The 56473-nt window shown below is 64.1% G+C and carries 50 protein-coding genes, 2 tRNA genes and 1 pseudogene (2 of these 53 cut by a window edge); 25 read left to right on the plus strand and 28 right to left on the minus strand.

Annotated features, from left to right (window positions below; genetic code table 11):
* From ACVWWQ_RS01100 to ccoN, 6 genes are all read right to left on the minus strand, one after another.
* Positions 1–1982: the 5' portion of a heavy metal translocating P-type ATPase gene (locus ACVWWQ_RS01100; RefSeq protein ID WP_133950571.1), read on the minus strand. It extends 277 nt beyond the left edge of the window; 1982 of the gene's 2259 nt are visible here — the first part of the coding sequence; its start codon is at positions 1980–1982; its stop codon lies off the left edge, out of view.
* The gene (locus tag ACVWWQ_RS01105) at positions 1979–2212 is read right to left on the minus strand and encodes a hypothetical protein (protein WP_133950569.1); all 234 of its coding nucleotides are present in this window, start codon (positions 2210–2212) and stop codon (positions 1979–1981) included. Before ACVWWQ_RS01105 ends, ACVWWQ_RS01100 begins: the two co-directional genes overlap by 4 nt.
* Positions 2196–3104 carry a cytochrome-c oxidase, cbb3-type subunit III gene (gene ccoP / locus ACVWWQ_RS01110; protein ID WP_133950567.1) on the minus strand — a complete coding sequence of 303 codons (909 nt, stop codon included), beginning with the start codon at positions 3102–3104 and terminating at the stop codon, positions 2196–2198. The genes ACVWWQ_RS01105 and ccoP overlap by 17 nt, the downstream gene beginning before the upstream one ends.
* On the minus strand, positions 3101–3286 hold the full coding sequence (locus tag ACVWWQ_RS01115) for a cbb3-type cytochrome c oxidase subunit 3 (protein ID WP_133950565.1): 186 nt from the start codon (positions 3284–3286) through the stop codon (positions 3101–3103). The genes ccoP and ACVWWQ_RS01115 overlap by 4 nt, the downstream gene beginning before the upstream one ends.
* Positions 3283–3942, minus strand: coding sequence for a cytochrome-c oxidase, cbb3-type subunit II (ccoO, locus tag ACVWWQ_RS01120; RefSeq protein ID WP_099652271.1), 660 nt, complete (start codon positions 3940–3942; stop codon positions 3283–3285). Before ccoO ends, ACVWWQ_RS01115 begins: the two co-directional genes overlap by 4 nt.
* Positions 3943–4069: 127 nt before the next feature.
* On the minus strand, positions 4070–5536 hold the full coding sequence (gene ccoN, locus ACVWWQ_RS01125; RefSeq protein WP_099652270.1) for a cytochrome-c oxidase, cbb3-type subunit I: 1467 nt from the start codon (positions 5534–5536) through the stop codon (positions 4070–4072).
* 229 nt (positions 5537–5765) lie between these two features.
* On the opposite strand from ccoN, the gene ispG reads away from it, so the two are divergent.
* Entirely contained in the window at positions 5766–7025 is a 1260-nt protein-coding gene (ispG, locus tag ACVWWQ_RS01130) for a flavodoxin-dependent (E)-4-hydroxy-3-methylbut-2-enyl-diphosphate synthase (protein WP_099652269.1), read from the plus strand.
* Positions 7026–7176: 151 nt separating this feature from the next.
* Entirely contained in the window at positions 7177–7701 is a 525-nt protein-coding gene (locus ACVWWQ_RS01135; RefSeq protein WP_133950563.1) for a hypothetical protein, read from the plus strand.
* An 11-nt stretch (positions 7702–7712) separates the two neighbouring features.
* On the opposite strand, the gene aat is transcribed toward ACVWWQ_RS01135, so the two are convergent.
* The 4 genes from aat to trxB form a co-directional block, all read right to left on the minus strand.
* Complete coding sequence (gene aat / locus ACVWWQ_RS01140) at positions 7713–8426, minus strand: leucyl/phenylalanyl-tRNA--protein transferase (protein ID WP_133950561.1); 714 nt, start codon at positions 8424–8426, stop codon at positions 7713–7715.
* Complete coding sequence (locus ACVWWQ_RS01145) at positions 8423–9586, minus strand: GNAT family N-acetyltransferase (RefSeq protein WP_208321615.1); 1164 nt, start codon at positions 9584–9586, stop codon at positions 8423–8425. Before ACVWWQ_RS01145 ends, aat begins: the two co-directional genes overlap by 4 nt.
* On the minus strand, positions 9583–10839 hold the full coding sequence (locus tag ACVWWQ_RS01150) for a DUF2254 domain-containing protein (RefSeq protein ID WP_133950559.1): 1257 nt from the start codon (positions 10837–10839) through the stop codon (positions 9583–9585). Before ACVWWQ_RS01150 ends, ACVWWQ_RS01145 begins: the two co-directional genes overlap by 4 nt.
* Before the next feature lie 99 nt (positions 10840–10938).
* Positions 10939–11904 carry a thioredoxin-disulfide reductase gene (gene trxB, locus ACVWWQ_RS01155; RefSeq protein ID WP_099652264.1) on the minus strand — a complete coding sequence of 322 codons (966 nt, stop codon included), beginning with the start codon at positions 11902–11904 and terminating at the stop codon, positions 10939–10941.
* Between the two features lie 216 nt (positions 11905–12120).
* On the opposite strand from trxB, the gene ald reads away from it, so the two are divergent.
* From ald to ACVWWQ_RS01175, 4 genes are all read left to right on the plus strand, one after another.
* Positions 12121–13185 (plus strand): alanine dehydrogenase, encoded by a 1065-nt coding sequence (gene ald / locus ACVWWQ_RS01160; RefSeq protein WP_099652263.1) that lies wholly within the window; start codon positions 12121–12123, stop codon positions 13183–13185.
* A gap of 30 nt (positions 13186–13215) precedes the next feature.
* Positions 13216–15543: a DNA translocase FtsK gene (locus ACVWWQ_RS01165; RefSeq protein WP_133950557.1), complete on the plus strand. Its 2328-nt coding sequence runs from the start codon at positions 13216–13218 to the stop codon at positions 15541–15543.
* Positions 15544–15685: 142 nt separating this feature from the next.
* Positions 15686–16351 (plus strand): outer membrane lipoprotein chaperone LolA, encoded by a 666-nt coding sequence (lolA, locus tag ACVWWQ_RS01170; protein ID WP_099652261.1) that lies wholly within the window; start codon positions 15686–15688, stop codon positions 16349–16351.
* Between the two features lie 7 nt (positions 16352–16358).
* The gene (locus ACVWWQ_RS01175; RefSeq protein WP_133950555.1) at positions 16359–17045 is read left to right on the plus strand and encodes a YoaK family protein; all 687 of its coding nucleotides are present in this window, start codon (positions 16359–16361) and stop codon (positions 17043–17045) included.
* Here the strand turns inward: ACVWWQ_RS01175 and ACVWWQ_RS01180 are convergent.
* Entirely contained in the window at positions 17012–20107 is a 3096-nt protein-coding gene (locus ACVWWQ_RS01180; protein WP_457383270.1) for a ligand-binding sensor domain-containing diguanylate cyclase, read from the minus strand. The genes ACVWWQ_RS01175 and ACVWWQ_RS01180 overlap by 34 nt on opposite strands.
* A gap of 211 nt (positions 20108–20318) precedes the next feature.
* Between ACVWWQ_RS01180 and ACVWWQ_RS01185 the strand changes: the two genes are divergently transcribed.
* The 4 genes from ACVWWQ_RS01185 (at position 20319) to ACVWWQ_RS01200 (ending at position 23913) form a co-directional block, all read left to right on the plus strand.
* Positions 20319–21656 (plus strand): replication-associated recombination protein A, encoded by a 1338-nt coding sequence (locus ACVWWQ_RS01185; RefSeq protein ID WP_166669755.1) that lies wholly within the window; start codon positions 20319–20321, stop codon positions 21654–21656.
* A gap of 118 nt (positions 21657–21774) precedes the next feature.
* Complete coding sequence (gene serS / locus ACVWWQ_RS01190; protein ID WP_133950551.1) at positions 21775–23055, plus strand: serine--tRNA ligase; 1281 nt, start codon at positions 21775–21777, stop codon at positions 23053–23055.
* On the plus strand, positions 23052–23435 hold the full coding sequence (locus tag ACVWWQ_RS01195; RefSeq protein WP_133950549.1) for an LrgA: 384 nt from the start codon (positions 23052–23054) through the stop codon (positions 23433–23435). The genes serS and ACVWWQ_RS01195 overlap by 4 nt, the downstream gene beginning before the upstream one ends.
* A 388-nt stretch (positions 23436–23823) precedes the next feature.
* Positions 23824–23913 (plus strand) — tRNA-Ser (locus ACVWWQ_RS01200).
* Between the two features lie 200 nt (positions 23914–24113).
* Here ACVWWQ_RS01200 and ACVWWQ_RS01205 read toward each other — a convergent pair.
* The 5 genes from ACVWWQ_RS01205 to cyoA are packed head-to-tail and all read right to left on the minus strand — an operon-like array spanning position 24114 to position 28933.
* Positions 24114–24908, minus strand: a complete 795-nt coding sequence (locus tag ACVWWQ_RS01205; protein ID WP_457383271.1) for an SURF1 family protein — start codon at positions 24906–24908, stop codon at positions 24114–24116.
* Positions 24905–25300, minus strand: a complete 396-nt coding sequence (gene cyoD, locus ACVWWQ_RS01210) for a cytochrome o ubiquinol oxidase subunit IV (protein ID WP_133950547.1) — start codon at positions 25298–25300, stop codon at positions 24905–24907. Before cyoD ends, ACVWWQ_RS01205 begins: the two co-directional genes overlap by 4 nt.
* The gene (cyoC, locus tag ACVWWQ_RS01215) at positions 25297–25923 is read right to left on the minus strand and encodes a cytochrome o ubiquinol oxidase subunit III (protein WP_133950545.1); all 627 of its coding nucleotides are present in this window, start codon (positions 25921–25923) and stop codon (positions 25297–25299) included. The genes cyoD and cyoC overlap by 4 nt, the downstream gene beginning before the upstream one ends.
* Positions 25920–27899, minus strand: coding sequence for a cytochrome o ubiquinol oxidase subunit I (gene cyoB / locus ACVWWQ_RS01220; RefSeq protein WP_208321625.1), 1980 nt, complete (start codon positions 27897–27899; stop codon positions 25920–25922). The genes cyoC and cyoB overlap by 4 nt, the downstream gene beginning before the upstream one ends.
* 53 nt (positions 27900–27952) lie before the next feature.
* Positions 27953–28933: a ubiquinol oxidase subunit II gene (cyoA, locus tag ACVWWQ_RS01225; RefSeq protein ID WP_133950541.1), complete on the minus strand. Its 981-nt coding sequence runs from the start codon at positions 28931–28933 to the stop codon at positions 27953–27955.
* Positions 28934–29156: 223 nt separating this feature from the next.
* Here cyoA and ACVWWQ_RS01230 point away from each other — a divergent pair, with 223 nt between their 5' ends.
* Positions 29157–30485, plus strand: coding sequence for an MFS transporter (locus ACVWWQ_RS01230; protein WP_133950539.1), 1329 nt, complete (start codon positions 29157–29159; stop codon positions 30483–30485).
* A gap of 175 nt (positions 30486–30660) precedes the next feature.
* Here ACVWWQ_RS01230 and ACVWWQ_RS01235 read toward each other — a convergent pair whose 3' ends face one another.
* Both ACVWWQ_RS01235 and ACVWWQ_RS01240 read right to left on the minus strand, forming a co-directional pair.
* A complete protein-coding gene (locus ACVWWQ_RS01235) occupies positions 30661–33039 on the minus strand; it encodes a GGDEF domain-containing protein (RefSeq protein ID WP_166669754.1) in 2379 nt (792 codons plus the stop codon).
* A 165-nt stretch (positions 33040–33204) separates the two neighbouring features.
* On the minus strand, positions 33205–33381 hold the full coding sequence (locus ACVWWQ_RS01240; RefSeq protein ID WP_166669753.1) for a hypothetical protein: 177 nt from the start codon (positions 33379–33381) through the stop codon (positions 33205–33207).
* A 519-nt stretch (positions 33382–33900) separates the two neighbouring features.
* Here ACVWWQ_RS01240 and ACVWWQ_RS01245 point away from each other — a divergent pair.
* Entirely contained in the window at positions 33901–34872 is a 972-nt protein-coding gene (locus tag ACVWWQ_RS01245) for a helix-turn-helix domain-containing protein (RefSeq protein WP_133950535.1), read from the plus strand.
* Positions 34873–34928: 56 nt separating this feature from the next.
* On the opposite strand, the gene ACVWWQ_RS01250 is transcribed toward ACVWWQ_RS01245, so the two are convergent.
* The 4 genes from ACVWWQ_RS01250 to ACVWWQ_RS01265 form a co-directional block, all read right to left on the minus strand.
* The gene (locus tag ACVWWQ_RS01250; protein ID WP_158234055.1) at positions 34929–35321 is read right to left on the minus strand and encodes a response regulator; all 393 of its coding nucleotides are present in this window, start codon (positions 35319–35321) and stop codon (positions 34929–34931) included.
* Positions 35322–35406: 85 nt separating this feature from the next.
* On the minus strand, positions 35407–36603 hold the full coding sequence (locus ACVWWQ_RS01255; RefSeq protein ID WP_099652248.1) for a cation:proton antiporter: 1197 nt from the start codon (positions 36601–36603) through the stop codon (positions 35407–35409).
* Positions 36604–36679: 76 nt separating this feature from the next.
* Entirely contained in the window at positions 36680–38071 is a 1392-nt protein-coding gene (gene nhaD, locus ACVWWQ_RS01260; RefSeq protein WP_133950533.1) for a sodium:proton antiporter NhaD, read from the minus strand.
* 94 nt (positions 38072–38165) lie between these two features.
* Complete coding sequence (locus tag ACVWWQ_RS01265) at positions 38166–39641, minus strand: MFS transporter (RefSeq protein ID WP_457383272.1); 1476 nt, start codon at positions 39639–39641, stop codon at positions 38166–38168.
* Positions 39642–39824: 183 nt separating this feature from the next.
* On the opposite strand from ACVWWQ_RS01265, the gene rnk reads away from it, so the two are divergent.
* Genes rnk through epmA form a run of 3 tightly spaced genes read left to right on the plus strand, consistent with a single transcriptional unit; the run spans position 39825 to position 43646 of the window.
* Positions 39825–40232, plus strand: a complete 408-nt coding sequence (gene rnk, locus ACVWWQ_RS01270) for a nucleoside diphosphate kinase regulator (protein WP_133950531.1) — start codon at positions 39825–39827, stop codon at positions 40230–40232.
* A 55-nt stretch (positions 40233–40287) separates the two neighbouring features.
* Positions 40288–42678: an NAD-dependent DNA ligase LigA gene (gene ligA, locus ACVWWQ_RS01275; protein ID WP_133950529.1), complete on the plus strand. Its 2391-nt coding sequence runs from the start codon at positions 40288–40290 to the stop codon at positions 42676–42678.
* Complete coding sequence (epmA, locus tag ACVWWQ_RS01280) at positions 42678–43646, plus strand: EF-P lysine aminoacylase EpmA (RefSeq protein WP_166669752.1); 969 nt, start codon at positions 42678–42680, stop codon at positions 43644–43646. The genes ligA and epmA overlap by 1 nt, the downstream gene beginning before the upstream one ends.
* Positions 43647–43732: 86 nt before the next feature.
* On the opposite strand, the pseudogene ACVWWQ_RS01285 reads toward epmA, so the two are convergent.
* Positions 43733–43891, minus strand: a pseudogene (locus ACVWWQ_RS01285) (aquaporin); the annotation flags it as partial.
* A gap of 170 nt (positions 43892–44061) precedes the next feature.
* On the opposite strand from ACVWWQ_RS01285, the gene ACVWWQ_RS01290 reads away from it, so the two are divergent.
* Positions 44062–45366, plus strand: a complete 1305-nt coding sequence (locus tag ACVWWQ_RS01290) for an MFS transporter (RefSeq protein ID WP_133950525.1) — start codon at positions 44062–44064, stop codon at positions 45364–45366.
* A 19-nt stretch (positions 45367–45385) separates the two neighbouring features.
* On the opposite strand, the gene ACVWWQ_RS01295 is transcribed toward ACVWWQ_RS01290, so the two are convergent.
* Together ACVWWQ_RS01295 and sbcB are read right to left on the minus strand one after the other, a co-directional pair.
* Positions 45386–46072, minus strand: coding sequence for a DUF2461 domain-containing protein (locus ACVWWQ_RS01295; RefSeq protein WP_133950523.1), 687 nt, complete (start codon positions 46070–46072; stop codon positions 45386–45388).
* A gap of 71 nt (positions 46073–46143) precedes the next feature.
* Positions 46144–47595, minus strand: coding sequence for an exodeoxyribonuclease I (gene sbcB / locus ACVWWQ_RS01300; protein WP_133950521.1), 1452 nt, complete (start codon positions 47593–47595; stop codon positions 46144–46146).
* An 83-nt stretch (positions 47596–47678) separates the two neighbouring features.
* Between sbcB and orn the strand changes: the two genes are divergently transcribed.
* The 4 genes from orn (at position 47679) to ACVWWQ_RS01320 (ending at position 51638) form a co-directional block, all read left to right on the plus strand.
* Positions 47679–48245 (plus strand): oligoribonuclease, encoded by a 567-nt coding sequence (gene orn, locus ACVWWQ_RS01305; RefSeq protein ID WP_099652238.1) that lies wholly within the window; start codon positions 47679–47681, stop codon positions 48243–48245.
* 32 nt (positions 48246–48277) lie between these two features.
* On the plus strand, positions 48278–49192 hold the full coding sequence (gene folP, locus ACVWWQ_RS01310) for a dihydropteroate synthase (RefSeq protein ID WP_133950519.1): 915 nt from the start codon (positions 48278–48280) through the stop codon (positions 49190–49192).
* A gap of 61 nt (positions 49193–49253) precedes the next feature.
* The gene (gene glmM, locus ACVWWQ_RS01315) at positions 49254–50606 is read left to right on the plus strand and encodes a phosphoglucosamine mutase (protein ID WP_133950517.1); all 1353 of its coding nucleotides are present in this window, start codon (positions 49254–49256) and stop codon (positions 50604–50606) included.
* Positions 50607–50705: 99 nt separating this feature from the next.
* Positions 50706–51638, plus strand: a complete 933-nt coding sequence (locus tag ACVWWQ_RS01320) for a 2-oxoglutarate and iron-dependent oxygenase domain-containing protein (RefSeq protein ID WP_099652235.1) — start codon at positions 50706–50708, stop codon at positions 51636–51638.
* A gap of 61 nt (positions 51639–51699) precedes the next feature.
* On the opposite strand, the gene ACVWWQ_RS01325 is transcribed toward ACVWWQ_RS01320, so the two are convergent.
* Positions 51700–52371, minus strand: a complete 672-nt coding sequence (locus ACVWWQ_RS01325) for a DUF6445 family protein (protein WP_099652234.1) — start codon at positions 52369–52371, stop codon at positions 51700–51702.
* A gap of 71 nt (positions 52372–52442) precedes the next feature.
* Positions 52443–53249, minus strand: a complete 807-nt coding sequence (locus tag ACVWWQ_RS01330; RefSeq protein ID WP_099652509.1) for an SDR family NAD(P)-dependent oxidoreductase — start codon at positions 53247–53249, stop codon at positions 52443–52445.
* Between the two features lie 125 nt (positions 53250–53374).
* Here ACVWWQ_RS01330 and tpiA point away from each other — a divergent pair, with 125 nt between their 5' ends.
* The 5 genes from tpiA (at position 53375) to ACVWWQ_RS01355 (ending at position 56059) form a co-directional block, all read left to right on the plus strand.
* Positions 53375–54142: a triose-phosphate isomerase gene (gene tpiA / locus ACVWWQ_RS01335; protein ID WP_099652233.1), complete on the plus strand. Its 768-nt coding sequence runs from the start codon at positions 53375–53377 to the stop codon at positions 54140–54142.
* A 7-nt stretch (positions 54143–54149) separates the two neighbouring features.
* The gene (gene secG / locus ACVWWQ_RS01340) at positions 54150–54611 is read left to right on the plus strand and encodes a preprotein translocase subunit SecG (RefSeq protein ID WP_099652232.1); all 462 of its coding nucleotides are present in this window, start codon (positions 54150–54152) and stop codon (positions 54609–54611) included.
* Between the two features lie 20 nt (positions 54612–54631).
* Positions 54632–54716 (plus strand) — tRNA-Leu (locus tag ACVWWQ_RS01345).
* 268 nt (positions 54717–54984) lie between these two features.
* Positions 54985–55245, plus strand: a complete 261-nt coding sequence (locus tag ACVWWQ_RS01350) for a hypothetical protein (RefSeq protein WP_099652231.1) — start codon at positions 54985–54987, stop codon at positions 55243–55245.
* A 160-nt stretch (positions 55246–55405) separates the two neighbouring features.
* A complete protein-coding gene (locus ACVWWQ_RS01355) occupies positions 55406–56059 on the plus strand; it encodes a response regulator (RefSeq protein ID WP_133950515.1) in 654 nt (217 codons plus the stop codon).
* Between the two features lie 71 nt (positions 56060–56130).
* Here ACVWWQ_RS01355 and ACVWWQ_RS01360 read toward each other — a convergent pair whose 3' ends face one another.
* Positions 56131–56473: the 3' end of an Rne/Rng family ribonuclease gene (locus ACVWWQ_RS01360; RefSeq protein WP_457383332.1), read on the minus strand. Its footprint extends 2903 nt past the window's final position; 343 of the gene's 3246 nt are visible here — the last part of the coding sequence; the start codon falls outside the window, past its right edge — the gene reads right to left on this strand; its stop codon occupies positions 56131–56133.

Here is a 56473-nt window from a genome sequence, read left to right on the forward strand (position 1 = left end):
AGCAGGTCGGCGTGGGCCTGTGCCAGTTCGGTACCCGAGGCGAGCGCGGCCGACACATCGGCACCAGCCAGCAGCGGTGCGTCGTTGCTGCCGTCGCCGACTGCGAGTGTGGTGTGGCCAGGCGCGTGTGCGGCTTGCAGGCGCTGGAGCTTGTCCGCGGGCGCTTGCCGCGCGTGCCAGTCGGCGATGCCGAGGCGGTCGGCCATGGCCGCCACGCGACTGGTGGCGTCGCCGCTGGCCATGCTGATGGCCACGCCGTCGGCGCGCAGAAGACCCAGCACCTGGTGCGCGTCGGCGCGCGGTTGTTCGTCGAGATGGAAGGCTGCGATGGCGCCATCCGAATCGCTCAACAGCAAGGCATCGCTGGCGTGGGACGGACACGGATGACCGCTGGATGCCAGCGCAAACTCGGCGCGTCCCAGCCACAGTGCGCGACCGGCCACTTCGCCGCTGATACCCGCCCCGGCGGTCACCTGCACCGATTGCGCCTGCAGCGGCAATGCCTGCAGGCGCGCGGCGTCGGCCAATGCGCGAGTCAGCGGATGCGAGCTTTCATGCGCGAGTGCCGCCGCCAGCTGCAAGACAGACTCGACGCTGTCGCCGCGAAGCGGTTCCACCGCGCGGCGATCGAGTTGCGGCACGGTCAACGTGCCGGTCTTGTCGAACATCGCGTAATCGACTTCGGCCAGCCGACCGAGGGCGTCGCCGTTGGTGACCAGGACGCCGCGAGCGGCCAGCACACCCAGCGCACGGGTCAACGTGGCGGGCCGGGTCAGGGCGAACGCACACGGGCAAGCGACTACGAGTACCGCCACGGCCGATTCGAAGGCGCGGCCCGGGTCGACCAGCCACCAGCCCAGCGCGGTGAGCACGGTCAGGCCCAGCACGCGGGCGACGAAGCGACCGATCTCGCGGTCGCTGGCGGCCACCAGCGTGCGTGCCTGACGTGCGCGCGTGGCCAGTTCACCGAGACGTGCCAGCGTGGTACTCGTGCCACCGTGCTCCACGATCAGTTCGGCCGGACCGGACAGCAGCACGCTGCCAGCCACCAACCGTTCGCCGCGGACACGTCGAACCGGACGTGATTCGCCTGACAACAGGGCTTCGTCCAGACGAACGTCCGCGCTTTGCAGCACGCCGTCGGCCGGTACGCGGGTGCCTTCAGCAATGTGCACGCGATCGCCGGGTAGCAGGGTCATCGCCGGCACGGTCTCCAGGTCGCCATCCGCGCGCCGGCGTTCCGCCAGCAGCGGCGTTCCGTCGATCACCGCGTCGCCCATCGCCCCGCTGCGGTGGCGCGAGCGCAGTTCGAGGTAGCGGCCGCCCAGCAACAGGGTCACGAACATGGTGACGGAGTCGAAGTAGATCTCGCCGCTGCCACGCAGGGTATTGAACATGCTGGCGAGAAAGACCAACGCCACGGCCAGCGCCACGGGAACGTTGATGCCCAGTCGACGCTCGCGCAGTTCCTGCACCGCCCCGCGGAAGAACGGCAGGGCCGAGTAGAACACCACCGGCACGCTGGTCAGCAGCCCGAGCCAGCGGAACAGGTTGCGCGTGCTGAAGTCCACGAAGTCGACCACGCCGATGTAGATCACGAAGGCGTAGGTCATCACCTGCATCGAGCACATGCCGGCCACCAGCAGGCGTTTCAGTGCATCGTGTTGTTCCTGCGAACGGACATCGTCGATGCTGTCGTGCTGCAGGGGTTGCGCCGGGCAACCGGCCGACTCGAAATTCGCCAGCAGGGTAGGCAACGGCGTGCGGCCGGTGTCCAGCACCACCCGTACCCGTCGCGCCGGACGATCGATGGCGACGCGCTGCACGCCGGGCAGGGAGCGGATCAACTGTTCCATCCGCAGTATCCGGCGTGCATCGGTCAGTGATTCGACCGATAGCGCGATCTCGCTGCAACCGTCGCGGCGGGGGCGCAAGACCTGCGCGGCGAGTTGCGGATGGGCCCACGCCGCGTAGGTGTTCATTGCGGCGGGTCAGCGGTGGGCGGCGGCGCAGGGCTGCTGTGCGCGCTGACCGGTACGCCGAACACGGTGTGCGAGGTGTCCAGCGGAATGTCGGCATAGCGGTTGCCGACCACGATCAGCCACACACAACCTGCCATCGACGCCACGAACACGAAGATCCCCAGCCACGCGATGGGCTGCCGGTACCACGCCGATCCCTGGCGGGTGGACGGGTCATGGGCCGCGATCATTGGCCGGATGCGACATCTGGTAGACATAAGCGGCGATCACGTGGATCTGATCGTCATTCAGGCGCGGGCTCCACGCGGGCATGTGACCCTGGCGGCCTTCGCCGATGGTCTTTTCGATATCGGCCACGGTACCGCCGTGCAGCCAGATCTTGTCGGTGAGGTTGGGTGCGCCCAGTGCCGGGTTGCCCTTGCCTTCGGCACCGTGGCACGCCGCACAGGTGGCGAACAGGGGCTGGCCGGCGGCCGCCTTCGCGGCATCGTGCGGTGCACCGGACAGGCTCAGCACGTATTGCGCCAGGTTCTTCACGTTGTCCGCGCCGAGGCTGGCCCACGGCGGCATCACGCCACTGCGCCCGTCGTGGATCGAGGTGGTGATGTCGGTGCCGCTGCCACCGTACAGCCAGTCGTTGTCGGTGAGGTTCGGTGCACCGAGCAGGATGTTGCCGCGACCACTGCGCTGGTGGCAGGCCGCACAATTGTCCTCGAACAGGACCTTGCCCATCTGCAGTGCATCCGGGTCACCGGCCAGCTTTTCCACCGGATAAAGGCGGAAACGCTCCATCAGCGGCTCGAGTTTGGCATTGTTGGCGGCAACCTCCTGCTGCAGCTGGCCGTGCGAGGTCCAGTTCAGCGACCCCTTGTGGTTGCCGAAGCCCGGGTAAAGATAGAGATAGACGAATGCGGCAGCGAACATGCTGCCGGAAAACACGATCCACCAGCGCGGCAGCGCCTTCAGGCCTTCCAGAATCGTGCCGTGCGCCCACACGTGTCCGGTGGTTCCGTCGGGGCGGGTGGGGATCTTCGCCCGCGGTGCCCACAGATACAGAAGGAAGGTGATGCCCATGTTGAGCACCACCAGAAACATCACCCATAACGACCAGCCGCTGCTCATGGGCGGTCCTCCTTCGTGCGTACATCGGTTTCCGGCTCATCTTCCAGCGGCAGGTGCGCCATGCGGTTGAAGGTCGGCTTGTGATATTTGCGCCAGGCCCAGATCCAGATGCCGATGAAACTGATCATCATCAGCGCAATGAACACGCCGGCCACGTGACCCCAGATGGGATTGATGCTCATGGCGTGCCTCCGTCGCTGGCCGCGGCATTGGCTGCTGCAGTTGACGTCGGCTCGTTCTTGATGCCGAGGCCCTGCAGATAGGCAATCAGCGCGTCCAGTTCGGTCTTGCCTTCCACTGCAGCGGGGGCGCCGGCAATCTCGGCGTCGGAGTACGGATCGCCGAGGCGGCGCAATACGCGCATGCGTGCCTGCACGTCGGCCGCATCAATCTTGTTGTGCGCCAGCCATGGATAGGCCGGCATGTTTGATTGCGGAACCACCTGGCGCGGATCCATCAAGTGCATCCGCTGCCAGTCGTCGGAGTACTTGCCGCCCACCCGCGCCAGATCCGGGCCGGTGCGCTTGGAACCCCACTGGAACGGACGGTCGTAGACCGACTCCGCCGCGATCGAGTAATGACCATAGCGCTCGGTCTCGAAACGCAGCGCACGGATCATCTGCGAATGGCACAGGTAGCAGCCTTCGCGCACATAGACGTCCTTGCCGATCAGCCGCAGCGGGTCGTACGGCTTCACGCCCGGCGGCGCCTTCACCGAATGCGCCTCCATGAACAGTGGCGTGATCTCGGCCAGCCCGCCCAGCGAAACCATGATCGCGATCAGGACGGCGAGTAGCCCGACGTGTTTTTCAATTGCTTCGAAATGCTTGTAAGCCATGATTTGAGCTCTACGTGAAGAGTGCGGCCATGGATGGCCGCTGTTGGCTTTGCAAGACCGCGTTGCGTTCACAAAAACGAAACGTGGTCGACACGGCGATCATGGATGAGTGCATCAACCGATGTCCTCAGCCAGCGGCCGGCAGTGGCGCGGGTACCTGGTGCGGCACCGGCTCGGGGATGGGGACGGGAATGGGCTTGATCAGCCGCGCGCGGGCATCGGCGGCGGTATGCCACAGGTTCCACGCCATCACCCACATGCCCGACAGGATGCAAACGCCACCCAGCCAGCGAATGATGTACATCGGCTTGATCGCGATCAGGCTGTCCAGAAAACCGTAGGTCAGTGCGCCGTCCGGATTGGTCGCACGCCACATCAGTGCCTCGGTGACACCGGCCGTCCACATGGAGCCGACGTACAACAGCGTGCCGGTCATGTGCAGCCAGAAGTGCAGCTCCATGCTGGAACGTGAATGCATTTCAGGACGACCGAGTGCGCGCGGTGCCATGGCGTACAACGAGCCGATGGTGATCATCGCGACCCAGCCGAGCGAACCCGAATGCACGTGGGCAATCGTCCAGTCGGTGTAATGCGACAGTGAATTGACCGATTTGATCGCCATCATCGAGCCTTCGAACGTGGCGGCACCGTAGAACACCAGCGACATCACCATGAACTTGGCCGCGGGGTCGGTCTTCAACCGATGCCAGGACCCGTTGAAGGTGAGCAGACCGTTGGCCGCCGAACCCAGGCTGGGCATCAGCAGCACCAGCGAGAACGCCATGCCGACCGACTGCACCCAATCGGGCAGGGCGGTGTACATCAGGTGATGCGCTCCGGCCCACATGTAGACCGAGATCAGCGCCCAGAAATTGACGATCGAGAAGCGGTAGCTCCACAGCGGCTGCTGGGCCTGCCGCGGCACGAAGTAGTACATCATGCCGAGGAAGCCGGCGGTGAGGAAGAACGCCACCGCGTTGTGGCCGTACCACCACTGCACCATCGCATCGACCACGCCCGAGTAGATCGGATACGACTTGAACATCGATACCGGAATGGCGAGATTGTTGATGATATGCAGCAAGCCCACGGCAATGATGAACGCGCCGTAGTACCAGTTGGCCACGTAGATGTGCTTGATGCGTCGGCGTGCGAGGCTACCGAAGAACACCACGCCGAAACTGACCCAGACCACCGCGATCAGGATGTCGATGAACCATTCCGGCTCGGCGTATTCCTTGCTCTGGGTCAGACCCAGCGGCATCGTGGTCATCGCCAGCACGCAGACCAGTTGCCAACCCCAGAAAGTGAACCCGGCCAATTTGGTGAAGGCCAGTCGGGCATGCCCGGTACGCTGCACGACGTAGTAACAGGTACCCATCAGGGCCGAACCACCAAAGGCGAAGATCACGCCGAAAGTGTGATCCGGGCGGATCCGGCTGAAGGTCAGCCACGGGATCTCGAAATTGAGAGCAGGCCACATCAGTTCGGCGGCGGCGTAGACGCCGACGGACATGCCGATGATGCCCCATACGGCGGCGGCCAACAGGAACTGGCGCACGACCCTGTCGTTGTAATACTCGGTGTTCGGCATGGGGATTCCCGGCTGGATATCAGTGCAATTTTAGGCAAAGCATGAGGCGCCGTATTGACTCCGATCAAGTCGCTGCGGCAATTCGCCCACGTTTGACGACCCACGGAAACATCAAAGACGTCACCCGGTGCGACCAGCCTGCGCCGATTGGTCACGGAAGGGCAAGCCTGATCGGGTATTCTTGCCGGTATCGCCGCGAACCATCGCGACCTGTTATCCGGTTGATTCCATGAGTGAGATTGCTGCAGAGAAACCGCGTCCGGCCGGTCCGGCGTTGCGCCGTCCCAGCGTGCCGGTATCCATTGGCAAGGTGAAAGTCGGCGGTGGTGCACCGGTAGTGGTGCAGTCGATGACCAACACCGATACCGAGGACCCGGCCAGCACCGCAAAGCAGATCGCCGAGCTGGCCCGCGCCGGTTCCGAGCTGGTGCGCATCACGGTCAACACCCCTGCAGCGGCGGCCGCCGTGCCGCGCATTGTCGAGCGTCTGCAGATGATGGGCGTGGATGTGCCGATCGTCGGCGACTTCCACTACAACGGCCATCAACTGCTGGAACGCGAACCGGCCTGCGCCGAGGCGTTGGCGAAATATCGCATCAATCCCGGCAACGTGGGTTTCGGCAAGAAGCACGAAAGCCAGTTCGCATCGATCATCGAAAAGGCGTTGCGCTACGACAAGCCGGTGCGCATCGGCGCCAACTGGGGTTCGCTGGACCAGGGCATGGTCACCGCATTGATGGACGAAAACGCCCATCGCGCCGATCCGTGGGACGCCTCGCACGTGGCGCGCGAGGCGTTGATTCGCTCGGCGCTGGATTCGGCCGCGCTGGCCGAAAAGCTGGGGCTGCCGCGCGACCGCATCATCCTGTCGTGCAAGGTTTCCGGCGTGCAGGAACTGATCGCGGTGTATCGCGACCTCGCCACCCGCTGCAAGTATGCGTTGCACCTGGGGCTGACCGAGGCTGGCATGGGTTCCAAGGGCATCACCGCCTCCGCCGCTGCGCTGGCGGTGCTGCTGCAGGAAGGCATCGGCGATACCATCCGCATCTCGCTGACTCCCGAACCGGGTGCTTCGCGCACCGGCGAGGTGATCGTGGCGCAGGAGTTGCTGCAGACTATGGGCCTGCGTTCGTTCACGCCGCTGGTCACCGCCTGTCCCGGCTGCGGCCGCACCACCAGCGAGTTCTTCCAGGTGCTGGCCAAGACCGTGCAGGAGCATGTGCGCGAGCAGATGCCGCTGTGGCGGGTGAAGTACGACGGCGTGGAAAACCTGACCCTCGCGGTGATGGGTTGCATCGTCAACGGCCCGGGCGAATCCAAGCACGCCAACATCGGCATCTCGCTGCCGGGCAACGGCGAGGCGCCGGCCGCGCCGGTGTTCATCGATGGCGAGAAGGCGATGACCTTGCGTGGGGAGAATATTGCGGCCGAGTTCGTCGACATTCTCGATAGTTATGTTGAGCGGACCTATACGGCCCGGGCGAGCTGACCGGGAAGGTTGGCGACCGTGACGTCTATGCAATGCTCTCAATTGCATCTGCGGATCGGACCGGGCAGTCTAGGGATGGGGCGCACCTCAGGGGAGGACTCGCTTCGATTGCTTTCAACACATCCAGATGGTCGAACGACACGGAGGCGATATGAAGAAGCTACATTCGGCGATGATTGCCGGCGTGCTGCTTGCTTGCGGTGGATCCGCATTCGCAGCTGCGCCACAGACACCAGTGCCCGAAACACAAGCAGACCAGGCACGGCCCATGGCTGTGGTTGTATCCGTGAGTGAGCAGGGGCGTGTTTCCAGGATCCGCTACGCAGAGAAGCTTCCCGACAGCCTGCAAAAGCTGTTGAAGACCACTATCTCCAAGTGGATCACCAAGCCCGCCGTGAAGAATGGTCGCCATGTCGAGAGCCAGGTGCTCATGACGGTGCAATTGCATACCGAGCCCGCTGCCGATGGGCAGAAACAGGCCTATTTTTCCTATGTTTCCAGCGAAGCCATGCGCAACACCAGCGACTGGAAACTGGTTGACGGACACGTCATCTACACTGGCAAGGAATATGTCCGTGAGCGCGGTGGCGTCGATCCGCCACGCTGGGAGAACCACCCAGTTGCCCCGCCGCCCTCGCCACCGTCAGGGTCCGGGAAGAGCACAGGCCAAGCCTGAGAAAGTTTGAATCAGTAGCTCGGCAGTTCAAGTGGGGATAGCCAACTGCCGGGCTTTTCTGAGAAAGATCCGAGATCGGCCAGTTGAGTCAGAAATTCCGTTCGGGGTATTTCCCTGGCACCAAGGCTCAACGTGTGGTCATTGGCAACTTGGGCGTCGATCAATGGAAAGCCGCGCGCACGCAGCAAGCCTGCCAAGACCATCAGCGCTGATTTCGAGGCATTGCTTTCGCGGCTGAACATTGATTCGCCGCAAAACATGCGGCCAACCGTCACCCCATAGATGCCGCCCATCAGTCGCGCGCCATCCCAGACTTCCACGCTGTGTGCGTGGCCCTGCTCATGAAGCTGTCCGTAGGCCTGAATCATTTTCGGGCCGATCCATGTGCCTGAATCACTGCTTCGGGGTTCGGCGCAGGCCTTCATGACCTGGTGAAACGCGCGATCAGCGGTGAAAGTCCAGCGCTTTTTTGCAAGCGTGCGCCTCAGGCTTCGGTTGGCATTGAGGTCGGCCGTATGAAAAACGCAGCGCGGATCCGGCGACCACCAAAGAATCGGCTCACCCTCGCTGAACCACGGAAAGATGCCCTGACTGTAAGCCGCCAGCAGCCGTCGCGGCGACAGGTCACCGCCGAACGCTAGCAGGCCATTCGGTTCGGTCAGTGCACTGGACGGGTCGGGGAAGCGATCCCATGCATCGGCGTCGAGCAGCGGCAGGCGAATCATGGTTTGGCAGTATCGCGATTGGCGTAGGGGCTGTGCTGCCGCAATTCGGCGGCATAGGCGTCGACGGCCTGGACTTCACCGAGCAGCGCATTGGCCACGGCCGCGCGGAAGTCCGGGTTGACCAGGTAGTGGCGCGAGTGCGTGCGCGCCGGCAGAAAGCCACGCGCCAGCTTGTGCTCGCCCTGGGCGCCGGGCTCGAGGCGCTGCAGTCCGCGGGTGATAGCGTACTCGATGCCGCGGTAGTAGCACAGCTCGAAATGCAGGCCCGGTACATCCATCGACGCGCCCCAGTAACGGCCATACAGCACGTTGCCGCCTTCGACGAACAGCGCCATCGCCACGATGAGCTCGCCGTCGCGGGCCAGCGCCAGTTGCACGGCGGAGCCCAGTTCGCCGAGGCGGTGGAAGAACGCGGCCGTCAGCGCTGCATGGTTGCCTTTCATGTCGAAAGTGGCTTCGTACAGCGCGTGAATGCGCTGCCACTCGGCGTGATCCAGGCTGTCGCCGCTGCGCCATTCGATGGTCAGGCCGCTGGCCTCTACCTGGGCACGTTCGCGCAAGATGTTCTTGCGCTTCTTGTGATTCAGCGCGGCGAGGAAATCGGGGAAGTGACGATAGCCATGGTTGTGCCAGTGGAACTGCACGTCCGAGCGCACCAGCCAGTCCGCGTCGAATGCACCCAATTCGTCCGTTTGCAGGAAGTTGGCGTGGATCGACGACAGGCCCAGCCGGGCGGCTTCGCGTCGCATCGCTTCGACCAGTTCGCGCTGCAGTGTCGGTGTACGTTCGCTGTGTCCAGCCAGCAGGCGCGGGCCGGGCACCGGTGAGTAGGGCACACCGTTCAACAGTTTGGGGTAGTACTGGCCGCCGGCGCGCTCCCACGCACTGGCCCAGCTCCAGTCGAACACGAACTCGCCGTGCGAGTTGCCCTTCAGGTACAGCGGCGCGGCGGCGACCAGGCGATCGTTTTCATACAGGGCCAGGTGGTGGGCCTGCCAGCCCCAGTCCGGGCGGATGCAATCGCTACCTTCCAGCAGTGCCAGGAAGGCGTGCGAAACGAAGGGATTGGGATCCGCACGCAAGCCATCCCATGCCGCGGCATCGATCTCGGCGATGCGCTCGTGGAAGCGCACCTGCCATGACGAATCCATACGATTCATGGGCTGCACGTGGGCCAGTCGGCGATCTCGACCAGCCGCTGCTGGTCGCTTTCCAGCACCATCGCCTTGGCGCTGAAAAGCAGCGCCCGCTCGGCATGCATTGCCGCTGGCTCGCGATACGGCGGATAACCAAGCCGGCCCAGCGCCTCCAGCGACTTTTGCAGCCTGATTCCGACTTCGAGCATGCCGGCCGCATCGCGCACCAGGGGCGCATAGACGTCCTCGAAGCAGTCGCTTTCGTCCAGCGCGCGGACATGGACGCGAGGGTACCGCGGTTCTGCGGGGGCCGCGTTCGCAATACCTTCGGCCCAGCCACACATGAGTCGGGTGACCGTGCCGATGATGTCGATCGCGGTGCCCGGATCGTTGATGGCTGGCGACAGCGCGCGCTGGGCGATCTCGGTCAGCACCACCAGGCCGAAGCGCGGGTCCTGGTCGAAATTGCGCAGGTCCTCGACCACGAAGGCGTCGGCGAATTGCGTGGCAACGTCGTTGTCGACCGCGTGCGACAACCGGGCCAATTGCTGGTCGGGCGTGACGAAGCGACCAGCCGCCACCTCGGCCCACACGTCCACATCGGCTTGTTCAGCGAGCTGATGCAGTCGACCCACGTCGATATAGGTGACGTAGCCAATTCGCTGCCCGCAAATGCCGGCTGCGTTGGCCGGCGGCTCGATCCATGGTTGTGCATGGAGATGGCGAGCGGCGAGCAGGGTCTTCATGGCGTCGCGGGTTGCCTGTTCGACCCGGTCGATGGTTTCGCTGACCCGGCCCAATCGGGAAATCTGATCGATCCAGCGCAGCAGCGTCACCACGATCATGAGGATCATCATGATCGTCGCCGCGAACAGGATCAGTCGTCCGCTGTCGCCGTAGATGCCGGTGCTGAGTGCAATCAGGCCGACGATGCTGAACAGGAAGGCGCCGATGAAGCTGGCCAGTGCTCGTTGCGACCCGGAGTCCTCGATCAGCAAAGTGGATGCGCGAGGCGTGGCATTGCTGCTGGCGGCGGCATATGCCGCCACCATCGTCGATAGCGAGAACGTGGTCACCGCCAGCATGCTGGAGGCGAGGATGCCGAGGATATTGCCCACCGCCGACACGCCGATCTGCGCCGCCACGCTGGACGGGATCAGCGATTTCGCAAACGTGCCGATCAGCGCACTGGCCACGCCAAAGGCGCCGTACAGCGCCGAGCGGAACCACAGCCGTCGTCCGGTGCGAACGATCAGCAGGCGCCACTTGGCATTCATCGAGGGGATCCGGCCATCATGGAGTCATTGTGCCTGCTGGCCGGGCGTTCTGCGAAGCCGTGGCTGCGGCGTGGCTGCTGCCACGCCGCGATCGTGCCGTCACGCCTTGGCGGGTGTCTGCTGGTCAAGCCAGCGTTCGGCATCCAGTGCGGCCATGCAGCCGAACCCGGCCGAGGTGACCGCCTGGCGGTAGACATGGTCGGCCACGTCGCCGGCGGCAAACACGCCCGGCACCGAGGTCATCGTGGCCATGCCGCCCTGGCCGCTGTGGATCTTGATGTAGCCGTCGTGCATGTCGAGCTGGCCTTCGAAGATGCCGGTGTTCGGCGTATGGCCGATCGCCACGAAGAAGCCGGTGGACTCGATGTCGCGGGTGGCCCCGGAGTTGACGTCCTTCACGCGCACGCCGGTGACGCCGGTGTCGTCACCCAGCACTTCGTCGATGGTGTGGTTCCAGACCAGCTCGATCTTGCCGGCGGCGGCCTTCTCGAACAGCTTGTCCTGCATGATCTTTTCGGCCCGCAGCTTGTCGCGGCGATGCACCAGGTAAACCTTGCGGCAGATGTTGGCCAGGTACAGCGCTTCCTCGACGGCCGTGTTGCCGCCGCCGATCACCACCACGTCCTGATCGCGGAAGAAGAAGCCGTCGCAGGTTGCGCAGGCGGAGACGCCCTTGCCCTTGAACTTCTCCTCACTGGCGATGCCCAGGTACTTCGCGGTGGCGCCGGTGGTGATGATCAGCGCGTCGGCGGTGTACTCGCCGGAATCGCCCTTGAGCCGGAACGGGCGCTGTTTCAGGTCCGCCGTGTGGATGTGGTCGAAGATCATCTCGGTGTGGAAACGTTCGGCGTGCTCGGCCATGCGCTGCATCAGCGCCGGGCCCTGCAGGCCCTCCACGTCACCGGGCCAGTTGTCGACGTCGGTGGTGGTCATCAACTGGCCACCCTGCTGCAGGCCCGTGATCATGGTCGGCTTCAGGTTGGCGCGCGCCGCGTACACCGCAGCGGTGTAACCGGCGGGGCCGGAGCCGAGGATCAGCAGGCGGCTGTGCTTGAGGGTGCTCATGGTTATAATCCTTGGGTTTGCTGGTGACTTGAGTGGCTGTTCGTTCCAGCCCCTGCTGTGGCTTCACCGCCATGCGGGCTTGCGGACGACAAAGCGCACGAACCCCGGAAGGATGGGGAATACGAGGCACCGATTCAAGGTACCGGCAGATCAACGACACCACCGCGGCAGCTGCGCGATGGATTTACAACGTGTTCCCACAGGATTCTTTTTCCCATGCGTATCGGTATCCCCTCCGAAACCAAGACCCTTGAAGGTCGTGTTGCCCTCGTTCCTGCCGCTGCCGCCGACCTGGTTCGCCGTGGCCATGAAGTGTTCATTCAGTCCGGTGCCGGCCTGAAGAGCGGTTTTGCCGATGAGGCCTACGTCAAGGAAGGCATCAAGATCGTGGCGGACGCCGCTGCGCTGTACGAGGCGGGCGAGCTGATCGTCAAGGTGAAGGAGCCGATCGCCGGTGACCTGGCCCTGCTGAAGAAGCATCACCTGCTGTTCTGCTACCTGCATCTGGCGGCGGAGCCGGAACTGACCAAGAGCCTGCTCGAGATCGGCCTGACCGGCGTGGCGTTCGAATCGGTGGAAGAGAACGGCGGCCTGCCGCTGCTGCTGCCGATGTCGGTGATCGCCGGCCGCATTGCCACCCAGATCGGCACCACGCTGCTGCATCGTCCGCAGGGTGGCAAGGGCAAGCTGCTGGGCGGCATGGCCTCGACCCCGCGTGGCAAGGTGGTGGTGCTGGGCGGTGGCGCGGCAGGCAAGGCCGCGGCGTCGCTGGCGGCGGCTGCCGGCGCGCGCGTGGTGGTGTTCGACAAGCGCCAGGATCGCCTGGCTGAAATGATGGAACTGGGTCCGAATGTCACCGCGCTGTATGCCTACGAGTCGACCGTGGCCGAGGAAGTGCGCGACGCCGACATCGTGGTCGGCGCGGTGCTGGTGCCCAGCGCCAAGGCGCCGCGCGTGGTTACCGAAGCGATGGTCAAGACGATGGAGCCGGGCAGCGTGCTGGTGGACATCGCGATCGACCAGGGCGGCTGCTTCGAGACCTCGAAGCCCACCACCTGGAAGGAGCCGACCTACGACGTGCATGGCGTCACCCACTTCTGCGTGACCAACATGCCCGGCGCGGTGCCGCAGACCTCGTCGTTGGCGATCTCCGCCGCGATCCTGCCGTACGTGCAGCGTCTGGCGGCCGGCAACGAATGGCGCGAGTTCGAGCCGCTGAAGGTCGGCATCAATGTCGACGGCGGCAAGCTGGTGCATCCGGCGCTGCAAGGTATGCTCTGAGCCTTGGCAGGCAGGAAGGGGGCACCCAAGGTGGCGCGAAGCGCGAATGTGAAGCAAGAACCGAGGGTTGCCCTCAGCGATGAGTTGAAGCGCCGGCTGCGTGAAGCCGGCGCCTTGTTGCTGCTGCCACTGGCGCTGTACCTGCTGGTGTGCCTGTTCAGTTACAACCCGCATGATCCCAGCTGGACCAATGCGGGCCAGCTGGAACATGCGCACAATTTCGGCGGTACGGTCGGCTCCTACATCGCCGACTTGCTGCGCTGGATCTTCGGCTTGGTGGCTTATTGCTTCCCGCTGCTGCTGTTTCTACTGGGCGTGCAGGTGCTGCGTCAGCGTGGCGACAACCGCGTGGTGCATCCGTGGGAACCGGCGCTGCGGCTGATCGGCTTCGTGTTCTTTTTCATCACGGGCCCGGCGCTGCTGTACCTCAACTTTCATGATGAACCGGTGTTGCCCCAGGGTGTCGGCGGCATCATCGGGGTGTGGACGGGTGATGCACTGCTCAGCGCATTTGGTGCCAAGGGCGCGCCATTGCTGTTGCTGGCGCTGTTCCTGATCGCGGTGACCCTGGCGACCGGCTTGTCGTGGTTCCGGTTGATGGACTGGACCGGGCAGGGCGTGCTGAAGTTGGTCGGCTGGCTGCGTGGCAAGCTGCGCGAAGCACCGCAGGCCAAGGCTGCGCGACAGGCGCGTACCGAGCGTGACGTGGTCAAGAAGGCCGATGCGGTGAAGCAGGCCCGGCGCGAACCGGTGCGTATCGAGGCGCCCCCGGCGCCGGTGACGCGCAGCGAGCGGGCCAAGTTGGAAACACAGATTCCGCTGTTCGTCGGCGCGGCCACGCCGGGCGAACTGCCGCCGCTCTCGCTGCTGGACGAGGCGCCGCCGCAGGGGCCGGGCTACTCCGAGGAGACCCTCGAAGTGCTCTCGCGCCAGGTCGAGTTCAAGCTCAAGGACTTCAAGATCGACGTGAAGGTGGTCGGTGCCTATCCGGGGCCGGTGATCACCCGCTTCGAGATGGAACCGGCGCCCGGCATCCGTGGCTCGCAGGTGTCGAGCCTGGACAAGGACATCGCCCGCGGCCTGTCCGTGGTCAGCGTGCGCGTGGTCGACGTGATTCCCGGCAAAAACGTGATCGGGCTGGAGATTCCCAACACGCACAAGCAGATCGTGTACCTGTCGGAGATCCTGCGTTCGGACAAGTACGACCAGATGAAATCGCCGCTGGCGCTGGCGCTGGGCAAGGACATCGGCGGCAAGCCGATCGTGGTCGACCTCGGCAAGATGCCGCATCTGCTGGTGGCCGGTACCACCGGTTCCGGCAAGTCGGTGGCCGTGAACGCGATGGTGCTCAGCCTGCTGTACAAGGCCAGCGCGAAAGACGTGCGCATGATCATGATCGACCCGAAGATGCTGGAGCTCTCGGTGTACGAGGGCATCCCGCACCTGCTGGCGCCGGTGGTCACCGACATGAAGGAAGCCGCCAACGCGCTGCGCTGGTGCGTCGCCGAAATGGAGCGTCGTTACAAGCTGATGGCCGCCGTGGGCGTGCGCAACCTGGCCGGCTTCAACAAGAAGGTGAAGGACGCCGAGAACGCCGGTCAGCCGCTGCTGGACCCGTTGTTCCGGCCCAATCCGGAGATGCCGAATCTGGCCGCCGAGCCGCTGGAGCCGCTGCCGTACATCGTGATCATCATCGACGAGTTCGCCGACATGATGATGATCGTCGGCAAGAAGGTGGAGGAGCTTATCGCCCGCCTCGCGCAGAAGGCCCGCGCCGCCGGCGTGCACCTGATCCTGGCCACCCAGCGTCCGTCGGTGGACGTGATCACCGGCCTGATCAAGGCGAACATCCCCACCCGCATCGCGTTCCAGGTGTCGAGCAAGATCGATTCGCGCACGATTCTTGACCAGTCCGGCGCCGAAGCCCTGCTCGGTCATGGCGACATGCTGTACCTGCCGCCGGGCACCGCCACGCCCGAACGCGTGCACGGCGCCTTCGTCGATGACCACGAGGTGCATGGCGTGGTCAACTGGCTGAAATCGCAGGGCGCGCCGAACTACGTCGAAGGCGTGCTGGAAGAAGTGCAGGCCACCAGCGACGGCAAGTTCATCAATGATTCGGGCCTGCCGCAGGAGGGCGAGGAAGGTGGTGACGCCGATGCCCAGCTCTACGACAAGGCCGTGGCCGTGGTCACGCAGACGCGGCGTGCCTCGATTTCCGGTGTGCAGCGGCATTTGCGCATCGGCTACAACCGTGCCGCGCGACTGGTCGAGCAGATGGAACAGGACGGCGTGGTCAGTGCCCCGCAGCACAACGGCAACCGCGAAGTGCTGGCACCGCCGCCACCCAAAAATTGATGCGGACGTAGGGCAGCACTGCCCGCGCCGGCCATTGCTCTGCATTTCCACGTGGCCAGAGCGGCGGGCAGTGCGCGCCCTACAGGTCGGTTAAGCCAGTGCTGTTCACAATGGCGCCTTTCATTACGTTCCGGGGAATCCGATGAAACGTTTCATGCTTGCCTTGTCCGCTGTCGTGCTGACGGTGTCGTTGAGCGGCGTGGCGCAGGCCGCCACCGGTCCGGCGCGCGCACGGCTGGATGCTTTCGCCACCGGCCTGCATTCGCTCACCGGCGATTTCAGCCAGACCTTGACCGACATCAACGGCAGCACCAGCAAGAACAGCTCAGGCACGCTGGCCCTGCAGGCGCCGCGGCAGTTCCGCTGGGATACGCTGAAGCCGTACCAGCAGACCATCGTCGCCGACGGCAGCCGGGTGTGGATGTACGACCCGGAGCTGGAACAGGTAACCGTGCGCGTCCAGAGCAGCGAGGAAGCGCACAGCCCGCTGACCGTGCTGACCGACGTCAAGCAACTGGACAAGAACTTCAAGGTCGCGGAGCAGGGCGAGCACGACGGCCTCATCTGGCTGCGACTCAGCTCCACCGCGAAAGACCCGCAGTTTGATTACGCCGACCTGGGCTTTGACGCGAACGGTCTTGCGCGGATGAAGTTCCGCGACCAGCTTGGTTCCACCACCGACATCCGTTTCTCCCACTGGCAGCGCAACGCACCGATTCCGCCGGCCACCTTCAACTTTGTGCCGCCGAAGGGTGCGGACGTGATCGGCGATCTGCCGGTGATCACCACCCAGCCGCTGAAAGACTGAGTCATTCATGCCCGTCTTGCGCCAGTTGCCGCGTTGGGCGTGGGTGGGCGGCGGTGTATTGGCGTTCATTGCCGGCATGGTCAACGCCGCCGGCTACATGGGGTTTCGGCACCAGCCGATCACCAACCTCACGGGTACGGCAACGCTTTTCGGGGTGGCTCTTGCCAGCGCGGACGGGGCTGAGGTGCTGCACTGGGGCCTGTCGATACTGGCCTTTGTCGCGGGCGCCGTGCTCAGCGGCGCGATTGTGCAGCAAAGCACCTTGCAGCTGGGTCGGCGCTACGGCTGGGCGCTGATGCTGGAATCGGTGCTGCTGTTCGCCGCGGTTCCCTTGCTGGACGACGGCCAGTCTGCCGGCATCTATCTGGCCTCGATGGGCATCGGTCTGCAGAACGGCATGGCCAGTACATACAGCGGCATGGTGTTCCGCACCACGCACGTGTCCGGCATTTTCACCGACCTGGGCATCTACATGGGTCAGATGCTGCGCGGACTGGTGGTCGATACGTTGCGAGTGCGCGTTTGCCTGCTGGTGGCCGGCAACTTCATTCTCGGTGGCGTGATCGGCGCGATGCTGTTCGGCGTGATGCATGAACACGCCTTGCTGATTCCGGCCGCGATGACCGGTTTCTGCGGGCTGGGCTACAGCCTTTACAGCCGCTACCGGAACCCGGTGTCAGCCGGTTCGGACTGAGGAGCCGGCAGCGCGTCCTCGGCCAGAGCACAACAATTGCGGCCGTTGCGCTTGGCCTCGTAAAGCGCCTTGTCGGTGCGCGACAGCCAGGATTCGAAAGATTCGTGCGCCAGCCGCTGCGCGATCCCGATACTCGCCGTCACCAGGATCGCCGAACCTTCATGCATCAGCGTCATGCCAGCCAGTTCCAGACGGATGCGCTCAATGATTTCATGGGCCTGCTGCAGGTGGGTGTCGGGCAGACACAGCACGAATTCTTCGCCACCATACCGACCGATCAGATCGTTCTTGCGGCAATGCCGCGCGATCACCTCCACCGCCTGGCAGATCACCGAGTCGCCGGCCTGATGGCCGTGCGTGTCGTTGATCAGTTTGAAGCGATCCAGATCGAACAGCGCCATGCACGCCATGTGCTCGGGTGACTGCTCGCAGCGTTCGCGCATCAACTCCATGAAGCGCCGACGGTTGTAGACCCCGGTGAGGCCATCGGTGCTGGCCAGTTCGTCAAGTCGACGATTGGCGGTGCGCAGCGCATGCGTGTGCTCATCGATTTCGCGTTGCAGGCAGCGTGCCTGATGACGCAGATAAAGCGTTCGCAGGTGCACCAGCAACGCGACCAGCGCGATCAGCAACAACGCCGCGATGATCCGGATGCCGGTGGTTTCATACCAGTACGGGCTGACCGCCACAGTCAGGCGGGTGGTCGCCAGCCGTGGCTGCAGGCCCTGGGTGGTGGCCTGCACGCGCAGCTCGTAGCTGCCGTGCGGCAGGTTGGTGTAGTTCGCGCTGGGCGCGCTGCCTCTGGGGATATCGGTCCAGTCGTGATCAAAGCCCTCCAGACGATAGCGGTAGGTGGTCTCCATCGGCGCCTGGTAGTCGAGCAGGGCAAAGTTCAGGCGCAGATTGTGGGTGTTTCCGTCGAGCTTGATCGTGCCGCCATCGGTGGGCAGTGCGCCGAAGGGCACTAGCGCGTCGTTGACTTCGGCGCGGGTGATGGCCAACGGCGCCAGCGTTGTCACTGGCGGCTGCCAGTGCGGACGAATGACGGTCAGGCCGGCCTGGCCGCCGAACAGAAGTTCCCCGGTGGGGGCACGGGCGGCGGCAATGCTGACGTAGCTGGCAACGTGCAGGCCGTCGCGGGCGCCCAGGTTGGCCACCGCGAGCGTGCGGTTGTCGATCCGCGTGACGCCGTTGGAAAGACTGGCCCAGATATGGTCGCGGTCGTCGGCCAGCACGGCATTGATGTTGTCGCTGGACAAGCCTTCATCGATGCCGATGGTCTGCGCATGCCAGGAGCCATCATCCTGATGTTGCAACACGCTCAGTCCGCCCAGCGTGCTGGCCCACACGCGCCCGTCCGCGGCGGGCATCAGCGAACTGATGTAGTCCTGCGGAAGACTGGCAGGGTCGCCGCGACGGTGCAGCAAATTGGTGAACTTGACGGGCAGGCTGCCGCCGCTGGCGATGCTGATGCCGCGGCTGGTGGCGTACCACCATTGACTGCCCACGCGCACGATTTCCCGCACGGTGTTGCTGGCCAGGCTGGACGCCTCACCCGGCCGGTGGGTCACGTGCTCCAGCTCTTGCGTGTGCGGATCAAATCGATAGATGCCGTCATAGGTGCCGATGACGACACGGTTGCCATCGCGCATCAGGCTCAACACGGGCTTGTCGCGCAGTTGGGGAAGGATCGAGTTTTCGATCACCAGCGAGTCCGGATCAATGCGTGCGAGGCCCTGGGTACCGACCAGGATGGAGCCGTCGCTTGCTTCGGCAATGCTGTGCACGCCGCGCTGGATCTGACCGCCGGCCAGCCGCAGATGGTCCATGCGGCCGCTCTTGAGGTCGATGATGTCGATGTGACCGGCGCCGAGTCCCAGCCAGATGCGTTCCCGCGAGTCGACAAAAATGGCACGCACATTGGACGTGCTCAGCGCGTTCGGATCGAGCGGCGAGGGCAGCAACGAAAATGCCGTGTGAGTGCCACGGTGGGTACGCGCCACGCCCAGGTCGGTGGCCGCCCACAGGTTGCCGGCGCGATCAAGCAGCAGCGAGCGCACCGAGTCGCCCGGCAACGATGAATGCACGGCGGGGTCGTGGGCGATCACCCGGCTGGTGGGGTTCCCCGGTTCATAGTCAATGACACCGCTGCCATCGGTGGCAATCCACACCTTGCCTTCATCCACCTCAAGGATGTCGCGTACGGTGGGGTGGCGTGCGCCGTTGGCGTAACCGCTGAAGCCGGGTACGCCATGCCAGAGGCCGTGGGTGTCACGCCAGGCGGCACCGGCCTGCACACTGCCAATCCACAGCCGGCCCGCGCGGTCCTGCAGGATGCTCCAGATCTGGTCGCCGAGCACGGTGCCGGCCGCCAGGTCGGCGGCGGCTTCGCGCACGAATGCGTCCGAACCCTTGCGTCGCACGAACAGGCCATTGTTGTTGCCCAGCCACACGTTGCCGTCGCGGTCCTGCAATACGCTGAAATTGCGCGCAGTGGTCGCGGGGCCTGTTTCGATCCGGCTGATCTTGCCGCTGGCAAGGTCCAGGTGGTCCAGCCCGCCCTCGGTGGCGATCCAGACACCGCCGGCATGATCGCTGCTGATCGCGTAGACCTTGTGGTCCGACAAGCCCTGTCGGCCGACCGGATATACCTTGAAGCTGTTGTCGCGCGGATCGAATCTGACCAGGCCGCCGGCATTGGTGCCGATCAGCAAGCCACCATCAGGCAGCGCGTACAACGAGCGCACATAGTTGTCGGGCAGGCCCGGAGTGCTCTTGCCGTGGGTGCCCAGCGTTTCGATGCGATATCCGTCGTAGCGGACCAGTCCGCCGATGGTGCCGATCCAGATCAGGCCGTCGCGATCCTGCACCACCGCCGTCGTGGTGGAATGCGGTATGCCCTCGGCAATATCCAGCGTACTGAACCAGGGCGCTTCAAACGGAGTCCATGGGTCACTTCCGGTCGCATTGGCCGGTGCGCAGCCGAACAGCATGCCCAGCAGCAGGCCGATCAGTGCCACCAGCAAAACCCGGCAGCGGCGCGCGCCCGTCACGGTGCGCATGCCTCATCGGTTTGAGTAACACGCACGCCCGTCGCCTGGGCAGCGTCGCCCGCGCCAGTGATCATGGTCGCCCCGTCCCCCACATTGCGCGTCCCCTGGCCTATGCCCACGGCAGCTGTGCCTCAGCGAACGGGCAGTTTAGCGGGATTTCTGCAGATTGCCGCGCGGCTTGCATCGGGCCGGTATGCAAGGCATGCCTTATCATGGGTGGATGCCACGTCCTGTCTTGCCCACCAGCCCCGGCCTGTTCGCCGAGCCCGAAGCGCTCAAACCTCTGGCCGAGCGCATGCGGCCCTCCAGCATCGACGAAATCGTCGGCCAGCAACGCCTGGTCGGTCCGGACAAGGCGCTGCGCCGCGCGCTGGAGGCTGGCAAGATCCACTCGATGGTGCTGTGGGGGCCGCCCGGCTGCGGCAAAACCACCCTGGCCCTGCTGGTGGCCCGCTATGCCGAGGCGGAATTCCGTGCCATCTCGGCCGTGCTGTCCGGTCTGCCCGACGTGCGCAAGGCGCTGGCCGAGGCGGAGGTCAACTTCGCCCAAGGCCGGCGCACCGTGCTGTTCGTCGACGAGGTGCACCGCTTCAACAAGACCCAGCAGGATGCCTTCCTGCCGCACATCGAGCGCGGCGTGATCATCTTCATCGGTGCCACCACCGAAAATCCGTCGTTCGAACTGAACTCCGCGTTGCTGTCGCGCTGCCGGGTGCATGTGCTGGAGCCGGTTTCCAGCGACGACATCATCGCTGCGCTGAAACGCGCGCTGGCCGACCGCGACCGTGGGCTCGGCGAGCTGCAGCTGCAGGTCGACGACACCGCACTGGATTCGATCGCGCAGGCCGCCGATGGCGACGTGCGCCGCGCACTGACTCTGCTGGAAATCGCCGCCGAACTGGCCGAGCAGGGCCGCGTCGACGCGGCCACCCTGAGCCAGGTGCTGGCTGACCGCACGCGGCGCTTCGACAAGCAGGGCGAGCAGTTCTACGACCAGATCTCGGCATTGCACAAATCCGTGCGTTCGTCCGACCCCGACGCCGCGGTGTACTGGCTGTGTCGCATGCTGGATGGCGGCGTCGACCCGCTGTACCTGGCCCGGCGGATGACCCGCATGGCGGTGGAAGACGTTGGCCTGGCCGAGCCACGCGCCTGGCGCATGGCGCTGGATGCATGGGATACCTACGAACGCCTGGGCAGCCCCGAAGGCGAGCTGGGGCTGGCCCAGCTGGCGATCTGGCTGGCGATTTCGCCCAAGAGCAATGCCGCCTATATGGCCTACAACAAGGCCCGCGCCGCCGTGCGCGAAGGTGGCACGCTGGAAGTGCCGATGCACCTGCGCAACGCGCCGACCAAGTTGATGAAAGGCATGGGTTACGGCCAGGGCTACCAGTACGACCACGACGCCGAGGGCGGGGTCGCCCTGGGCCAGCAATGCCTGCCCGAAGGTCTGGAGGGCACGGTGTTCTACGAGCCGGTCGAACGCGGTCTGGAACTGCAGCTGCGTGAGAAACTGCTGGCCCTGCGTGCCGCCCGCGCCAAGGCCCGCAATTCTTAGAGCCGGCGCGCAGGCGAGGGCGTTCCATCATGCTGGTCCGCCTGTGCGCCGTCACATTGCGGCAACTGCCGCCCGGCAGCGATAATTCGCGGTTCAAGCCTTCACCTGGATATCGATCATGCTGGATCCCTCCCTGCTGCGTTCGCGCCTCGCCGAAACCGCCGCACGCCTCGCCGAAACCCGCGGCTACGCGCTGGACGTGGCCGCCGTCGAGTCGCTGGAGAGCAGTCGCAAGCAGCTGGCGATGGAAACCCAGGAGCTGCAGAACCTGCGCAATACCCGCTCCAAGGCGATCGGCCAGGCCAAGTCCAAGGGCGAAGACGTGGCGCCGCTGATGGCTGAAGTCGCCGGCATCGCCGACAAGCTCAAGGCCAACGAGCAGGCGCTGACCGAGGTGCAGGCGAAACTCGCCGAGATCGCGCTGGGCATCCCGAACATTCCGCATGAGTCCGTGCCGCTGGGCAAGGACGAGCACGGCAATGTCGAAGTCAGCCGCTGGGGCACGCCGCGCGAGTTCGCATTCGACGTGAAAGACCATGTCGAATTGGGTGAACCGCACGGCTGGCTCGACGGCGACGCCGGCGCCAAGCTGTCCGGCGCGCGCTTCACCGTGTTGCGTGGCCAGCTGGCCCGCCTGCACCGCGCGCTGGGCCAGTTCATGCTCGACCTGCACACCGGTGAACACGGTTACCTCGAATGCAACGTGCCGGTGATCGTCAACGCCGACAGCATGCAGGGCACCGGTCAGCTGCCGAAGTTCGAGGATGACCTGTTTGCCACCGAAGTGGGCGAAACCCGGCGCTATCTGATTCCCACCGCCGAAGTCTCGCTGACCAACCTGGTGCGCGACACCATCCAGGACGCCGACGCACTGCCGCTGCGCATGACCGCGCACACGCTGTGCTTCCGTGCCGAGGCCGGCAGTTACGGCCGCGACACCCGCGGCATGATCCGCCAGCACCAGTTCGAAAAAGTCGAGATGGTGCACATCGCCCGCGCCGACCAGTCGCATGCGCAACTGGAGGAAATGGTTGGCCATGCCGAGCAGGTGCTGCAGAAACTCGGCCTGCCCTATCGCAAGATGCTGTTGTGCAGCGGCGACATGGGCTTCACCGCCGTCAAGACCTACGACCTCGAAGTGTGGCTGCCGAGCCAGCAGAGCTACCGGGAGATCTCCAGCTGCTCCAACTGCGAAGACTTCCAGGCCCGTCGCCTGCAGGCCCGCGTGCGCAACGCCGACACCGGCAAGCCCGAACTCGTGCACACCTTGAACGGCTCCGGCCTCGCCATTGGCCGCACCCTGATCGCGGTGATGGAAAACAACCAGAACGACGACGGCTCGATCACCGTGCCCGAAGTCCTGCGCCCGTACATGGCCGGGCTGGATCGCATCGCATGAATACCGCGGGCGCACCTGCTGGTCGTTGGGACAAGGTCGAGTTCTACACTAGCTACTTCCTGCTCATCGTCCTGGTCACGGTGATCGGCATGCGCCTGAGCTTCGATACCGTGTGGCAGATGCCGAACGTCGACCTGGTGCTCTCCGTCATCGCCTTGATGCTGGTCGTGGGGAGCTTCTGGTTCGCCCGGCACAGCCGCCGCCTGCGCCTGGGGATCATCACCTTCGCCAGCGCCACGCAACTGATCCCCATGGTCATCCGCCAGCCCGTGCTGCTGTTTCCATTGCTGGGCGCGCTGATTCCGGTGGCCATCCTGGTGGGATGCCTGGTGGCGCTGTCGAAGAAAAGCGCAAACGTTCGTCCACCGCAGCGTTCCTGATAAACTGCCGTAGTGGCGCGCAACGCGCGCCTTGCAGCAGACAACCAGGTTCATGGAGAGATGGCCGAGTGGTTCAAGGCAGCAGTCTTGACGCGGAGGCAGGATGCCGAAGCGGACAGCGGCGCCGCCGCTGGCCCCGAAGGGGCGAAGGGCAGGATGCCCGCAGCAAAACTGCCGTAGTGGCGCGCAACGCGCGCCTTGCAGCAGACAACCAGGTTCATGGAGAGATGGCCGAGTGGTTTAAGGCAGCAGTCTTGACGCGGAGGCAGGATGCCGAAGCGGACAGCGGCGCCGCCGCTGGCCCCGAAGGGGCGAAGGGCAGGATGCCCGTAGCAAAACTGCCGTAGTGGCGCGCAACGCGCGCCTTGCAGCAGACAACCAGGTTCATGGAGAGATGGCCGAGTGGTTTAAGGCAGCAGTCTTGAAAACTGCCGTAGGTGTGAGCCTACCGTGGGTTCGAATCCCACTCTCTCCGCCAAGTTCCAAATGAAATCAGTTATTTGCACAAAACATCTGATTTCCCCAACATCCCGCCCTTCGTGGCGGGATGTTTTGTTTCGGGGCGACAACGGTTCCGGGGAATTGTCGTCGCGGCAGTATTTCGCTCACCTCGCCGCCGCCCCGTCACCCGATGTCCGACGGATAGCCACTTGCCAGCCACCCCTGATGCAACGGAACTCAGTCGACGGCTCGTTTCGATCGCCGCACGTCACGTCGCAAACGCCACTCATCCCTGCCCACCACGACGGCAGCGGCGAGTGTGCCCAGCGCCAGCAGATACCAGGTGATCAGGTAGCCCAGATGGTTGTTGGGGAAGTGGACTACGGTCAGGCCCGCCCGCGGCCATGTGGTGGTGTTTGCCGGATCGCTTCCGTCGGCATCGACGAAGTAGGGCGCAACGGCGCTGCCGGGCAGGCGCAGTGCCGCGGCCATGGCCGGCACATCGCGGGAATACCACTGATGGTCAGCGGGCCGGTTGGGACGCAGGAAACCACCACCGGGTTCGGATACGCGCAGCAGCCCGGTGAGGTTGAGCTCGCCGGCGGGAGGGTGCAACTCGGTTGTTGCCAAACCGGGCGAGACATAACCTCGATTGACCAGCACGATGAAGCCCCGGTCCGTGCGTAGCGGAGCCATGACCCAGAAGCCGTAACCCAGCGAGCTGGAGCCGTGCACCAGGATCGGCGCGCGATCGAGGAACCGGCCGCGCAGGCGAACGTGCAGATAGTGCAGCTTGTCCGTTGCCGCCAGCGAACCTTGTACCGGAGCCGGCGCCGCCACGGGTGCGGCATCGACGCGAGCAGCCACGTCGTGGATAAGGCCAAGCTTCCAGTGCAGTCGCCGCACCTGCCAGTTTCCCAGCAGGAGGAAGCCAATGAAAAGGACAGCCGCCAGCAGCATCAGGACGATGAGGGCAGAGCGGCTGCGCGGCATGCGATGGCGCACCGGGTCGTGGCGCGCGTCCTGCTTCATGGGGTGTCTGGCAAATGCATCTTCTGCGAGGACATCGGCATCATGTTCGCGTTTTCGTTGTACATGACCCAGACCGAAGCGCCGAGCACGATCACCACCATGACGATGGTGAAGATGAAGGCCAGCATGTTCCAGCCCTCTTCCGAGCGGGTGTCCAGGTGCAGGAAGAAGATCACGTGGACCACGATCTGTGCAGCGGCCAGGCCGAGCACGACAAGCATGGTGATCAGTGTGCTGGCCAGCACATGACCCATCACCAGCCAGAACGGAATGATGGTGAGAATCGCGGCCAGCGCGAAACCGGTCAGGTAGCTGCGCAGGCTGCCATGTGGCGCGTGGTCGCCATCATGCGCCGTGGCATTCGCCGGTGCGGAGGGGGATGGATGATTCATCGAAGCACTCCCACCAGGTAGACGTAGCTGAAGACGCCGACCCAGACCAGATCAAGAAAATGCCAGAACATGCTGAGGCAGAACAGGCGTCGCCGATTCGCTTCGGTCAGGCCGTACTTGCCCAGTTGCACCATCAGCACGATCAACCAGATGATGCCGACTGTCACGTGCAGGCCGTGCGTGCCGACCAGGGTGAAGAACGAGGACAGGAACGCGCTGCGGCCCGGGCCGGCGCCCGCGGCAATCAGGGTGATGAACTCATGGATCTCCAGGCCGACGAAAACCGCCGCCAGCAGGCCGGAAACCGCCAGCCACCCAAGCATCGCGCGTTGGCGCTGCCGGGCCATTTCCAGCATCGCAAACCCGAAGGTCACTGACGAGACCAGCAGCAGGGCCGTATTCACCGCCAGACCGGGCAGGTCGAGCACCTCATGCGCGGTGGGACCACCCGCGTAGCTGGTACCGAGCACCGCATTGCAGGCGAACAGCGCGGCAAAGATGAAGCAGTCGCTCATCAGGTACAACCAGAACCCGAACAGGGTTCCGTTGTGGGGATGCGGCTCCTCGTTGCACAGGAAAGTGCGCGGTGCCGAGGGCGGGGTGTCGATGGCGATGGTATTCATGCGTGTACCCCTCGACCGTTTGGCTCCCAGTTGCCACTGTGCTCAAAGCGGCTCACGTCTTCCGCCGAGATATGGCCTTCACGGTCGTAGTTGAAGGTATGCGCGATGGCGACAACGAGCAGTGCCACAAAGGCGACAGTGGCCAGCCACCAGATGTACCAGACCATGGCGAAACCGAAGATCGTTCCCAGCGCCGCAAGCACGATGCCGGCGGCGGTGTTCTTCGGCATGTGGATCGCGTGGAAGCCGGTCAGCGGACGCTGGTAGCCATGCTTTTTCATGTCGTGCCAGGCGTCACGTTCGTGCACCAGCGGCGTGAACGCAAAGTTGTAGGGCGGCGGCGGGGACGAGGTTGCCCACTCCAGCGTGCGTCCACCCCACGGATCGTTGCCCGCGGCCAGCTCGTCGCGACGGCGGATGCTGACGTAGATCTGCATGACGAAGGCCAGAATGCCCAGCAGGATCAGGAACGCGCCGAAGGCGGCAATGATGAACCAGATCTGCAGACTGGGATCGGTGAAATGACTGAGGCGGCGGGTGACGCCCATCAGGCCCAGCACGTAAAGCGGGCCGAAGGCCACCCAGAAGCCGACCTGCCAGAACCAGAAGCTCAGCTTGCCCCAGAACTCATCCAGGCGGAATCCGAACGCCTTGGGAAACCAGTAGTTGATGGCGGCGAAGATGCCGAACACGACGCCACCGATGATCACGTTGTGGAAGTGCGCGACCAGAAAGAGGCTGTTGTGCAGCAGGAAATCCGCGGGAGCCACGGCCAGCATCACGCCCGTCATGCCGCCAATGGTGAAGGTGAACAGGAAGCCCATGGTCCACAGCATGGGCACATTGAAGTGCACCCGGCCGCGGTACATCGTGAACAGCCAGTTGAAGATCTTCACGCCGGTGGGGATCGAAATCATCATCGTGGTGAGCGCAAAGAACGAGTTGACGTCCGCGCCCGAGCCCATCGTGAAGAAATGGTGCAGCCATACCAGGTACGACAGGATCATGATCGAGACGGTGGCGTAGACCATCGAGGAATAGCCGAACAACCTCTTGCCCGAGAACGTCGGCACGATCTCCGAATACACCCCGAACAACGGCAGGATCAGGATGTACACCTCGGGGTGGCCCCAGATCCAGATCAGGTTGACGTACATCATCACGTTGCCACCGAACCCGTTGGTGAAGAAGTGGGTGCCGATGTACCGGTCGAGCGAAAGCAGCAACAGCGTGGCGGTGAGAATCGGGAACGTCACCACGATCAATCCGCTGGTGGTCAGCGTCGTCCAGGTGAACATCGGCATCTTCATCAAGGTCATGCCCGGAGCGCGCATCTTGATGATGGTGACCACGAAGTTAATGCCGGTAAGCAAGGTGCCCAGGCCCGAGAGTTGAAGGCCCCAGATGTAGTAATCGACGCCGGGGCCGGGACTTTGCTGCAACTCCGAAACCGGCGGAAAGCCGAGCCAGCCCGCACTGGAAAAATCGCCAATGAACAGCGACGCCATGAACAGGATCACGCCGGAGACGGTGAGCCAGAAGCTGAAATTGTTGAGGAACGGAAAGGCCACGTCGCGCGTGCCGATCTGCAGCGGCATCGCGAAGTTCATCAGCCCGACGATGTAGGCCATGGCCACGAAGAAAATCATGATCGCGCCATGCGCGGTGAAAATCTGGTCGTAGTGGTGCGGCGGCAGATAGCCCATGTTGCTGCCAAACGCGATCGCCTGCTGCGAACGCATCATGATGGCATCGGCGAAGCCACGAAACAGCATCACGGTGGCGAGCACCATGTACATGATGCCCAGTTTCTTGTGATCGACGCTGGTGAACCATTCGTTCCAGAGATATCCCCACTTGCGGTAGTAGGTGATGGCACCGAGCACGGCGCCGCCGCCGAGCGCCACGGCGACGAAGGTCCAGACGACGATCATGTTGTGCAGCGGCAACGCCTCGAGTGTGAGGCGCCCGAACAGGAAGTTCCAGATGGCGGGGCGGTCAGGCATGGTTCGAATCTCGGGAAGGTGGATCAGTGCATCGCCGCAGTGGATGCGGGCGCCATCGTCGACTGTGCGGACATGGCGGCGCCGTGCGTGGCGCTGGTCTGGCCAGCATCCATGCTCATCGTCTTGTTCATGCACGACGGATCGTCGCCGAGGCATCGATGGAGGATGCGTTCGTACAGATCCCGATCAAAGTGGGCGTAATGGTGTACCGGTTCGGCTCGGCTCGGTTCGTTCAACTGCTGAAACGCCGCGGCATTCAAGTCACTTCCGTCAGCACGCACCCTGGCCACCCACTGATCGAATTGCGGCTGGTTCATGCCGTGAAAACGAAAGCGCATGTCAGTGAAGCCGTGGCCGCTGTAGTTGGAAGAGAATCCATCGAAGTCACCGGGCTTGTTGATCACCGCATTCAGTACGGTCTGCATGCCCGGCATGGTGTAAACCTGACCGGCCAGCGACGGTATGAAGAACGAGTTCATCATCGTGGTTGAGGTGAGTTTGAAATGGATGGGCATGTCCACCGGTGCAGCCAACTCGTTGACCGTGGCAATGCCGTACTTCGGGTAGAAGAACAGCCACTTCCAGTCCAGTGAGACCACCTCGACTTCCAGCGGCTGCGTGCCGGGCGCCACGGCGCGGCTGGCATCAATGCGCGTGAGCGAGCGGTACGGGTCTAGTTGATGGGTGCCGATCCAGGTCATCGCGCCGAGCACAATGATGATCAGCAGCGGCGCGGCCCAGACCACCAATTCGAACTTGGTCGAGTGATCCCACTCGGGGTCATAGGCAGCGTCCGTGTTCGATGCGCGATAGCGCCACGCAATGACGCCAATGGCAATCAGCACGGGAATGATGATCAGCGACATGAGTATCACTGACGCGATCATCAGATCACTCTGTTGACGCGCCACGTCTCCGGCCGGATCAAGCAGAACCAGATTACAGCCGCCCACAAGAAATGCAGGGGGCAACAGAAGCAGGCCTCGCAGGCGTTTTATCGGCATGGGGAAGTTACGGGGAGTTGGGCTATTCCGCTATTCTAGAGCCTGCAAGCCTGATTTCGATGTGACACATCGTCATCTGGCAGGTTGGACGCCATCGGCGCATCCTTGCAGGAACTGCGTGTTGGCGGGTTCGCAAAATATTGCGAGAAATCCATTCGACGCAGCATCTTTCCAGGCCTTCGCAAATCTGCTGCATGGCTTATCACGCATTCACGGACGCATCATGTCGACCAGCTACGCCCCGCCTTCCGACCCGTCAGCGGCCATCAACGCATCTACCGAGCTTCATGCGCACGATGTGACGCCTGGAGATATTTCCGTGGGCGTGGTGATCGGACGCATTTCCGAATTTTTTGACTTCTTCGTTTTCGGGCTCGGCTGTGTGCTGGTGTTTCCTCGCGTGTTTTTTCCGTTCGTCAGCGAGTTGCACGGCATCTTCTATTCATTCGCGATTTTTGCGCTGGCATTCATCGGACGTCCGCTCGGCTCACTGTGCTTTCTTTTCCTGCATCGGGAGTTCGGTCGCGGCACCAAGCTGACCGTTGCTCTTTTCCTGCTTGGATCCACCACGGCCGGCATTGCCTTTCTGCCGGGCTACGGTTCACTCGGCATGGTGGCGATCGTGGCGTTGGCGGTGTTGCGCTTCGGCCAGGGCTTCGCGATCGGCGGCAGTTGGGATGGCCTGGCTTCCTTGCTGGCGTTGAATGCACCCCGCACCAAGCGCGGCTGGTACGCGATGATTCCGCAGCTGGGCGCACCGATCGGCTTTATCCTCGTCGCAGGTCTGTTTGCATACCTGCTGTTGAGCCTGACGTCCGATGAGTTCTTCGCCTGGGGCTGGCGCTACCCGTTCTTCGTGGCTTTTGCCATCAACGTGGTTGCGCTGTTCGCTCGCCTGAGGCTGGTGGTGACTCCCGAATACGCCACGATGTTGACCCTGCGCGAGCTGGAGCCGTCGCCGGTCATCCCGTTGGTGCGTTCGCAGGGACGCGCCATCACCTTGGGCGCATTCGCACCGCTGGCCAGTTACGCGCTGTTCCATCTCGTCACGATCTTCGCATTGTCGTGGGCGCTTCTGTTCACCAAGCAGTCGGCCGCCAGCTTCCTGATCGTGCAGATTGTCGGCGCGGCGGTAGCGGTGCCGTGCATGCTGCTGTCCGGACGAATTGCCGATCGCTACGGCCGTCGCATGACATTGGCGGTGTTCGGCGTGCTGATCGCGATCTACAGCGGCTGGACCCCGGTCATGCTGTCGGGCGGAACAGTCGAGGGTTACCTGTTCATCATCATCGGATTCGCGTTGCTCGGCTTTTCCCACGCCCAGGCTGCCGGTGCGGTGAGTTCGAGCTTTCGCAGCTACTACCGCTATACCGGAGCACTGATCACCTCTGATCTCGGTTGGTTGCTCGGTGCCGGTTTTGCACCGTTGGTCGCGTTGTCGCTGGCGGTGTATTTCGGCGTGGGCTACGTCGGGCTCTATCTGTTGTCGGGCGCCGTGGGTACGTTGGCTGCACTGTGGTTCAGTCGCTCCGGTGGCATGCCGAACGACTGATTGCGTGCGCCGATTCGCATGGCCCCGCCGCGACCAGCCGTTCTACTGAGCGGACTTCCTGATCGACGCGTGACGGCTGGTTCGAGGCAGCTGTCCGGTTTAGGAACAGCTCTGCCCAGGCCCGCAAGCCGGTGCTCGCACTGATCGGTAAGGGTCCGAGGCTCGCTCGTCAGGCTCAGGATCGTTCGCTGCAACGCCTCGCGCAATTCTCTTGGCCGCTGTCGACGGTCGAGGCAGGTCGGCCGAGCAGGTAGCCCTGGCCCAGCGGGCATCCCATGGCCTTGAGGAGGTCGCGCTGGGCCACGGTTTCGATGCCTTCGGCGATCACCTGTATGCCGAGCGAACCGGCCAGGTTGATCACGGCCGCGATGATTTTTGCGCTGTTGGAGGTGGCGGGCTTGTCCAGCCCATCCACAAAGACGCGGTCCATCTTCAGCATGCACAGCGGCAATTTCTGCAAATAGTGCAGGGACGAGTAGCCGGTGCCGAAATCGTCGAGTGCCGCGTTGACACCCGACTCGTGCAGACGGGTGAGAAGGGCGTGCACGTGGTCGGAATTTTCCAGCAGGGTCTCTTCGGTGATTTCCGCGACAACGCGTGAAGGCGCGAGCCGCGCCTTGGCCAGCAGCGCGAGCAGGCGTGTGTCGAAGTCGTTCGATCCCAGGTGCGCGGCCGAGACGTTGAAGGTCAGGAACGTGTCTGGCGCCGCCTGCTTCGCGAACGTCTGGAAGCTGCGCTCGAACATTTGCCAGTCGATGGTTTCGATCAGGCGGCAATCCCTGGCTACTTTCAGGAAATCCGCTGGCTCAAGCAGCCCATAGCCAGGACGGGTCCAGCGGATCAGTGCTTCGTAGCCGGCAATGGTGTTGTCTTCGAGTCGACGGATGGGCTGAAAATGGGGTTCGAACGTGCGCTTGCGCACCGCTTCGTGCAGGTCACTTTCCAGCTCCAGCACTTCGATGGCTTCTCTTGCCATCGCCGGATCGAACAGAGTCATGCGTGGGAAGTCCGTCGAGGCGGCATGCCGCACGGCGATGTCGGCGTCCTGCAGCAACTGCTCGAGCGACGCATCGTGAGCGGCGCGCACCACCAGGCCCATGCGGCCGGAGACAGTGAGTTCGTGACCCGCAAAATGCATCGGCTCACCGACACGCACGAGGATGTTCCGTGCGAGATGCAAAGCCTCACGCGTACCTTCGACCCGCTCGACGAAGATGGCAAACTCGTCGGCTGCCATGCGTGCAACCACGCCCGCGCGTGAGCCGAGGCAGTCGACCAGGCGAGCGCCGACCTGTTTCAGCACCTCGTCTCCGGTGAAGTGGCCAAGCCCCTCATTGATGCCGGCGAACCGGTCGAGATTGAGCTGCAGCAGGGCGGTGCTTCCGATGACGCGGTCTTCTGCCGCAAGGGCTTGCGCCATGTGGGCATGCAGGTTGCGCTGATTGGGCAGTCCGGTGAGCGCGTCGTGGGTCTGCTCGTGAACCAGTTGATGCTGGATACGCGCATTTTTGGCCACTTCCCGGTGCAAGGCGCGACTGCGTTGGGCGATCCGGTCTTGCAGGCCGTGATTGGCATTGGCCAATGTCTGCGCCTGCAGCTGCAGTTGGATCTCCGCCGGTGCAGCCTCCTGTCGCTTGATGAGGTTCAATACATGGCTGGCGACGAACTCCAGCAGGACGAGATCCTCGTTGGAATAGCCGAGATCAGGCTGCGGGTCTTGCAGGATCAAGGCGCCGTGAATCTCGCCCATGCGCAACATGGGCACGCCGATCCACGGGCTGTGGTCTGTTTCACCGAACAGCAAAGGGCCGGGAACCTGCTTGGCCAATTGGCCAGCCGGACCGAACAGGGCCTTGCCTTCGCGCAGCAGATACCAGACTGGCGACCGAGCTATCGAGGTCATCATGACGTCGCCGCCGGCCTGCGGCAGCGGGCGTGCTCCCTGCGCGTCGGCCAGATAGATATATCGCGCCATTTCGCGCTGCGGGTCGTGCGCCACCACGCAAAGACGCTCAGCCCGCATCAGCGTGCGCAGGACGGCGTGGATGTCGCGTAATACGTCCTGGAGCTCCCGCCCGCAGCCGGCCAGGTCGGCGATGGTGAACAGCGCACGATGCAGACGTTCGGAGTATTCCAGAGGCGGTGCTGCCGTGCGTTGCTCCAGCCAGCCCAGCAAGATGCCAAGGCGGCGCCCAGCCAGTTGCAACAGCGGTTGAAGCTCGGCGATCAGGGCGGTGACGTCGCTACCCGGTTGCAACGTCAGCAGCAGCAGGATCGGACGTGGCCTTTCACAGAGCCGAAAGGCCACCGCGCCGAGCGCGGGCACACGCTGCGGAATGCCGGAGGCCGCCAGCCCGCGAAGCCAGCCTTGCGGGGCCGCGGAGCTGTGGTCGAATCCGGCGCCGAGTTCCCACAGCACGCGCGCGCTGGCGCACTCTGCATAACTTTCGGCCAGCTCCACCACCATGGCGGCAATCTCCACCGGGCGCGTGGCGGTATCCAGCTGCTCCAGCCAGCGGGCTTGCGGCGACTCATTTGCCAAGGTGCAGTTCATCGGACTTTCCATGGTCTGAAAAACACGCTTCATTTCGGCTGCCCTCAAGGCTGCCGACAAAATGGTTGCGGCGCGGAGCATATGCCTGTTGCCGTACATCGCACTGACTCCTGTCGATTGCGGTTCGGGTCTTTGGACGGTTGCCAGACGCGCCCAGGCGTCAATTCATCTCTCGCGCGTCATTACCGGTGCCGGGAAGGTCAGAAACTGCTCAGCAGTGACAGTTTCGAAAAGCCCGAAGTGGCGCGTTGACATGAACTTCACCTGCAAAAGCCGGCGCACCGACTTTCCCTGTTGCCTTTCTGCCAAGAACAACGCCTCCTGCCCGAGCTTCGGCGCCATGCTGCACCAGCCATGGACGTCCAACTGAAGCAGGCGAGGCGCCAATGGCCAAGGCCACGGGGCCGCCCCCATCGGATGCTTCCGGCAGATACGTCGACCGACCGAATGGACAGAGGTGGTGCAGGGGGGTGCACCCCATTCGGCCGGCGACGCAAACCCGACTGACTGTGTGTTCGACATCCGCAAGGTGCGGCGAAAGAGCTTCTGATTGCCTCGCCATGGATTTCTTCATGTGCATTCTAGGCAGCAGTTCGGGCCAGCCATGCGACGTTTCATTTGCGTGCGCACGTCGTTTCGTCTCTACCTTGATGTTTTTCGTTCCGACCCACTGGACAGCCCGGGCATGCGATGGCATCCATGGCGGAAGGTGAATTGTCCGTGTCGGAAACTCCGGACGGAGCGCAACCAGCAACCGAAAAAGGCCGTGGGCTTCAGCGGCGTGTCGATGTGATGCGCCATGGCATGGTCTGTGCGTGATTTGCAGATCTCCCGGCGGGGTTCGATCTCAGGAGGAGTTCGATGGGTACGCCTGTTCCACCGAACGGGCCGTCAGGCACGACGTTGCCATGTCGGACCTTCAGCACGACCTTGCTCGAGCCGCGTTTGCGCTCGCGGGCCTATGCGCGCTGGATTCAGGCGCTGGCAGAAGTGCGTCCCGACGATGACCACCCGATGGAGGCATGGATCATCGTGTTCGAGCTGGGACCGTTGCGCGTGGCCCGCTCCTGCGTCAGTGCGGCAAGGTACCGGCGGGGGCCGGCGCTGATTGCGCGAAGCCCGCTGAGTGACTGCGTGCTGTTGCGATTGCTGCTCAGCGGCAGCGCGCGAGGCAACTTCGGCAAGCGCGGCACGGTCGAGTTGAGGGAGGGCGACATCTATCTGAACGACCTGGCCCAGCCGATCGAGCTGTGGGAGGGTCATTGCGAGCACGTGAACCTGTTGCTGCGGCGCCAGGCCATCGACCAGACACGCGCACCGTTGCACGGTCGGGTGCTGCGCAAGGACCACCTGCCGTGCCGCATGTTGAGCCAGCACCTGCTGCATCTGCTGGGTACTCTGCCGGACATGGATGTGCGACAGGCGGGCAAGGCGGCTGGCGCGACGCTCGCAGTGGTGCGCGGTTGCCTGCGCGCGGAGTCGCGGCAACGTGATCGGCCCGCATGGGCGGAAACGCTGGACGTGCGCATCCGCGAACACATCGACGAACACCTGGGTGACCACGATCTGGGCGTGCTGCTGTTGCAGCGCAGGTTCCACGTGTCGCGCGCGCAGCTGTATCGCATGTTCGCGGACAGTGGTGGCGTGCAGCACTACATTCGTGACCGGCGCGTCGAGGCGGTGCATCGCGACCTGCGTGAACAGCCCGAACGTCATATTTCCGACCTGGCCTTCAGCCGCGGCTTTTCCAGCGAGCGGCAGTTCCAGCGTGCGTTTCGCGCGCGCTACGGACGCACCGCGAGCGAGGTACGCGAGCGTCACGAAGCGTTCTGAGCCATTTCAATGCCCGCGTGTCTTTCCTGCGCTGGGGATTCGCTGTCGGGTGATGCTCAGCTGACGCCGGATTTGTCGCGACGGACTTTGCCCAGCGCCATCTGAATCGCCACCATCAACTCGGTGGCGCCGAACGGTTTGCGCAGGAACACGCCACGGTCCGGAATATCGTGGAGGTGAACCTCGGTATCGGCGGTAATCACTACCACGGCCACGTCCGGATAGCGCTTCAATGCATCGTGGCAGACATCGATGCCGGAAACGGTTCCCGCCAGGATCACATCGGCGACGATCACATCGATGTGCGCGTGCTGCAGGTGACTGCGCGCGCCAGCGGCGCCCAGCGCGCGAATGCTCTGAAAACCCTCGGCGGAGGACAGCAGCAGGTCGATCGACTCCAGCACCAGGTCGTCATCGTCCACGATCAGGACAGTCTTGTTGATGGTCATGCTTTTCTTCCTGGCTTCCCCAACCACGGGCACCAGCATATCCCTGTCACGGCAGGCGTGTGTATATGTTCGGCACGGGTCGCGCTCAGGGTGCGAGTTCGCCGTGGCTTTCGCCCTTGTCGCGCCGCAGCAGCCAGGCCAGCACGGGTGGCGTCACCATGGCAGTCAGCAAGGACATGGCCACGATGATCGCGTAGATGCGATCGCTGAAAACGCCGGCCGCCAGGCCCAGGCTGGCGATCACCACACCGACTTCGCCGCGCGGCACCATGCCGAAACCGACGATGATGGCACTGCGCCGGCCCAATGCCAGTGAACCCAGAAAGCCGCCGGCCAGTTTGGACACGATCGCGATCACGGTGACCACCAGCAGCATTACCAGCGCGTCGACACTGGCCAGTTCCGCCAGATTGACCTTGGCGCCGGTGACCACGAAGAAGAATGGCGTAAGAAAGGCCAGCAGCGGCACCGTCTGGTGTTCCAGGTCTTCGCGCTGGCGGGTTTCCGAAGCGATCATGCCCGCCAGGAACGCGCCGATGATCGCCGCCAGGCCGAACCGGGTGGACAGCCATGCCAGACCGAGACAGATTGCCAGCACAACGGTCAGCGCCGAATGCGGGCTGATGGGCGCTTCCAGCCAACTGGAGCGATGGCGCATCACCTTCGAGCCACCCCAGCCGATGACCGCCACGAAACCGATCGCGCCGGCCAGGGTCAGCAGCAACGACTGCACATCCAGCGATCCACCGCCTTGCAGCGACGAGACCACGCCGAGCAGCAGCATCGCCAGGATGTCGTCGATCACCGCGGCACCGAGGATCACCCGGCTTTCGATCCGCTGCAGCACGCCCAGTTCCTGCAGCACGCGGGCGGTGATGCCGGCGGAGGTGGCGACGAAGGCCGCGGCCACGAACATCGACTTGATCCACTCGAAGCCTTCGCCGTGGGCCCACAACGCACCGGCGGCGAACGGCAGGATCACCCCCAGAATGCCGACCAGCAAGGCGCTCTTGCCGACCTTTTTCAGATCGTCCAGCCGCGTTTCCAGGCCCACCGAAAACAGCAGCAGCACCACGCCGATCTCGGCCAGCACGTCGAGCGGCGTGCCGGGAAGGATCTGCTCCGGGGTCAGCCAGCCGAGCAGGGATGGTCCGACCACGCAGCCCGCGGCGATCTCGCCGACCACGCCTGGCAGTTTCAGCCGTTGCGCGATTTCGGCGCCGATCTGGGCGGCAACGAAGATGATGAAAAGGGTGAGCAGGATGTCGGCGGCGTGATGCATGGGTCGTCGTTCCGTCAGGCAGTCGTCGATGTTACCGCGCTGACCGGGCCGGCGCCTGCGTCGAAGCGAAGTGTTCTCAGATGAAGAAGGTCCTGGCCAACCACAAATGCAGGGCGATGCTGGCGACGTAGCCCAGCGCAATCGCCCAGCTCCAGCGCAGGTGGCTCATGAAGGTGTATTGGCCGCGCGCGGCACCCATCAATGCGACACCGGCGGCCGAACCCACCGACAGCAGGCTGCCGCCTACGCCGGCGGTCAGCGTGATCAACAACCACTGCGCGTTGTCCATCGGCGGATTCATCTTGATCACCGCGAACATGATCGGGATGTTGTCGACCACCGACGACAGCACGCCCATGGCAGCGTTGGCCGTGGTGGGTCCGAGGTTGCCGTAAAGCTGGGTGGAGGCCAGTTCCAGGTAGCCCAGTGCGGCCAGCCCGCCGACACAGGCAAATACGCCATAGAAGAACAGCAAGGTGTCCCACTCGGCGTTGGCGATGATCCGGAAAATCGAGTAGCCCTGTTCCTCCATGCCGTGGGCGAGTGCGTAGCGACGTTGGCGGTAATCGATGCGGCTGGCCACCAGGTTGAGCAGGGCCAGACCGGTCAGCATGCCGTAGGCCGCGGGCATGTCCAGCCACTGTCGGCCGATCACGGTGATCGCGATGGTCAACCCGAAGGTGAGACAGATGCTGATGCCGCCGTGCTTGATATGACTTTGGCTTTCGCTGCTGACAGGCCGCCCTTTCGGCAGCGCGAAGAACATGATCACGGCCGGCACCAGCCAGTTGACCACGGCGGGGAAGAACAAGCGGAAGAAGTCGAAGAACTGCGCCTTGTTGGCCTGCCACACCATCAGCGTGGTGATGTCGCCAAACGCGCTCCACGCGCCACCCGCGTTCGCCGCCACCACCAGGTTGATCATCGCCAGCGTGATGAATCGCGCGTTGCCGGCACCAACGGCCAGGATCACCGCCGACATCACCAATGCGGTGGTCAGGTTGTCCAGCACCGGGGAAAGCAGGAAGGCGAGCAAGCCGGTGATCCAGAACAGGCTGCGGAAACTGAAGCCGTAGCGGATCAGCTGCGAGCGCAAGGCCTCGAAAATGCCGCGTTCGCCCATCCCGGTGACGTAGGTCATCGCCACCACCAGAAAGAAGAAGATCTCCGAATATTCGAGGAACATCGCCTCGAAGGCTTCCCGGGTGAGATTCGCGTCGTGCCCGGTGCCGCCGGTTTGCCAGGCGATCATGCCCCAGATCAGTGCCGCGGCCAGCATCACCGGTTTGGACTTGGCGATGTGAATGCGTTCTTCGAGGATCACGCCCACGTACGCCAGCACGAACAGCGCCAGCGCGAGCCAGCCGATCGGATGGGTCACCAGGTGAAAGTTGACATTGGCGCCCGTTTCGGACGCCATCAGCGGCGTGCTGGCAGACAGCAGGGCCAGGGCGGCAAACCTTCGCATGAAAAATCCTTGAGCAGAGAGTGCGGCAGCGGTACAGCGTCGATCGCCTGAAAGGGTAACAGCCGGCACCCGCATTCAGCGCAACATTCCGGCGTCAGGATCCGACGTCAGCCAGATCTGGCCGGCGGTCAGGGCGCAAGCGACTGAACACGCGGCTTGCGCCGGCCGTCACCAGAGCCAGCAGCAGCACCGTCCAGCGAAATGCCAGCACGTAGTCCTGGTGGGCATGGCCATCGAGCATGAACTCCATCAGCAACGTGGCCAGGGCGATGCCGAAACTCATCGCCAGGTATTGCACGGTCGACGCCATCGAGGAGGCCATTGACGCATGCTCGATGTCCAGATCGGTATAGATCAGGGTGTTCATGGTGGTGTACTGCAGCCCGGCGAAAGCGCCGTAGGCAAATGTCAGTGCGGCAATGATCCATACCGGCGTGGTCGGGCCAAGCAGCGCGAAGCTTGCCAGAAGCGCCGCCACGATCAACGTGTTGCCCAGCAGCAGGCGGCGGTAGCCGTAATGCACCAGGGCACGATTGACAGCCCACTTCGCCACGATCGATCCGAGTGCCTGCGGCACCATCATCAGACCTGCTGCCAGTGGCGACCAGCCGCAGCCGACCTGCAGGAACAGCACCAGCAGCAGGAACATGCCCGAAATGCCCAGGCGGGTGAACAGGCCGCCAGCCAGTGCCACCGACACGCTGCGCACGCGCAGCAGCGCCAGATTGGCGACCGGATGTGCGGTGCGCCGGCTATGCCAGAGATAGATCGTGCCTAGCAGCACCGCCGCCACGCCGCACAATCCCATGCGTGCCCACGGCACCGGCGCCGAACCGGCCAGTTCCGAGGCAGTCAGCAGCAGGGCAGAAGCAGCGCCGAACAACAGGAAGCCGACCAGGTCGAAGCGGTTGGCATGATCGAGGCGGTACTCCGGCATGTCGCGCTTGTTCATCCAGACACCGGCGATCGCCACCGGCACGTTGATCAGGAAGATCAGCCGCCACGAGGTGAACTCGACAATCGCACCGCCCAGCAGCGGACCCAGTACCGAACCGAGCAGGCCGAAGGTGGCCACCGTACTCATCGCGCGCACGAACTCGCGCTTGTCGATGCTGCGCACCAGCACATAGCGCCCCACCGGCATCAGCGACGCACCGCCCACGCCTTGCAGCACACGTGCCGCCACCAGTTCGGGCAGCGTTTGCGCGATGCCGCACAACAATGAGCCCAGGCCGAACACCACGATCGCGGCACCGAACACGCGTCGGGTGCCAAAGCGGTCGCACAGCCAGGGGCTGGCCGGAATCAGGATGGCCAGGGTCAACACATAACTGGTCAGCGCCGTGCGCATGCCCAGCGGCGTCACGCCCAGCGCCTCGGCCATGGCGGGCACGGCCGTGTTCACCACGGTGGAATCCAGCGCCTGCATGAAAAACGCGGCGGCGACCAGCCACAGCAGGCCGCGGAAGCGCTCTCGCGTGGAGATTTCGGCAACATCGACCGCGTCCGGCGCGGGACTGCTGTCAGAAATCGATGGAGCGTCGGGGGCCGCGGGGCTTCGAACAGACATTACCGGCTATGATAGCGGCCGTGACGGCTTGATTTCCGTTGGCCGTATCAGCAAAGTGGACCTTGTTTCATCTGCCGGTCATACCCACACAGGTATCACGGCCATATCAACCACACGCGCCGGGGCGGCTTCGTTCCGGCGCGTGCTTTTGCGCGGCAGGCGCCGCGAGCATCAGGAAGAGCCATGAGCAAGCCACCGATCACTGTTTCCCGCGTCGACATGGAGCGCATCGAGGCGCTGCTTGAGCGTTTGCCGGCCGCTGACGCCGACAAGCTGGACGCGCTGCGGGCCGAGCTGGATCGCGCCGATGTGGTCGAGCCGGCGGCCATGCCGGACCACATCGTGACCATGAACTCGACGGTGACGTTCGAGGACGAGAGCGACGGCGAGAAGCTGACCCTGACCCTGGTCTATCCGGCGGCTGCGGGACCGGCCGGCACCGTGTCGATCCTGGCGCCCGTGGGCAGCGCGCTGCTCGGCCTGGCACGTGGCCAGCAGATCGACTGGCCCACGCCCGATGGCCGCAAACGCCGCCTGAAGGTGCTGGAAATCACCTATCAGCCGGAAGCGGCAGGGCATTTCCACCGCTGACCTCACGCGCTGCGCGGGTATCGCTAAAATGCGGGTTGATCCGAAGGAGACCCGCATGACCGAACGCACCGTACCGGCCGAGACTGTCGCCCGCGCCGCCACGCTGCGGGCCCAGGTCGAGCAAGCCAACTACCGCTACCACGTACTCGACGACGCCGAGATCACCGACGCCGCGTACGACCAGCTGATGCGCGAGCTGGAAGCGCTGGAGGCGGACTACCCCGAACTTTCGACGCCTGACTCGCCGACCCGCAAGGTCGGCGCGCGCGCGAACGGCGGCTTTGCCGAAGTGCGCCACGCGATGCCGATGCTGTCGCTGGGCAACGCGTTCGAGCAGGAAGGCGAGGGCGATCGCGAGCGCTTTCACGAGGTCGCGGAATTCGAACGACGCATCGAGCAGACGCTCGAGCGCAAGTTCCCGGTATTTTCGGTCGAACCCAAGCTCGATGGCCTGGCGATCAGCCTGCGCTACGAGCATGGCGTGTTCGTGCAGGGCGCCACCCGCGGCGACGGCGAGACCGGCGAGGATGTCACCGCCAACCTTCGCACCGTGCGCGCGATTCCACTGAAACTGCGCGGCAAGGGTTGGCCCGAGGTGCTGGAAGTGCGCGGCGAAGTGATCATGCTACGCAAGGATTTCGAGGCGTTCAACGACTACGCCCGCAAGCATGACGAAAAGCCGCTGGCCAATCCGCGCAACGGCGCGGCCGGGTCGCTGCGCCAGCTGGATCCGGCAATCACCGCCAGACGTCGGTTGAGCTTCTTCGCCTACGCCATCGGCGTGTTCGAGGGCGGCGAGTTGCCGCCGACCCATTCGGCCACCTTGCAGCAACTGCGCGAGTGGGGCTTTCCGGTATCGCCGGAAGTGGACACGGCGCAAGGCTTCGACGGCTTGCTCGCCTACTTCCGCCGCATCGGCGCGAAGCGCGACGGGCTTCCCTACGATATCGACGGCGTGGTCTACAAACTGGACGACTACGAAGGCCAGCGCGAGATGGGCTTCGTCTCGCGCGCGCCGCGCTGGGCGATTGCGCACAAATTTCCGGCCCAGGAACAAACCACCCGATTGCTGGACATCGAGATCCAGATCGGCCGCACTGGCGCCGCCACGCCGCGTGCGCGCATGGAGCCGGTGCAGGTCGGTGGCGTCACGGTGACCTACGCCACCTTGCACAACGCCGACCAAGTGGCGCGGCTGGATGCGCGAGTCGGCGACACCGTGATCGTGCGCCGCGCAGGCGACGTGATTCCGGAAGTGGTGCGCGTGGTCGAGGATCAGCGTCCGCAGGGCACGGTGCCGTGGACCATGCCCACGCGGTGCCCGATCTGCGATTCCGCCCTGATCCGCGAAGAGGGCGCCGCAGCCTTTCGTTGCTCCGGCGGATTGATCTGCGCGGCGCAGCGCAAGGAGGCGCTGATCCATTTCGCCTCACGGCGGGCGATGGATATTGACGGCCTGGGCGAGCGTTTCGCCGAAGCGCTGGTCGAGTTTGATCGGGTCAAGACGCCGGCTGATCTCTACCGTCTCACCGTCGACGATTTCGTCGACATGAAACAACGCGCCGACGAGCGCGATGGAACGACACCGGAGACCGTCAAGGCCGGCAAGGTGGCCACCAAGTGGGCGGAGAACCTGGTCGCCGGAATCGAGGCCAGCAAGCACACCACGCTGGCGCGTTTCCTGTTTGCGCTGGGCATCATGCATATCGGCGAGAGCACCGCCAAGACGCTGGCCGCGTGGCTGGGCCGGCTCGATTTCGTGCGCAGCACGCCGGCGTCCGTGCTGCGCGTGTTGCCGGACGTGGGTTCGGAAGTGGCCACGTCGATTGCCGGATTTTTTGCCCAGCAGGGCAACCAGCAGGTCGTCGACGATCTGCTGGCGGAGGGCATCGTGTTCAGCGACGAGGCTCCGCCGTCGCCGTTGCTGCGCGAACGGCTGAATCTTGGCGTGCTGCTGGACATGGCGAATATCAGCAAGCTCGGCCCCAAGAGCAGCAAGCTGCTGGCGCAACACTTTCCCACCCTGCAGAAATTACGGGCCGGCGGGGCGGCGCACTGGATCACGGCCGGCGTGCCGCAAGCAGCGGCAACCGGGCTGGAGGTCTTTTTAGCCGATCCGTTGGCGCACGCGGAGTTGCATGAAGCCGAAGCGGCGATCCAGCGCTTGCTTGATGCGATTCCCGCAGCCGCCGAAGTCGCCAGCGCTCCGCTGTCCGGGCAGACTTTCGTGCTGACCGGCACGCTGGTGTCGCTCAGTCGCGACCAGGCCAGGGAGCGACTCGAAGCGCTGGGCGCCAAGGTCTCCGGCTCGGTGTCGAAGAAGACCAGCGTGGTGGTCGCCGGCAGCGAGGCCGGGTCCAAACTGGACAAGGCGCAGGAGCTTGGCGTTGCAGTGTGGGACGAAGCACAACTGCTGGCGCTGTTGAGCGAGCACGAGGGCGCTTGATGGAGCGATTGACGGGTATGGAGCAACGCGTTGCGCTGCAATTGCGCGCACGGCTGTACGCGCTGCTGCGCGCCTTTTTCGCCGAGCGCCAGGTGCTGGAAGTGGAGACGCCGATCCTGTCGGCGGCTGGCAATACCGAGCCGAACATCGAAAGCTTCAGCACTGTGTTCAGCGGCCATGTCGATGCCGGCGCGCGCGAGCGCTGGTTGCGTACCTCGCCGGAGTATCCGCTGAAGCGACTGCTCGCCGCGGGCATCGGTGATTGCTACGAACTGGGCCGGGTGTTCCGCAACGGCGAAGCGGGCGGTCGACACAATCCCGAATTCACCATGCTGGAGTGGTACCGGGTTGGCTGGGACCATCGGCGGTTGATGCGCGAAACCATCACGCTGGTCGAAGCCGCGCTGGCGATGCTGGATCGGCGCGCCGAAGTGGTGGTGACCAGCTATCGGCAGTTGTTCCTCGACGGACTCGGAATTGACCCGGTGCATGCGTCGATCCACGAACTGCGCGCGCCTTTGGCCGAGTTCGGCATCGGTCCGGACGGACTGTTGCACGACGACTGGCTGGATCTGCTGATCACCCACAAACTTCAGCCGGCGTTCCCGCGCGACCGCATCACGGTGATTCACGACTACCCGGCCAGCCAGTGCGCGCTGGCGAAGATCCGGCCCGGCGAGCCGCCGCTGGCCGAACGCTTCGAGTTGTACCTGGGCCAGTACGAACTGGCCAACGGCTACCACGAGTTGAACGACGCCACCGAACAGCGCAGACGTTTCGAGCGCGACAACACCGTGCGTCGTGCACGCGGCTTGCGCGAGATTCCACTCGACGAACTGCTGCTGTGCGTGCTCGATTCGATGCCAGACTGCGCCGGCGTGGCGTTGGGCGTCGAGCGGCTGCTGATGTGCCTGGCCGACACCGATGCGATCGCCGACGTGCTGGCGTTTCCGTTCAACCAGGCCTGACGCAAGGCCACGCGGGCCGTGCGTGAGGCCCTCGGGAAACCTCAGAGCCGGTCGCCCTTGATGTCGGGCAGCGCAGCCTGTTCACTTCACGGATAGCGGTAGATCAGCCCGCCGATGATGCCGCCGATGATCGGCATCACCCAGAAAAAACACAGCTGGTCCAGCGCCCCGCCGCCCTGGAAAATAGCCACGCCGGTGGAGCACGCCGGATTCACCGAGGTGTGGGTGACCGGAATGCTGATCAGGCCCAACTGCTGAAACGGACAACGCGGCGAAGCGGTTGCAGGTCACCAGGGCCGGTCGCCGGCGCAGATTGGGTCATTGCAGATCGCGCGTGGTCGCCGCGTCCCGGCGCTGAGCTGCACGGCTTTTGCGGTATGTTGCTGCGCTTGTATCGGAAGGCGGCAACCCACTGATGATCGGGAATGACTTCGGACAACTGCTGGACGGCGCACCTTCACCGGCGCTCGGACGTGGCGACATCCGCACGCTGGGCCTGTCGGCGCTGGGCGGGGCGCTGGAGTTCTACGATTTTGTGGTGTTCGTGTTCTTCGCGATTCCGCTGGGCCAGCTGTTCTTTCCACCGGCCACCGCACCGTGGCTGGCCCAGTTGCAGGTGTTCGGCATCTTCGCGGCGGGTTACCTAGCGCGTCCGCTGGGCGGCATCGTGATGGCGCATTACGGCGACACGCTGGGACGCAAGAAGATGTTCATGCTCAGCGTATTCCTGATGGCGTTGCCGACGCTGGCGATCGGTTTGCTGCCGGTGTATGCGCAGATCGGCATGCTGGCACCACTGCTGTTGCTGGTGCTGCGAATCGTGCAGGGCGTCGCGGTCGGCGGCGAGGTGCCTGGTGCCTGGGTCTTCGTGGCGGAGTCTGTCCCGCCACGGCGCGTCGGCTTTGCCTGCGCCAGTCTCACCTCCGGACTCACCTTCGGCATCCTGATCGGTTCGCTGGTCGCAGCGACGTTGAACAGCCGCATGACACCCGCGGAAATTCTCGATCATGGCTGGCGCCTGCCGTTCCTGGCCGGCGGCGTTTTCGGCTTTTTCGCCGTGTGGCTGCGCCGCTGGCTCAGCGAGACACCGGTGTTCGAGGCGATGCAGGCACGCAGGGAACTGGCCAGTGGCCTGCCGTTGCGGCAGGTGTTTGAGCAGCACTTGCCCAGTGTGGTGCGGTCGATGCTGGTGACCTGGATGCTCACCGCGGCGATCCTGGTGATCATCCTGATGACGCCGTCGATCGTGCAATCGGCATTTCATGTGGCGCCGGCGAAAGCCTTCCTGGGCAACAACCTGGCCTCATTCGCGCTGGCGCTGGGCTGTCTGGCTTACGGCTGGCTGGCTGATCGGATCGGCTTTGCCCGCGCCTTGCTGTTCGGCGCGATCGGGCTGCTGATGTGCAGCTACGCGCTGTATCTGGACCTGCGCGCGGGTGCCGTGCATTTCCTCGCGCTGTACGCGCTGACGGGGTTTTCAGTGGGCGTGGTCGGCGTGGTGCCGGCACTGATGGTGTTGGCTTTTCCGCCCGCGGTGCGCTTCTCCGGCCTGTCGTTCTCGTACAACATTGCCTATGCGGTGTTCGGCGGCCTGACGCCGCCGTTGATCGGCCTGCTGGTGAAACGTTTCGGTACGCTGGCGCCGGCGCACTACGTGGCTTTCACCGCGCTGATCGGGATCGCGGTGGCCTTGGCGCAGTTCCGCCGCCAACGTTCGTAGGCTCCTGCGGAAGGTTGGGTCAGAACTCCAGTTCCTGTGCCGCACACAGGTAGTCGACCAGTGGCGCCACGCGTTTGAACGCCGCCACCGTCCACGGCAGCAATTCGTCGGAGCAGGCCAGCTCCTCGCCGAGCGGGGTGGTGGCGACGAAGTCCTTGCGCTTCAGGTCCTCGATCAGCTCATGCATGGGGTCGTAACCGCGCGGCGGACGGATCAGCGTTTCGCCCCCCAGCGCGAGCTGTTCGCGAAACGCCTTGCTTTGCGTGGCGCGCTTCCACGCGGCCGGATTGTCGACCAGGAATTCGCGGATGTGCTTCAGCGCATCGGGTTCCGGATGCCACAGACCGCCGCCAGCAAAGCAATCGTCGGGCTCGATGTGCAGGTAGAAGCCCGGTGCCTGGATCTCGCGGCGTCGCTCGTGAGTGAAGCGCGAACCCTGCCAGGATTTGTACGGCAGCTTGTTGTCCGAGTAGCGGGTGTCGCGATAGATGCGATAGAGCGAGCCGCCACTCTTGCGCGGGTCGGCGCGGTAGTGCGGGCTGATCTTCGCCAGCGGCGCCTGCAGGTCGGTGATCAGTTGCATGAACGGCTCACGCACATGACGTTCGTAGTCGTCCTTGTGTGCGTGGAACCACTCGCGGTTGTTGTTGCGCCCGAGCGAGCGCAGGAAGCGGAAGGTGGCGGGAGTGAAATAGCTTTTCGGCATGGTCGTTCGTTGGGGTTTGGCAAGGCGGGCCGCGCCCACCGGATGTCGTTGCAAAGGCAGGCAATGCTGCCCTACGTGGAGGAACTGTCGATGCTGTTGGCGAGCTCCTCGCCCCAGGCCTGCAGTTGATCCAGCAGACCGAGCCGATCCTGCGCCTGCGGATCGCTGCGCAACTCGGTGAGGCGGGCGAAGTAATCCTCCAGGGTGAGCCCGGTCAGCGGCGTGTGCCGGGTCAGCCGCGCCCGGCGGAAGCTGTCCCAGCGCACGCGTTCCTCCGCGTCCAGCGTGTCGGGCCAATTGCGCGCGCGATAGCGAAACAGCAGCTCCGCATAACGCGGGTCGCGGAAAGGGAGGTCGCGGGTGCCCAGTTCCTGTGGCGGCGTGGCGCGCACCTGGCCCAGCAGGCGTTTGTCCGCTTCGGGCAGGAAACCGCCGCCGTACAAGGCCAGCTCGGGGTCTTCCGGTGGTGGAAATTCGGTGGCGCGCTGGAACACCCGGCGCAGCTTTTCCGGCAAGCCGCTGGCAGCCTGCAGCGCGTCGCGATGGGCCTGGCAGCGGTCCATGTCCAGTTGCAGCCGCTGCAGATCCACGCCTTGCAGCACCGACAGCGGCGCCAGCGCCGGGGCATGGTTGGCGCGCACGGTGCGCAGCGGAATCCGTGCCACGCCCTCGGGCAGGTCCGCACGCGGAGTGAAAATGCGGTCGGCGATCTCATCTTCGTCCAGCGCCAGCCATTCGCTCGGGTCGGTGGTGAGGTCGTACACGATGGTTTCGCCTGCACGGCTCGGGTGCGCCGCGAGCGGCGCGATCACGGTGAGGCAGTGGCGGCTGGCGGGGTAGCGTGAGGAGACATGCACCAGCGGCGTCATGTTCACCACGTCGAGCAGCTCGAACACCTTCTGCTTGCGGCGCAAAGCGTAGTACCAGTCCCACAGCCGCGGCTGGCGCACGCGGATCAGCCGGGCCAGGTCGATCAGCGCGTAGACGTCGGACAGCGCATCGTGAGCGCGTTCCTGGTTCAACCCGTTGGCGCGGGCCAGATGCTCCAGCTTGAAGCTGGGCGAGCCGTCGTCGCGGACAGGCCAGACAATCCCCTCCGGTCGCAGCGCCTGGCACATCCGCACCAGGTCGATCAGGTCCCAGCGGGAATTGCCGTTCTCCCACTCGCGCCCGTACGGCTCGTAGAAGTTGCGATACAGCATCTGGCGGGTGAACTCGTCATCGAAGCGCAGCGAGTTGTAGCCGACCCCGCAGGTGCCCGGCTGGCCCAGATGCTCGTGCACGCGGGCGGCGAAATCGGCCTCGTTGATGCCCTCGCGGCTGGCTTGCTGGGGCGTGATGCCGGTGATCATGCAGGCGTCCGGATGAGGCGGCATCTCCAGCGAAGGCTTGCCGTAGAACATCACCGGTTCGCCGATGATCTCCAGTTGCAGGCTGGTGCGGATGCCGGCGAACTGCAGCGGCCGGTCGCGCCGCGGGTCTGCGCCGGAGGTCTCGTAGTCGTGCCAGAAAAAGGTCTGCATCCCCCGATGATCGCATGGCCCAAGCCCGGGTCGGCATGGCGGGGCCGGCAACACTGATAAACTCCCCGGCACAAGGAGATTCCATGAGCCAAGCCCACGAAGAGAACCTGATCTGGATCGATCTGGAGATGACCGGCCTCGACACTGACAACGACTCGATTCTCGAGATCGCCACGGTGGTCACCGACAAGGAGCTTCACGTGCTGGCCGAAGGGCCGGTGTTCGCGATCCGCCACGAGATCGATCAGCTGGAATCGATGGACAGCTGGAATACCAACCAGCACCACAAGTCCGGTTTGTGGCGTCAGGTGCTGATTTCCGAAACCGATCACGCGATGGCTGAACAGGCCACGGTGGAGTTCCTGCGCGCGTGGGTGCCGCCGGGCAAATCGCCCATGTGCGGCAATTCGATCTGCCAGGACCGGCGCTTCATGCACCGGCAGATGCCGCGGCTGGAGCGCTACTTCCATTACCGCAACCTGGACGTGTCCACGCTGAAGGAACTGGCGCGACGCTGGGCGCCGGACATTGCCAAGGGCGTCGGCAAGGAGTCGGCCCATACCGCGCTGTCCGATATCCGCGACTCCATCACCGAATTGCGCCACTACCGTCGTTTCATGGGCGAGCTGGGCGGTCAGGCCCAAGCCTGAGGGCGCGGTCGGTTGTTGAATCTGACGAGGTCATGAGCATGTCGAACGAGCTGTTTGCACCGGTGCTGGATTGCGCTGGGCGCCCGCTGCGACTGGATCGTCCACGAGTGGTCGGTATCCTCAACGTCACCCCCGATTCGTTCTCCGACGGCGGCGTTCATCCGACCGTGGAAGCGGCTGTTGCGCACGGTGTGCGCATGGCGGAGGAGGGCGCCGACATGCTCGACGTCGGTGGCCAGTCGACCCGGCCGGGTGCGCGCGAAGTCTCGCTGGAAGAAGAACTGGAGCGCGTGCTGCCAGTGATCACGCAATTGCTGGCGTGCACCTCGCTGCCCATCGCGATCGACACCTCGCGGCCCGAGGTGATGCGTGCCGCGGTAGCCGCCGGCGCGGGCATGATCAACGACGTGTATGCGCTGCGTCGTGAAGGGGCGCTGGAAGCGGTGGCCGAACTCGGTGTGCCGGTATGCCTGATGCACATGCAGGGCGAGCCAGGCAGCATGCAGGACGAGCCGCATTACGACGACGTGGTTGGCGACGTGCATCGTTTTCTCACCGATCGGTTGTTTGCGTGCGAGCTGGCGGGCATCGATCGACGCAAGGTGCTGGTCGATCCCGGCTTCGGCTTCGGCAAGACCCTGGAACACAACCTTGCGCTGCTGTCGTCGCTGGAGCAGTTCGCCAACCTCGGCGGCGGCGTCTATGCCGGGCTGTCGCGCAAGTCGATGATCGGCACGCTGACCGGGCGCACCGAGCCGACTGATCGCCTGGCCGGTTCGGTAGCCGCCGCCCTGGTGGCAGTGCAGCGTGGCGCGCGCATGGTCCGGGTGCACGATGTGGCTGCGACGGTCGATGCGCTGGCGGTGTGGCAGGGCGTGCATGCGCACGATGTCGTGCCGCGGCGCGCCGGGCAGCCAGCCATGCCGCGCTGGCCTGACGACGATTGAACCATGCCCGGCCTGGCGACGGGCTGGTGTCCGCCTCATCCCTTTGAGAAATTGAGCACTGATGAATCAACGCAAATACTTCGGAACGGACGGCATTCGCGGCCTGGTCGGGCAATGGCCGATCAGCGCGGACTTCATGTTGCGGCTCGGTCGCGCCGTTGGCAGCGTGCTGGCGCGTGAAGGCAAAAGCCGGCCCAAGGTGCTGATCGGCAAGGACACCCGCATTTCGGGCTACATGTTCGAATCCGCGCTGGAAGCCGGACTGGTGGCGGCCGGGGCAGATGTGGGCCTGCTTGGTCCGATGCCGACGCCGGCCGTGGCCTTTCTGACCCGCTCGATGCGCGCCCAGGCCGGCATCGTGATCAGCGCGTCGCACAACCCGCACCACGACAACGGCATCAAGTTCTTCTCGGCCAATGGAGAAAAGTTGTCCGACGAAGTCGAGCTGGCGATCGAGCAGGAAGTGGACGCCGCATTCGTCACCGTGGCTTCCGAGCAGCTCGGCAAGGCTCGCCGCATCGACGACGCGGTTGCGCGTTACGCGGAGTATTGCAAGGCGACGGTGGCGGAGGATTTCAGCCTGCGCGGGCTCAAGCTGGTACTGGACTGCGCCCATGGCGCAACCTACCAGGTGGCACCGAAGGTATTCGCCGAACTGGGCGCCGAAGTGATCGCCATCGGCGACAAGCCGGACGGTTTCAATATCAATCGTGACGTCGGTTCGACCCATCCGCAGGCCTTGCAGCAGGCCGTGGTGGCGCATGGCGCCGATCTCGGCATCGCCTTCGACGGCGATGGCGACCGCGTGCAGCTGGTCGACCGCGATGGCGGGCTGGCCGATGGCGATGACATTCTCTACGTGCTGGCACGCAGCTGGCATGCCCAAGGCGTGCTGAACGGGCCTGTGGTGGGCACCTTGATGAGCAACTACGGCTTGCAGCTGGCGCTGGCCGAACTCGACGTGCCGCTGATTCGCGCCAACGTGGGCGATCGCTACGTGATGCAGCAGTTGCGGCAACACGAGGGCGTGCTGGGCGGCGAAACTTCCGGCCATATCCTGTGCCTGGATCGCGCCACCACCGGCGACGGCATCGTCGCGGCGCTGGCCGTGCTGGAGGCGCTGACGCGCTCCGGCGAGGACTTCGCCAAGGCTCGACAGGGCCTGAAGAAGATGCCGCAGGTGATGCTGAACGTGCGCGTCGTGGGCGCCCGGCGCTCACTCGCCAGCAGCGAAGTGCAGCGGGCGCTGGCCGAGGTCGAACAGGTGCTGCACGGTCGCGGCCGGGTGGTGCTGCGCGCTTCGGGTACCGAGCCGCTGGTGCGGGTCACCGTGGAGGGCGCCGACGCCGCGGAAGTACAACAACTGGCAGAGAAGCTGGCAGCAACGGTAAAATCCGCAGCCGAACGCTCGTGAACCTGTAGCCGTACCGGGTCGCCATGGATTGGCCCGACGTGCCCCGCCCCCTGCGGTGGCGGATCCACCGACCGCACGCCCAACCTGGTGACTACAGCCATGAAGAATGTTCCAACCCTCGACATCCGTCGTTACGACACCGAGCGCGATGCCTTCGTCGCCGAGCTCGGCGCGGCCTACCGTGAATTCGGTTTCTGCTGCATCAGCGGCCACGGTATCCCGCGCGAACTGATCGATGGCTCGTATGACGTATTCCAGCGCTTCTTCGCGCTGCCCACCGAAGCCAAGATGAAATATCACCTGGCCGGCAGCGGTGGCGCGCGCGGCTACACGCCGTTCAAGGTGGAGACCGCGAAGGACAGCCAGTACGCCGATCTCAAGGAGTTCTGGCATATCGGTCGCGAGATTCCGCGCGATTCGAAATTCGCCGACGTGATGCCACCGAACCTGTGGCCCAGCGAGGTCCCGGATTTCAAGCAGTACGGCTACGGCCTGTACGAAGCGCTGGACCAGCTTGGCACGCGCGTGCTGCGTGCATTGGCGTTGCATATCGACCAGCCGGAGAATTTCTTCGAGGACAAGACCGACGTCGGCAACTCGATCCTGCGCCCGATCCATTACCCGCCGATCACCCAGGAAAACATCCCGAACGTGCGCGCCGGTGCGCATGAGGACATCAACTTCATCACGCTGCTGGTCGGTGCCAGTGCCGAAGGCCTGGAAGTGCTGAGCGATGGTGAGTGGTTGCCGATCACCACCGAGGGCGATGCGATCGTGGTCAACATCGGCGACATGCTGCAGCGGTTGAGCAACCACGTGTATCCGTCGACTTCGCACCGGGTGGTCAATCCGCAGAACGAAAACGCGCGCAAGCCGCGTTATTCGGTGCCGTTCTTCCTGCACCCCAACCCCGATGTCGTGCTGGATCCGCTGGATTCCTGCATCACGCCGGACAATCCGCGCCGCTACGACACCTCCATCAATTCGCACGAGTACCTGATGCAGCGCCTGCGCGAGATCAAGCTGATCTGAGTCCCCCGTGGCGTCCCTTCCGCGCGTGCGGTTGCAGGACGCCGAAGGTCCGAATCGGCTGTCAGGCCATCCAGAAGAACACGGCGGTCATGCGTTTGGCCGCCAGCTCCTGTCCCCAATAAGCGCTGGCGCTGTGGATCAGGTTCGCCTTGTAGACCAGCAACCGGTTGTAGCGATGAGCCACCCGAACGTCCTCGACAAACGCGTTCGGCTGCACGAAACGATTGCCCAGCGCTTCGGCAAGATTGCGATGGGGCGGCATCACGATGTTGCCGCCCAACTGGCCACCGGGCATGCGCTGGCGAAAAAAACTGGTGCCGCACTGTTCCGGTACGTCGGGGTTGAGATAGAGCACGGCCGCGTAGCGACACAGGTTGCTTGAATCGGTATGCGGCTTGACCGAGCCTTCGACCGAACCGACTACTTGCACACAGTTGTGATTGAGGCGCAGTCCGGCCTCGGTCTGTTCCACCCAGAGTTTCTTCGCGCCAGTCAGTTCGCACACCCGTGCGTCCAGTGCGTCCAGCTCACCTTCCAGCAGCGCCGGGATCGCGCGCATACCCGGCCACACCTCGCCGGTGTACGGGTAACCCATTTCCCAATCGGTCTTGGCCAGGCAGCGCACGCGTACTTCGTCAGCATTCGGCAGCACATGGTCGACCACCCAGTAGTCGCGACCCTCGACGGGTTTGCGGTAAGGCAGCGGTCGCATCTGTGTCGGAAACAGGGACATGTCGGTGAAAACCAGTGACAGGGATGGGCCCAACAATAACGGACGCGGCAACGCCTGCCTGCGTCACCCGTCTAGACCTGGGTGTTCCGATAGCGGCGGGACTCGCGCGCGGACAGCCACATCGCCAAGCGGTCTGGCATCAGCTGGATGACTCGCTTGATGGTCCGGTTGACCCGCCCGGGAATGTATACGGCGTCGCCGCGCTCCACGGCTGCGATGCCCTGGCGCACCACCTCTTCGGCGGTGAGCCACATGAACCCGGGCAGCTTGTCCATCTTGTCGCGGGTGCCCGTGATGTCGTGGAATTCGGACCAGGTGAATCCCGGGCACAACGCGCTGACATGGATACCGGCCGCCTGATTCTCCAGGGACAGCGACTGCGAGAACTTGATCAGATAAGCCTTGCTGGCCGCATACAGCGTGTGCCCGGCCGGACCGGGAACATGGCCGGCCAGAGAGGCCACGTTGATGATGCGGCCATGGGCGCGCTCGCGCATGCCCGGCAACAGCCGCCACGCCAGCTCGCTGGGAGCGGCAAGCAATACCTGCAGAAAATCTGCATGCGTCTTCCAGTCGTTGGCGATGAAGGTGCCGGGCACACCGTAGCCGGCGTTGTTGATCAGCCAGTCGATCTGCAGGCCACGCTGTTGCAACTCGTCGCAAAGTGCCTTGGGCGTGGCCGGCTCGGCGAGGTCATGCGCCAGCACGGTGATCCTGCTGCCATGCGCCGCGCGCAGCTCGACGGCAAGGGCGCCCATCCGTTCGGCACGACGGGCCGTCAGCACCAGGTCATGTCCCAACGCAGCGAGTTGGCGGGCGAATTCGGCTCCGATGCCGGAGGAGGCGCCGGTGATCAGGCTGAGTGGGCGGCGAGTCATCGTGTGCATCCATGTGATGGATCTTCATTCTTGACCACGCCGGTCCGGCGACGCCAGTGGCGGCGCGTTTGCCGTTCCTTCGACCGCTCGGTAAGCTTGCGGTTTGACCGCAGCAGAAGCAGACCATGCGCAAGAAATTCGTGGCCGGTAACTGGAAAATGCACGGCAGTCGCTCGATGGCCAAGGCTCTGGTGGCCGATGTTGCCGCCGGCATGCCGGACGATATCGATGTCGCGGTGTTCCCCCCGTTTCCGTATGTCGCGGAACTTGCTGCACAGCAGGCTGATTCCGGCTTGCGTGTCGGTGCGCAGGATGTCAGTGCGCATGAAGGGCAGGGCGCTTATACCGGTGAAGTCTCGGCTGCGATGCTCGCGGATATCGGTGCGCGCTGGGTACTCGTTGGGCATTCCGAGCGCCGCCAGTATCACCATGAAAGCGACGAGTTGGTGGCAGGCAAGTTTGCCGCTGCCCGTGCTGGTGGCCTGACTCCCATCTTGTGCGTTGGCGAAACCCTGGAGCAGCGCGAAGCCGGCGAAACCGAAGCGGTGATTTCACGCCAGTTGCAAACCGTGCTGTCGGTCAACGGCGTGGCCAGTTTCGACACCTCGGTGATCGCCTATGAACCGATCTGGGCGATCGGTACCGGTCGCACCGCGAGCCCGGAGCAGGTACAGCAAGTACATGCCTTCATCCGTAGCCAACTGGAAAAGGAAGATGTTATGATTGCCCGTCTGACCCGACTGCTTTACGGCGGTAGCGTCAAGGCGGCCAATGCCGCTGAATTGTTCGCGCAGGCGGACGTGGACGGAGGTCTGATCGGCGGGGCCTCTCTGACCGCTTCCGACTTCCTTGGAATCTGCGCCGCGGCGCATCAGGCGCCACAGGCTCAATAGAAACCTTATGTTCGTCATTTTCAGCGTGTTCTACATTCTGATCGCAGCAGCGATGATCGTGCTGATCCTGCTGCAGAACGGAGCGGGCGCCGATGCAGGCTCCGGCTTCGGTGGCGGTGCCTCGGCCACGGTTTTCGGTGCGCGCGGTTCGTCCACGTTCCTCACCCGTGCCACGGGCGTTCTGGCAGGCCTGTTCTTCCTGCTCAGTCTGGCCATGGGCGTGTATTTGAACGGCAACGGCGCACCCAAGACGAATGCACAGGACTTGGGCGTGATGTCGGGGCTTTCTGAAAAGCCGGCCGCGACCCATGCCGTCCCGGCAAAGCCGGCGGCAGGCTCCGAAGTCCCTGCAGCGGCACCTGCTTCAACGAACAACGTTGTCCCGGCAGCGCAGCCGGCGACAAACAACGCTCCGACCACCGGTCAGGGCGAAGTGCCGGCAGCCACTGAGCCGCCGGCCAAACACTGAGCAACAGCAACACAACACCTGCCCAGGTGGCGGAACTGGTAGACGCACTACCTTGAGGTGGTAGCGACGCAAGTCGTAGGGGTTCGAGTCCCCTCTTGGGCACCAATGGACGGCTTCGATGGTATTGTCGAGGTCGAATGAAACAAGAAGGCCGCCCTTGGGCGGCTTTTTTGTAGGCTCTTCACGGACGCGAGTCGATCGGGGAGCTCATGGCCCGGTGGCGCCCCGACGGTGCTTCCGTACAGCCGTCGTGGGCGTCCGCTGACATAACCAGTTGCATTGTCATGTCACATTTCCCGTCATTCGAACGCCGCATTTCGTGGGTGCTCGACGACATGCTGTCTGGCGCCTCATCAGGCGGGGAGTGAATACGATGGTGACTCTTCTGCTCAAGCCGTTGGCGAACGGAGCCTGGAGCATCTGTCGCCAACAGGTCACCCTGTTCAGCGACCTGCAGTTGGGGCCGGCGATCAAGCTTGCTCGCGAGCTGGCCAGAGACGAACACCAGCGCCTTGGCCGCGACGTTCGCGTGGAAATGCCCGGCCCGGTTTCTACCGTGGTGCTCGCCAATTATTCCCGGGACGCGACTGCTACCGTGCAGCCAGCAGACGATGAAGGCGTATTGGCGGCCTGAGTGCCTGTCTGAGTGGAAAAGTGTTGGGGAGAATGCGGGTGCGATGGAGGTGCGTGCCTGTGCTGTGCCGAAGTGTTTGCATTGACTCCGGGCATGGCGATACTTGCAAAGGCGGGCCGTGCAGCCTACTTTCATGCAGATAAACCAAGGAGGGCGTCAAGTGATCAATGTGGTTCTGGTGGACGATCACGAGCTGGTTCGCACCGGCTTTCGAATGATCCTGCAGCAACAATCGGATATCCACGTCGCGGGCGAGGCAGGTACCGCCGAGGATGGTTTGCGATTGATCCGTACCCTGAGTCCGGAGATCGCCCTGGTCGACGTGCATATGCCTGGCATGAGCGGCATTGAGTTGACCGAGCGTGTGTGTCGATCCAAATTGGCGACGCATGTGGTGATTGTGACTGTCGTTGACGATGCACGCTTTCCCAAGCGATTGCTCGATGCCGGTGCACTGGGCTATCTGACCAAGGGCTGCAGTGCCGATGAGCTGATATCGGCGGTACGTCAGGTAGCCGGCGGCAGACGCTACCTGGCACCTGCCGTGGCCCAGCAACTGGCGTTGGCCACCCTGGATGGAAGCACGTCGCCGTTCGATGTTCTGTCCAGCCGTGAATTGGAGGTGGCGATGATGCTTGTTCGGGGCAAGCCACTGACGATGATCGGCGAGCAACTCAACTTGAGTCCGAAAACCGTGTCTACCTACAAGCAACGATTGATGGAGAAACTGCACGTCGATCACGTGTTGAGTCTCGCTCACCTGATGACGGTGCACGGATTGATCGATACGCCGAACCATCACGTTGGCACCTGACTGCCTGCAAGCGCTTGCCGTTTCCTGGCTCAAAAAAAACCGGACTTTCGTCCGGTTTTTTTTGTAGCGGATCAGCTCTTGGCGTCGTCCTTGTCGTGCAAGTCCGTGACCGGTTTCTCTGCCACCTGTCCAGCCAGCTTTTCATTCACCGGCGTGGGGCCGTGGTTGAGGCCGAGCAAGTCGCCTTGCTTGGGCTGCGGAACCGCGTTGGGTGCATCGCTGGCGACGGCCGGATTGGCAACAACGGCCTCCCCATTCGGTGAAGAAGCGCTTGCCACGCTTTCCGCCTTGCTGCCGGGCGCATCGGTGTTAGGGAAGCCAGGCGCGACCGAGGAAGTCGGATTCGGCTTTTCGGCCGGAGTCGTAGTCGTTGCGGGCGCCGAGACAGCCATTGCCGGAGCTGCTGCTCTGACG

This window comes from Rhodanobacter sp. TND4EL1 (assembly GCF_054061035.1).

Coding starts and splice junctions, on each gene's coding strand:
- ACVWWQ_RS01105 (WP_133950569.1), bottom strand. CDS start 2,212: ATGATCGCGGCCCATGACCCGTCCACCCGCCAGGGATCGGCGTGGTAC.
- ccoP (WP_133950567.1), bottom strand. CDS start 3,104: ATGAGCAGCGGCTGGTCGTTATGGGTGATGTTTCTGGTGGTGCTCAAC.
- ACVWWQ_RS01115 (WP_133950565.1), bottom strand. CDS start 3,286: ATGAGCATCAATCCCATCTGGGGTCACGTGGCCGGCGTGTTCATTGCG.
- ccoO (WP_099652271.1), bottom strand. CDS start 3,942: ATGGCTTACAAGCATTTCGAAGCAATTGAAAAACACGTCGGGCTACTC.
- ccoN (WP_099652270.1), bottom strand. CDS start 5,536: ATGCCGAACACCGAGTATTACAACGACAGGGTCGTGCGCCAGTTCCTG.
- ispG (WP_099652269.1), top strand. CDS start 5,766: ATGAGTGAGATTGCTGCAGAGAAACCGCGTCCGGCCGGTCCGGCGTTG.
- ACVWWQ_RS01135 (WP_133950563.1), top strand. CDS start 7,177: ATGAAGAAGCTACATTCGGCGATGATTGCCGGCGTGCTGCTTGCTTGC.
- aat (WP_133950561.1), bottom strand. CDS start 8,426: ATGATTCGCCTGCCGCTGCTCGACGCCGATGCATGGGATCGCTTCCCC.
- ACVWWQ_RS01145 (WP_208321615.1), bottom strand. CDS start 9,586: ATGAATCGTATGGATTCGTCATGGCAGGTGCGCTTCCACGAGCGCATC.
- ACVWWQ_RS01150 (WP_133950559.1), bottom strand. CDS start 10,839: ATGAATGCCAAGTGGCGCCTGCTGATCGTTCGCACCGGACGACGGCTG.
- trxB (WP_099652264.1), bottom strand. CDS start 11,904: ATGAGCACCCTCAAGCACAGCCGCCTGCTGATCCTCGGCTCCGGCCCC.
- ald (WP_099652263.1), top strand. CDS start 12,121: ATGCGTATCGGTATCCCCTCCGAAACCAAGACCCTTGAAGGTCGTGTT.
- lolA (WP_099652261.1), top strand. CDS start 15,686: ATGAAACGTTTCATGCTTGCCTTGTCCGCTGTCGTGCTGACGGTGTCG.
- ACVWWQ_RS01175 (WP_133950555.1), top strand. CDS start 16,359: ATGCCCGTCTTGCGCCAGTTGCCGCGTTGGGCGTGGGTGGGCGGCGGT.
- ACVWWQ_RS01180 (WP_457383270.1), bottom strand. CDS start 20,107: ATGCGCACCGTGACGGGCGCGCGCCGCTGCCGGGTTTTGCTGGTGGCA.
- ACVWWQ_RS01185 (WP_166669755.1), top strand. CDS start 20,319: ATGCCACGTCCTGTCTTGCCCACCAGCCCCGGCCTGTTCGCCGAGCCC.
- serS (WP_133950551.1), top strand. CDS start 21,775: ATGCTGGATCCCTCCCTGCTGCGTTCGCGCCTCGCCGAAACCGCCGCA.
- ACVWWQ_RS01195 (WP_133950549.1), top strand. CDS start 23,052: ATGAATACCGCGGGCGCACCTGCTGGTCGTTGGGACAAGGTCGAGTTC.
- ACVWWQ_RS01205 (WP_457383271.1), bottom strand. CDS start 24,908: ATGAAGCAGGACGCGCGCCACGACCCGGTGCGCCATCGCATGCCGCGC.
- cyoD (WP_133950547.1), bottom strand. CDS start 25,300: ATGAATCATCCATCCCCCTCCGCACCGGCGAATGCCACGGCGCATGAT.
- cyoC (WP_133950545.1), bottom strand. CDS start 25,923: ATGAATACCATCGCCATCGACACCCCGCCCTCGGCACCGCGCACTTTC.
- cyoA (WP_133950541.1), bottom strand. CDS start 28,933: ATGCCGATAAAACGCCTGCGAGGCCTGCTTCTGTTGCCCCCTGCATTT.
- ACVWWQ_RS01230 (WP_133950539.1), top strand. CDS start 29,157: ATGTCGACCAGCTACGCCCCGCCTTCCGACCCGTCAGCGGCCATCAAC.
- ACVWWQ_RS01235 (WP_166669754.1), bottom strand. CDS start 33,039: ATGAACTGCACCTTGGCAAATGAGTCGCCGCAAGCCCGCTGGCTGGAG.
- ACVWWQ_RS01240 (WP_166669753.1), bottom strand. CDS start 33,381: ATGGCGCCGAAGCTCGGGCAGGAGGCGTTGTTCTTGGCAGAAAGGCAA.
- ACVWWQ_RS01245 (WP_133950535.1), top strand. CDS start 33,901: ATGGGTACGCCTGTTCCACCGAACGGGCCGTCAGGCACGACGTTGCCA.
- ACVWWQ_RS01250 (WP_158234055.1), bottom strand. CDS start 35,321: ATGACCATCAACAAGACTGTCCTGATCGTGGACGATGACGACCTGGTG.
- ACVWWQ_RS01255 (WP_099652248.1), bottom strand. CDS start 36,603: ATGCATCACGCCGCCGACATCCTGCTCACCCTTTTCATCATCTTCGTT.
- nhaD (WP_133950533.1), bottom strand. CDS start 38,071: ATGCGAAGGTTTGCCGCCCTGGCCCTGCTGTCTGCCAGCACGCCGCTG.
- ACVWWQ_RS01265 (WP_457383272.1), bottom strand. CDS start 39,641: ATGTCTGTTCGAAGCCCCGCGGCCCCCGACGCTCCATCGATTTCTGAC.
- rnk (WP_133950531.1), top strand. CDS start 39,825: ATGAGCAAGCCACCGATCACTGTTTCCCGCGTCGACATGGAGCGCATC.
- ligA (WP_133950529.1), top strand. CDS start 40,288: ATGACCGAACGCACCGTACCGGCCGAGACTGTCGCCCGCGCCGCCACG.
- epmA (WP_166669752.1), top strand. CDS start 42,678: ATGGAGCGATTGACGGGTATGGAGCAACGCGTTGCGCTGCAATTGCGC.
- ACVWWQ_RS01290 (WP_133950525.1), top strand. CDS start 44,062: ATGATCGGGAATGACTTCGGACAACTGCTGGACGGCGCACCTTCACCG.
- ACVWWQ_RS01295 (WP_133950523.1), bottom strand. CDS start 46,072: ATGCCGAAAAGCTATTTCACTCCCGCCACCTTCCGCTTCCTGCGCTCG.
- sbcB (WP_133950521.1), bottom strand. CDS start 47,595: ATGCAGACCTTTTTCTGGCACGACTACGAGACCTCCGGCGCAGACCCG.
- orn (WP_099652238.1), top strand. CDS start 47,679: ATGAGCCAAGCCCACGAAGAGAACCTGATCTGGATCGATCTGGAGATG.
- folP (WP_133950519.1), top strand. CDS start 48,278: ATGAGCATGTCGAACGAGCTGTTTGCACCGGTGCTGGATTGCGCTGGG.
- glmM (WP_133950517.1), top strand. CDS start 49,254: ATGAATCAACGCAAATACTTCGGAACGGACGGCATTCGCGGCCTGGTC.
- ACVWWQ_RS01320 (WP_099652235.1), top strand. CDS start 50,706: ATGAAGAATGTTCCAACCCTCGACATCCGTCGTTACGACACCGAGCGC.
- ACVWWQ_RS01325 (WP_099652234.1), bottom strand. CDS start 52,371: ATGTCCCTGTTTCCGACACAGATGCGACCGCTGCCTTACCGCAAACCC.
- ACVWWQ_RS01330 (WP_099652509.1), bottom strand. CDS start 53,249: ATGACTCGCCGCCCACTCAGCCTGATCACCGGCGCCTCCTCCGGCATC.
- tpiA (WP_099652233.1), top strand. CDS start 53,375: ATGCGCAAGAAATTCGTGGCCGGTAACTGGAAAATGCACGGCAGTCGC.
- secG (WP_099652232.1), top strand. CDS start 54,150: ATGTTCGTCATTTTCAGCGTGTTCTACATTCTGATCGCAGCAGCGATG.
- ACVWWQ_RS01350 (WP_099652231.1), top strand. CDS start 54,985: ATGGTGACTCTTCTGCTCAAGCCGTTGGCGAACGGAGCCTGGAGCATC.